The sequence below is a fragment of the Pseudanabaena sp. FACHB-1998 genome (assembly GCF_014696355.1).
Lineage (GTDB): Bacteria > Cyanobacteriota > Cyanobacteriia > Pseudanabaenales > Pseudanabaenaceae > Pseudanabaena.
In genome coordinates this window covers 1-57,671 of record NZ_JACJQA010000019.1, presented here as the reverse complement: position 1 = coordinate 57,671, position 57,671 = coordinate 1, and the positions used below count along the sequence as shown (strand labels likewise).

The following is a 57,671-nucleotide window of genomic DNA, read 5'->3' as shown; positions in this document are numbered from 1 at the left end:
AGAGAACCTGTTTCACAACTTGAGTGGGGTCGCATTTCAACATCTTGCAAACCGTCTCAATGGTTTTTGTTTTGGGGGTATGGACTTTCTCAAATTTATCAAAACTAGAAGGAACTAGATCAGGTGGGAGAGAGACTGCTTTCTCCACATTGGCGGCGTATTTGCCATCTTCCGTAAAGAGAATATCATCTTCACCCGCTTCCGCTAGCACCATAAATTCCTGTGAGCCAGAGCCACCGATCGCGCCCGAGTCAGCCTCAACCGCACGGAACTTTAAGCCGCAGCGATCGAACATTTTCCGATAAGCGCGATCCATTTCATAGTAAGTTTCCTTCAGACTAGCTTCATTCTCATGAAAAGAATAGCCATCTTTCATAATGAATTCGCGCCCACGCATTAAGCCAAATCGAGGACGAATTTCATCGCGAAACTTGGTTTGAATTTGATAGAGATGCTGCGGTAATTGACGATAGGAGCGGATCGTATCTCTAGCGATCGCCGTAATTACTTCCTCATGGGTGGGACCCAGACCAACTTCGCGATTAGCGCGATCGGTGAGGGCAAACATGATTCCTTCCGCCTTGGTGTAGGTATCCCAACGCCCTGATTCTTGCCATAGCTCCGCAGGTTGTAGTTGAGTTAAGAGACATTCCTGTGCGCCAGTTTCGTCCATCTCTTCACGCACGATCGCCGAAATCTTTTGCAAGACGCGCCACATAAGCGGCAAGTATACATACAAGCCTGAACCAACGCGCCTGATGTAGCCTGCACGGAGTAAGAGTTTATGACTTGTGAGTTCTGCTTCGGCGGGATCTTCTCTTAGAGTGACCCAGAGCATTTGAGATAGACGCATAGTTCTGAGATGTTCGCTTATATTCGCTTTGATGATCATACAGCAAGTTGATATGGCGATCGCCATATCAATGCTTACCCTCACAAATATAACTATTGCCAAAAGCAAGCCAACAGGAATTTTTTAAAAGTTTTGCTATGCAACACTTTTAAAAAATTCCTGTTGGTTATTAACTAGCATCGGGATTTAAATGGGACACTACCTGAAAAATTACGCGCATAATTTCTTGAAAATCAATGGGCTTCTTGATGTAATCATTCATTCCCGCATTAAAACAAGTTGTGCGATCGCTTAGCGAAGAACTTGCCGTAAGCGCTACAATATGGGGTTGATATTGCAGATTTTGACGAATCCATTTTGTCGCAGTTAAGCCATCCATCTCAGGCATCTGTACATCCATTAGCACAATGTCATAGATATGATCTTGGACAAATTGAATTGCTTCTAAACCATTATTAGCAATATCAACGCTATAGCCAAATTTCTTGACGATCAGAGAAGTTAATCGTTGATTCATGAGATTATCTTCCACTACTAAAATATTCAGTGGAAATTTTTCGGCAATTTGAAGATTTGCAGGAGATAGATTATCGAAATGATGGACTAATTGAAGCTTTGTCGGAATAGATACGGCGATCGTAAAATGAAAAGAAGTGCCTTTAGACTGATACGAAGAATGAGGAGAAGTAGAAAGATTCTCAGTAGCAGTATTTTGAAATAATGGATGGGGTTTCCCACCAATACAGCCTCCGCTTTCCACCCAAATAGTCCCTCCCATCAAATCCACTAGATTTTTACAAATCGCTAATCCTAAGCCAGTTCCGCCATATTTACGGCTAATTGAGGTATCTGCTTGCATAAAAGGATTAAATAACTTATCAAGGCGATCGCTACTAATGCCAATCCCTGAGTCAGTCACCGTAAAATGTAAAAATTTTGATGCTTCATCATATTCCACATTCACCAATACAAAACCTTGCTCGGTAAACTTAATGGCATTACCCACAAGATTAAGCAAAATTTGCCGCAACCGATATTCATCCCCCTCAATCTCCAAAGGTACATTGGGTTGGATTACTGATTTGAGAGTAATACTTTGCTCTAAAGCCGATTGATGCAACAAACTGCACACAAATTGTAAGGTATCATTTAGTCGAAAAACCCGTCTTTCTAATTCTAGTTTCCCCGAATCTGTCTTAGAAAAGTCCAAAATGTCATTAATAATGCTCAACAAAGAATTAGCACTCTCTTGAATGAGACTTGTATAATACTTCTGCTCCTTATTAAGTTTCGTCATCATTAATAATTGCGCCATCCCGATTACTCCATTCATGGGCGTGCGGATTTCATGGCTCATATTTGCTAAGAAATCACTCTTAGAACGATTGGCAGTTTCAGCCGCCGCTTTCGCTTTTGCTAAATCTAGTTCTATCTGGTGACGCTCTTGAATCTCCTGTTTTAATTGTTCATTTTGTTGGGCAAGGAGTTTTTGTTGTTCTTGGAGACTGATCCTTTGACGTAAAATCGTAAGCTGATTTTGGACGCGGATGATGATCTCTTCAACCTGAAAAGGCTTAGTCACATAGTCCACACCGCCAACTTCAAAGGCTTTTACTTTGTCAAAGCTTTTATCAAGAGCGCTTAAAAAGATAATGGGGATTTCCACGGTTCGCTCTTGAGATTTAAGATATTGACAAACTTCATAGCCATTCATATCAGGCATCATGATATCTAAGAGAATTATAGAAGGCGGATCGATCAGGGCTGCCTCGATCGCTTGCTTGCCACTGGTTACCTTACGGACTTTATAGTTATGGCTCGAAAGAATTTCAGACAATAATCTTAGATTTTCTGGGCGATCGTCCACAACCAGAATATTTTCTTTTACTTTCCTAATATTGTTTCCAATATTAATTTCAATATTAACTTCAGTATTAACTTTCATTGTTTTTATCAATCACTGGTTGGATAAGGTTGATGATTTGGTCGAGATGAAAATTATTAACTAAATCTTCAATCAAGGTTGCTAAGGCAGGGTGACTATCTTGAATTTGGCTTAGCAATAAGAAGATGGATTCTTCATCAGCCGCTCTCGTGGCAAGATGAAGTTCCAAAAGCCATGAAGTGTCTAAACTGTGTAAATCTTGCTGAATTGTTTGCTGGAGATCTAGCAATTCTGGACTAGAATCTACATCTTCAGTTTCGCTCTCTATATAGGAATAAACTATGCCTAGATGTTCCGCAATCTTATCAAAGATAACTTCTTCACGAATCGGTTTACTCACAAAATCATCACACCCCAAAGCCAACATTGCCGAACGCTGAGTATCGAATACACTAGCGGTTAAGGCAATAATTTTGCAGCTTGATTCGGGAGACTCGGAAGCACGGATAATTCGTGTAGCCTCATATCCATCCATTACGGGCATTTGCATATCCATCCAGATCAGATGCGGTTGCCACGATCGCCATATTTCTATAGCCTCTTGTCCATTTACCGCTTCTCGAATTTCAAAACCAATAGGAGCAAGGAGTTTTTTCATCAGAAATCGGCTTTCATACTTGTCATCCACCAAGAGAATGCGATAGGTTGATAGATCACCAGTTAAAGCAATTTTTTCGCGATTTAAGGGAATTGGCAGATCGCTGGGTCGAGCCATTTGTACTTCGATATCAAATTTAACGACTGTCCCCTCACCCACTATACTTTCCACTCGAATATCGCCACCCATTAGCTTGACAAAGCGCTTGCTAATCGCCATCCCTAAGCCCGTTCCCTCTTGCGATCGGCGACCAGTTGCTGTTTGGACAAATGGCTCAAATAAAATATCTAGCTCTTCGGCAGCTATCCCAGAGCCTGTATCGGCAACTTCAAAAAAGAGATGGCTATAGCCATTCATTTCTAGGTTGTCATTACCATCTTTGTAAGCAACTTTAAGACTGACAATTCCCTTTTCCGTAAATTTAATGGCATTACCAATGATATTAATTAAAATTTGTCGAAGTTTACTTTCATCGGCATGGATATATTTAGGAACATCGACCGCCTTCTCAAAAATAAGTTGTAAGTTTTTTGCTTGAGCTTTCAGCATAAACATATCCTTCAACCTTGCTAGCAGGATATGGAAATTACAAGTCTTAGCATTTAGTTCAATCATGCCCGCTTCAATTTTAGACATTTCCAACACATCGTTTAGCAATGTAAGTAAATGTTCGCCACTACGAGTAATGATGCTGACATGCTCTATTTGTTGCTGAGTGAGGGGCTCCCCCCTAGACAGCACTTGAGCAAAGCCAAGAATCGCATTGAGAGGAGTTCTCAATTCATGGCTCATGTGAGCTAGAAAGTCACTTTTAGCTTTATTAGCTGTATCTGCATTTTCTTTCGCTTTTTGGAGTTGCACTAATAACTCCGCTTGCTGTAAAGCTACGCCTAATTGGTTGCCAACTTGAGTGAGCAGTCTAATCTCACTAGCTTCCCAATCTCGGCTTCCCGAATTTTGGTAAGCAGCTAATAATCCCCATAATTTATCGGCAACAAATACAGGTGAAATCATAAAGGCGCGAACTTGGTAACTTTCCAGAATCCCCACATGGCATTCCGTCAAATTCGCATTATAAATATCGTCAACAGTAAAAGATTCGTGGTTTAAATAGCGTCCCCCTTGAGTTTCTTGAAGATGCGTATCTTCCCAAATTTTATTGCGTTCCCCTAGTTCTTCTAGGGATAACCATTCATCATTTTTGGATTCATAGATAAATTCACCACTCCAGTCATTAAAAAAGCGATAAACAACTACGCGATCGCAGTTGAGGTTTTGGCGAACTTCTTGAGTTGTAGCTTTAAAAATCGTATCAATATCTAAGGTCTGACGAATTCGTTCTATAACCCTTGCTAAGGCGCGTTCTTGTTCAGCATCTCGAGCAAGTCGATCGGCGCGTTTTTGCAGTTCTATTTCTAAGGTGGTTCGCAAATCATTAGAATATTGCTGAGCATATCCAAATAATTCCGCCTGTTGAATGGCTGTTCCTAATTGAGTAGAGATTTGGATTAAAAAATTGATTTCAGATTCTTGCCATTTTCGAGTTTCGGTTTGTTGGTACGCCGCCATTATTCCCCATAACTCCTTTCCCTTAAAGATGGCTACGATCGCATAGGCTCTTGCCTGATAACGCTCCAGAGCTTCGATATAACAGGATGAAAAGCCTGTCGCATAAATATCTTCACAGACTCGAAAGACTCGACTAGGGCTAAATTCTCTACCTTCCGTAGCTTGTAAATGAGTGTCTGTGGAGGTGAGATCTGCCAAGCACTTTAAACTACATTCGCTAATACTCGCTTTAAATTCAGGATATTGTTCTTGAGCCTCCATAAGCGATGGCATATCAGTCAACATTGATTCGGTGATAAATTCTCCGCTCCAATCGGGGTTAAAGCGATAGATCGTCACGCGATCGGCTTGCAGTAATTGTCTAACTTCATCGGTGGTGGTCGTAAAAATAGTGTTTAGGTCAAGCGATCGCCTAATTTTATTTATCACTACCGCAACAGCCTTTTCCCGTTCTACGGCTTGCTCTACAGCACGAGCTAGATAGTCTGACTGAGTTTGCAACTTAGCAACAAATTCCGCCTGTTGGAGGGCGACATCGAGATGGGTAGCAATTTGTTTTACAAAGTCAATCTCAGACTCTAGCCATTTGCGTGGGGCTGAGCATTGATGAATGCATAACAAACCCCAAAGGCGATCGCCACTTAGTAAAGGCACAACTAAGTTACCGCGAACCTGAAAGCGTTCTAGAATTTGGATATGACAAGTCGGTAGTCCCTGCTCATAAATATCCGCACAAGCCCAGATCCTACCCTGTTGATAGTATTTGGCATGATTTTCACCGAAGCAGTGATCACTGATTTTTGCCGTTAAGGCGGACTTAAACTGCGGTAGCACTGACTCAGATACAAATTCTCCACAGGCAAATTCCGAATTTTCATCAAAGCGATACATACCAACGCGATCGGCGTTTAATAGCTGGCGTACCTCGATCGCGGTTGACTTCAAGATACTATCTAAATCTAAAGATTCTCTAATTTTAGCAATCACACCAAATAAAGCCTTTTGCTGTGCGACTTGAAGGGTATCAGTTACAGCTAAAGCTAATTCCTGATCGATGGCGACAGGATTTGCTGGTATATCTTTTTTTAATGGGGCTTGAACTTTATTTTTAGATTTATCTTTAGATTTATTTTTGGCAGTAACCTTAGGCTTAGACTGCTTGGTCATATTATGGATTGGATGAAATAAATTTTAAATTTTTAAATTTTTTTATTATTGGATTAATTATAGCGGTCACTACTTTAGTTAAAAACACAAAAGTACAACTATAGTTAAATTGCAAATATAATTACGTGTTTTGTATTAGAGTCAAAGCCTCCATATTTTTTGTCCAGAGCTTTGTAACCCTATACGGGACTATAAATGCGCATTTTCTATAGCTTCCTAAAATTCAGTATAAATTAGGAATTTGGCATGTATCTTTAGAATGATATACAGATAAATTGTTCTGAATTAATAGATACCTTAGAAGGGTGGCATTTCTAAGGCGATCGCTCCTAATCTACCTTTACGAAAATCGTACAAAATCAATCTGGCAACTTTATCTAAATCCCCTTGAAATTTATTTAAAGCTGCAACTTCATGAATATACTCAATTCCCGAAGTAACAGTTTGCGGATCGACAATGTAGCGGCTCATAAGATTTACATTTAGTTCCATCAATAAATCTACGGCGGCAGCCGCCACCAACACATTGTCGTAAGCCGCCTGACCAATATCATCACAAATTGCTAATTTCAAAGCTGCTTCCTGATCGTGCAACAAAGGCGGAATTACCCCCGGAGTATCAAGTAGCTCAATTTGATCAGAAATTCTAATCCAGCGCAACTGGCGCGTTACCCCCGGTTTATTAGCACTAGCCACTACTTTTTTCTTGAGCAGGCGATTGATCAACGCTGATTTGCCCACATTGGGAAAGCCCACAACTACGGCTCTTACTGGTCTGGGCAACATCCCCCGACTGTGACGACGTTCATTTACCTTTTCCCCCGCTACTTGAGCCGCTTTCAAGAGTTCGACCATGCCTTTACCCGCCTGTGCATCAGTAAAGAAAGCCATACGCTCTTGTTCGATAAACCAGCGCAACCACTGCGTCTTTACCGTAGAAGATATGGCATCAATCCGATTGCAAACTAAAATATGTGACTTTCCCTCTACCCATTTTTCCATTTTAGGATGTTTACTAGACATCAAAATCCGAGAATCGCGCACTTCAATCACTACATCAACTAGCTTTAGTTGTTCGAGTAATTGTTTTTCTGCTTTAGCGATATGTCCGGGATACCACTGAATTGGGCTTGCCATAAGAAATAATACTGAGAGGAAGTATTCTAACTATATACTCCTGTTCCTAGCAATTCCTTTAAGTGTCGTCACAATTCAAGGAAAGATTAAAGAATTGAGATTTGGCTACAAGCGAAATGCAAAGTGCTGTAAGATATTAAGAAATATTAAGAATATATCTCGTCTCCTTCCTATAAAAAACTCTAATAAAAAGCCTTCTATAAAAAAACTCTATTAAATCCTCCCAATAAATACTCTCAAAAATCTTATCGAGCTTAGCTTCCCGCCTTGCCAAACCTCAAGTGATGACACTTTCAACTATGCCAAAAATTACCCAAAAGCTGATATCTCTGGCGATCGCCATTTTCTTACCCCTCGCGATCGCTTTTACACATATACCTGCTGCCCATGCCTATGATGCTCCCGAATTATTGCCTGAGACTTACACTAACGTGATCGATCTAGGCAGATTTTTAACCGATGTCGAAGAAAAAGCCCTTGATCAAAAGTTAACCAAATTTGAAGCACAAACAGGCTGGAAACTGCGAGTCCTAACTCAAGTTGATCGCACTCCCGGACGGGCTGTTAAAGATTTCTGGGGACTAAACGATCGCAGCATCATGCTAGTAGCTGATTCTCGCGGACGCAATTTACTTAACTTTAGCGTTGGCGATGAGGTTTACCCCTTGTTATCACGGGGCTTTTGGATCGAATTGCAATCTCGCTATGGCAACCAATTTTATGTTCGTGAGCAGGGTTACGATCAATCGATTTTGTCATCTATTGATGCGATCGCCACTTGTCTTGAGCAAGATGGCTGTGCAGTTGTCCCCGGTATTCCTCAAGAGCAATGGATTCTCACCTTGATTACTTCCATTGTTGGCGGTGTAGTTTTTGGCTTTGCAGGACATCCCCGCAAGGAAGGCGAAATCTTCGCTTGGAAATGGGCGCTCATCTTCACCCCATTATGGGGCATGTTGTTTATCTCCTTTGGTTTAGGACCCGTTTTAACCAGAACTAGTGAATGGGTTCCCATTGTCCGCAACGTGGCAGGCTTTGTCGGTGGAGCCGTGATCGCCTATTTGATTCCCTCCCCCAAACGAGCAACACCATCTCCCGAAGCACGGTAAAGGTTCATACGGCAAATTTTCTCGACTGTTAGCTCAGGTTGTCGCGCCTGATGTTTTTGTCGTTGCTTAATATTTACGCGATCGCACAGGTATTTAGCGACGATGACACACCTCTTCATTAAACACTGGTTAACATTAAAGATTGGTATAGCAAAGCAAGAGTTAGCCAGTACAAACCAAAACCTAAAAAGCGAGTTGCGGCGCGAAGCGCCGCAACTCGCTTTTTGGGTTTTATGTCCTAAGCAAACCTTACATTGCTATAAAAATACTTTTGAGGTAATAGATTTTGTTGAGAAACAAAAGCAAAGTATAGAAGCAATTTCATCTTTATTTCTGCACTTCAATCCGTATACAAATAAAAAAGCTATTAAGTTATAGAACTTACGCATGGTGCAAATGTGTCGCGGGCAAAGCCCGCGACACATTTGCACAAAACCCAATAAATTTCAGTCTAGGAAGATCTGATGGATTAGAAATTGAATAGAAGCCAAACTTGTTTCGGCGGACAAAGCCCGCCGAAACAAGTTTGGCTTCTATTTGCATTAAGTTATTTAATTTTCATTCCTTAATATTTCCGTTAGCTTGCGCTGAAGTTATCTGCCAAGAGTAAAGTTTTGTTAAGAAAAATATTGGGTTTGTTTGTCTAACCACTGAAGCATGTAGGACTAAATTTATTGCATAGTAAAGGATTGAGCGAATCAGACTTAATTCTAAACAATTGTTACAAACTCTCAAGGGAGTCACAAACCTAAATCTATAATTACGTCTATCGCGGCGCGGATGCTCTTGTAAAAGCTGTTCTTATCTCATTCATAGATTCTGCCCTATGAGAGATCTCGCCTAAATCGTTTAATCTACTTTGTCTTAACAGTCTGAGAGAGGAAAATTTACATGACAATGACTCCTCAAAAGCCAGACACAGAGGTAAAGGTACTGGTTGATCGTGACGTAGTACCAACTTCTTTCGAGAAGTGGGGACAACCTGGTCACTTCGATCGCACCCTAAAGAAGGGACCAAAAACCACCACATGGATTTGGGATCTTCATGCCAATGTGCATGACTTTGACAGTTTCACAACCGAAGAAGATACTGCTCGTAAGATCTTCTCTGCTCACTTTGGGCATTTGGGCATTATCTTTATTTGGCTGAGTGGTATGTATTACCACGGCGCAAAATTCTCTAACTACACTGGTTGGTTAGCCGATCCAGTCCATATCAAACCCAGCGCTCAAGTAGTCTGGAACGTAGTCGGTCAAGACATCTTGAACGGCGATGTGGGCGGCGGTTTTCAAGGTATTCAAATCACTTCTGGTTTGTTCCACCTTTGGAGAGCATCTGGTATCACCACCGAGTATCAACTCCTCTGCACCGCAATTGGCGGTTTGGTGATGGCAGGTTTGATGTTCTTCGCTGGTTGGTTCCACTACCACAAGGCAGCTCCTAAACTTGAGTGGTTTAAGAATGCTGAATCGATGATGAACCACCACTTGGCTGGTTTACTCGGTTTGGGTTCTCTCTCTTGGGCTGGACATCAGATCCACGTATCGATTCCTATCAACTACTACCTTGATAAGGGCGTACCTGCTGATCAGATCCCTCTTCCTCATGAGTTCATTACTAACCCTTCCTTGATGGCGGACATCTTCCCTAGCTTTGCTCAGGGTTTAACACCTTTCTTCACTTTGAACTGGGGTGCTTATGCAGATTTCCTAACCTTTAAGGGTGGTTTGAATCCTCAAACTGGATCTCTTTGGTTGACTGACCAAGCTCACCATCACCTTGCGATCGCAACTCTTTTCATCATCGCTGGACATATGTACCGCACCAACTGGGGTATCGGTCACAGCATGAAGGAAATTCTTGAAGCTCACAAGGGACCTCTAACTGGTGAAGGTCACAAGGGTCTATATGAAATTTTGACCTCTTCTTGGCATGCACAGCTAGCTGTTAACCTAGCTTTGATGGGTTCTTTGAGCATCATCGTCGCTCAACATATGTACGCGATGCCTGCTTATCCCTACATTGCTACTGACTACGCAACTCAAGTTTCTCTCTTCACACATCACATGTGGATTGGCGGCTTCTTGATCTGTGGTGCAGCAGCTCACGCGGGTATCTTCATGGTTCGCGATTACGATCCTGCTAAGAATGTAAATAACTTACTTGATCGCATGTTGCGCCACCGCGATGCAATTATCTCTCACCTTAACTGGGTATGTATTTTCCTTGGCTTCCACAGCTTCGGTCTTTACATCCACAACGACACCATGCGTGCATTGGGTCGTCCTCAAGATATGTTCTCCGACACCGCAATTCAGTTGAAGCCTGTCTTCGCTAACTGGATTCAAGGTATCCATGCGGCTGCTGCTGGTACAACCGCTCCTTACGCAACCTCTAGCGTTAGCCCCATCTTCGGTGGCGATACTATTGTTGTTGGTGGCAAGGTTGCTGTTGCTCACATGGCTCTTGGTACTGCTGACTTCTTGGTACACCACATCCATGCGTTCACCATTCACGTCACTGTCTTGATCTTGCTGAAGGGCGTGCTTTATGCTCGTAGCTCTCGCTTGATTCCAGACAAGGCTGAACTCGGTTTCCGCTTCCCTTGCGACGGTCCTGGTCGTGGCGGCACATGTCAAGTTTCGGCATGGGATCACGTATTCCTAGGTCTTTTCTGGATGTACAACTGTATTTCTGTTGTCATCTTCCACTTCTCTTGGAAAATGCAGTCCGATATTTTCGGTACTGTTGACGCAGGCGGCACAATCACCAATATGGCTGGCGGTAACTTTGCACAGAGTGCATTGACCATCAATGGCTGGTTACGTGACTTCTTGTGGGCCCAAGCTTCCAACGTTATTCAATCCTACGGTTCGGCATTGTCCGCTTACGGTTTGATCTTCTTAGGCGCTCACTTCATCTGGGCTTTTAGCCTCATGTTCCTATTCAGTGGTCGTGGCTACTGGCAAGAACTAATCGAGTCAATCGTTTGGGCTCACAATAAGCTCAACGTTGCTCCTGCTATTTCTCCTCGCGCTTTGAGCATTACTCAAGGTCGTGCTGTGGGTCTAGCTCACTACCTCTTAGGTGGAATTGCCACAACTTGGGCATTCTTCCTAGCCCGTTACGGTGCACTTGGCTAATATTAACGGAGAAATTGAAGTAATTATGGCAACGAAATTTCCTAAGTTTAGCCAGGCTCTCGCAGAAGATCCGACAACCCGTCGAATCTGGTATGCGATCGCCACAGCGAACGATTTTGAAAGTCACGATGGTGTTACCGAAGAAAGTCTTTACCAAAAGATTTTTGCTTCCCACTTCGGACATTTGGCAATCATCTTCCTGTGGACATCTGGCAACCTGTTTCACGTAGCGTGGCAGGGTAACTTCGAGCAATGGATTAAGAATCCTCTCACAACACGCCCGATCGCCCATGCGATTTGGGATCCTCACTTCGGTAAGGCAGCAGTTGAAGCGTTTACACAAACTGATGTTGCTGGTCCTGTAAATATTGCTCTTTCTGGTGTTTACCACTGGTGGTACACCATCGGTATGCGTACCAACGAAGAGTTGTTTAGCGGCGCTATCTGGATGTTGATCTTTGCTTCCCTCATGCTTTTTGCAGGTTGGTTGCACTTACAACCCAGCTTCCGTCCTAGCCTCTCTTGGTTCAAGAATGCTGAGTCTCGCCTCAATCACCACTTGGCTGGTTTGTTTGGCGCTAGCTCCTTGGCTTGGACTGGTCACATGGTTCACGTTGCGATTCCTGAATCCCGTGGTATCCATGTTGGTTGGGACAACTTCTTGAGCGTTCCTCCTCATCCAGCTGGTCTCGCACCTTTCTTCACTGGTAACTGGGGCGTGTATGCTCAGAATCCTGATACCGCAGGGCATGTATTTGGTACATCTCAAGGCGCTGGTACAGCAATTCTGACCTTCCTTGGTGGTTTCCATCCTCAAACCGAATCTCTTTGGATGACTGACATTGCCCATCACCACTTGGCGATCGCCGTGTTGTTCATCATTGCTGGTCACATGTACCGCACCAACTTTGGTATCGGTCACAGCATCAAAGAGATCTTGGCTGCCCACAATCCTCCTAAGGGTACTCCTTTCGGTGGTTTGCTAGGCGATGGTCACAAAGGTTTGTATGACACCGTCAACAACTCTTTGCACTTCCAACTCGGTTTGGCTCTGGCTTCTTTGGGTGTAATCACATCTTTGGTTGCTCAGCACATGTATTCGATGCCTTCCTATGCGTTCATCGCTAAGGACTTCACCACTCAAGCTGCTCTATATACTCATCACCAATATATTGCTGGTTTCTTGATGGTCGGTGCATTTGCTCACGGTGCGATCTTCTTCGTTCGTGACTACGATCCTGAAGCTAACAAGAACAACGTGCTTGCACGTATGCTTGAGCATAAAGAAGCAATCATCTCTCACCTAAGCTGGGTATCTCTCTTCTTGGGCTTCCATACCCTTGGTATCTACGTTCACAACGACGTAATGCAAGCTTTTGGAACTCCTGAAAAGCAAATCTTGATCGAGCCTGTATTCGCACAATGGATTCAAGCTGCTCACGGTAAAGCTCTCTACGGCTTTGATGTATTGCTTTCCAACGCTTCCAGCATTCCTTCTAACACTGGTGCTGCTTGGTTGCCTGGTTGGTTGGCTGGTATTAACTCTGGTGATAACTCTTTGTTCCTCACAATTGGACCTGGCGACTTCCTAGTTCACCATGCGATCGCTCTAGGTCTACACACCACCACCTTGATCTTGGTTAAGGGTGCGTTGGATGCTCGTGGTTCTAAGCTCATGCCAGACAAAAAAGACTTTGGCTACAGCTTCCCTTGCGACGGTCCTGGTCGTGGCGGTACTTGCGATATCTCGGCATGGGATTCCTTCTACCTAGCCATGTTCTGGATGTTGAACACCATTGGTTGGACAACCTTCTACTGGCACTGGAAACACCTCGGTGTATGGCAAGGTAACGTTGCTCAGTTCAACGAATCCTCTGTCACCATCATGGGCTGGCTCCGTGACTACCTATGGCTCAACTCCGCTCAGTTGATCAATGGCTACAACCCCTACGGCATGAACAATATCTCTGTTTGGGCTTGGATGTTCCTATTCGGACACCTCGTTTGGGCAACTGGATTCATGTTCTTGATCTCTTGGCGTGGTTACTGGCAAGAATTGATCGAAACCCTTGTATGGGCGCACCAACGCACTCCTCTTGCAAGTTTGGTTCAGTGGAAAGACAAGCCTGTAGCTCTTTCTATCGTTCAAGCTCGTTTGGTTGGCTTGGCTCACTTCACGATTGGCTACATCGTCACCTATGCAGCATTCCTGATCGCCTCAACGACAACGGCTTTCGGTTAATCTAGCTTGCTAGTTAATTAAAAAAATCCCTCACAGCAATGTGGGGGATTTTTTTGTAAAAGCTATAATATCTAATATTTATAAGAGTGGCGAATATGAGAGCTATTCAAGACAAGTCAGATATTGTCCGAACAGAAAGAGGACTTACTATTAATGGTACTCGGATTACCCTATATGACTTGATGGATTATATTCATGCTGGTTATCCTGTAAAGTTAATTCGCAATTATTTTTTTTATATTACTGATCACCAATTCAGTTCAGCGATCGCCTATATTGAAAATCATCGAGAACAGTTGGACTCAGAGTATCAACAGGTTTTGCAAGAATCTGATATAAATCGCCATTATTGGGAAGAAATCAATAAAGAAAGATTTTCTCAAGCAACTAATCGTACTCCTAGACCTGAAAATAAAAAAGCATGGGAAAAATTGCAAAGTTGGAAAGCTAGACTAGCTACTGAAGCATGAAGTTTTTAATTGATTACAATCTCAAAGGTAAATCTTTAATCATTTGGGGTGTTGTGGCGGCTGAAGGTTGGCTGGAGCTAATAGAAATTAAATTTCTACAATTTGAGGATGTGGGTTTACCTCGTGATAGTAGTGATCTGTTAGTCTGGAATTTTGCTCAACAAAGTCAAATGATTTTGATTACTGCTAATAGAAATATGAAGGGGAAAACTTCTTTAGAGCAGACAATTCGTGAAAAAAATACAGATCTCAGTCTTCCAGTTGTAACTATTAGTAATGTGGAGCGACTTGATGAGAAAGTGTATCGAGAAAAATGTGTGGCTAGTTTGATAGAAATTGGTCTTGATATAGATAACTATTTAGGGGCGGGTCGTATTTTTATTCCTTAGTTATTGTTTGTGAGTCTTAAAACTGAATACAGCCATACCTCAATCGATTTTTACTAAGCTTAAATCTGATATCAAACCTGAAACACAAGTAATTAATTTAATAGACAACAAGAATATGACTAATCTTCCTGAGTCCGTTGACAATTCTCAATTAAACGAAGAAGTTACTACAACGGACTCTGCAATTACGGTAACTAGTGAGAAATCACAAAAAGGTAATTGGTGGGATGGGGCATTTGGTGCGGTTGCAGGAGCCGCAGGAGCAGTTGGTAATGCAGCTAGTGCAGTTGGCGGTAATGTTGCGGGTGCGGCTGGATCGCTTGGAAATGCTGTAGGTGGAGCGGCGAGTGTGATTGGTGATAATGTCGCGGGTGCGGCGGGAAATGTTGGCGGTGCGATCGTTAGTGCGGGAAGTGCTGTTGGTGGTGTAGCTGGCTCTGTTGGAAGTGCCGTCGGTGGAGCTGCTGTGGCAACCGCAGGAGCAATTGGCGGTGCGGCTGGTGCATTTACTCAAACAGTTGGTGGTGCTGTTGTTGGTGGAATTTCATCGGCAACTAGTAGCGCAGGATCTGCGATCGAGGTTGTTGGGAATAATTCTTTAATTCGGAAAGCTGCGGGGATCTTTAATGCTGATTGGTTTTTGAAAATATTAGATCAGGTAGATGCGGCAGCATCAGAAGCCGAGGTACAGAACTTAAAACAAAAATATCCCAACGAGTCAGCCTATCAAATCGCACAGAGAATCATTGGACAAAAAGCCGTGTTTGCGGGTGCGTCTGGATTTGCTACTACGATTGTTCCTGGTTCTGCCGCAGCATTATTTGCAGTTGATCTGGCTGCGACCACTTCGCTCCAAGCTGAGATGGTTTATCAAATTGCCTGTGCCTATGGAATGGATCTTAAAGACCCCGCTAGAAAAGGAGAAGTTGTCGCCGTATTCGGGTTAGCTTTTGGCGGCAAAATGGCAATCAAAGCAGGATTAGGACTGCTACGAAATATTCCCCTTGCAGGAGCTGTGATTGCTGCAAGTTCAGATGCAGTAATGCTTTACACACTTGGTCAAGCGAGTTGTTCTTTTTACGAAGCAAAACTAAACCCTGTCAACTTTGAAGAAAAATTAGTAGACATTCAAGTAGATAGTGAAGAGCGTTTAAAAAGTGCGATTCCACAAGAACAGATTATCGATCAAATTCTCGTTCATGTGATCTTGGCGGGCAATCAAGGTAGAAGTAAAGAAAGTGTTTTAGCTGATTTAAAATCAGCAAGTCTTAGACCAGAATCAATTGATGCGATCGCTGAGTATATAGATTCACCACTTCCGTTGGAGATGTTATTAGAGGATCTTAAGCCAGCGTATGCGTTATCTTTGTTTGCCCAATGTCAGAAATTTGCGATGTTAGATGGCATCATGACCCCTGAAGAGGCACAAGTAATTGAGATGATTCATCAGAAGTTTGCTTAAAGCTTCAATTTAATGGAGTGGGCTTTTTAATGCAATATGTTAGACTGCATAGCTACTCTGGATCATTAAGTCAACCTTAAACGCAATAGCAATTGAAAATTATGAGAAGGCGATCGCCAAATCAGCAATATCTTTTCACTTCTTGTTTGCGCGTTGCTATCGCTGCCAATATATTGGGCGGCACTTTTTTAATTAGCGATCGCTCAGATCAAAGCAGTTGGGCAAATATCCCTGTAACTGCAACGAAGTCTGCTCCCAAAGCTAACTCCAATCAATATTTGTTTTTAGACCTGCAAAAGCATTGGTCACGTTTATTTGTCGAAGGTTTGCTGACGCAATCAAGCTTAAGTAATGTTTTGATTTCTCCCGATGGGATTAGTTTATTTCAGCCCGATCGCCAAGTTACCCGTGCAGAACTTGCCAATTTATTAGACCTTGCCTTTGCTAATTCCAAATCTCCTAAAATTACCACTCGGCTGAATGAGCCAGCGACCAAGGCGGAAGTGTTAGTAGCGATCGCCCGCGAACTTAATCTCAACCCGAAAACCCCTAAAAATCCGCAAACCTATTTGCTCTCAATGTATCGAGATGCCAATCAGGTTCCAGACTATGCTATTCCCGCGATCGCCGCCCTTACTCAGGAAAGTTTAGTTACCAATTATCCTGATCCGCGCATTCTTGAACCCAAAGATGCAATCTCTAAAAGCGAATTAGCAGTATTGCTTTATCAAGCTTTGGCTTATCAGAAAAAATTACCCCTACTAAAATCGCCCTACACCATCAACCCCAATCGCCAACTCTGGGATCGCGATCTTTTGCAAATTACAAGGCTAGAGGTAAGTATCAGCCGCCGCACTGTTACTGCTTTTCATGGGGAAATTCCTTTAAAAACTTATCCTGTAGCTGTCGGTCGTCAGGGTTGGAGTACGCCAGTTGGTAACCATCGAGTTTTACAAACCATTGAATATCCATCTTGGCAAAATCCCTTTACAGGCGATGTCATTGCTAGCAAAGATCCTGAAAATCCCTTAGGCGATCGCTGGATTGGCTTTTGGACAGATGGCACAAACTGGTCTGGATTTCATGGAACTCCGAATCGTGCATCTGTGGGTACGGCTGCTTCTCATGGCTGTATTCGGATGTATAACGAAGATATCCGCGAGTTATTTAGTCAAGTGCAGACAGGCACAGTCGTAAGAGTGTCGCCATAAAAAAAGCTGTGTTTTGCACAGCTTTTTTATCCAAAAAGTTTAAAAGCGTTGCTTTGCAACGCTTTTAAACTTTTTGGGTTGGGTGCTAAGCCTTTAATACTCTGACAACGGTTGTTTGAGGTAGATTTTTGGGGCTTAATTCTAAAACTGAGCCATCTAATTTCTGGATACTATCCTTGGGCATCAGCGCTAGAAACTCATCAACGGAGGCGAGCTGGCAGGATTGACTGGACTTGTCACTACGATAGTAAACAGGAATCACAATGCGCGGATTCAGTTCTTGCACGATCGCTTTAGCTTCCTCTGGGGAATATGCCTTAGCCTGAGTTGGCTCACTACTTTGAGCATTGCCCCCGATTGGTAAAATCAACACATCAGGACGACCCATTAAAATTCTTTGAGATTGGGTGATCGGTGCAGCAGCTCCGCCTAAATGCAAGACAAAAATTCCCGATTGCTTCCAACGCCAAGCCACATTACGCCCAAAACGACGACCACCAATGCGATCGTGATCCATTGCAATACCTTGGATATTCAGCCCCTTAATATTGTAAGAACCTGGCTCCGACAATACCCTTGTGTCTTTAGCAAGATTTTCTAGATAGCCCTCATCAAGTAAGCGCGAACTAATCAAAATGTAATCAGATGCAGCTTTTGGCGCAGGTAACTTCGCGGTACAACCCGCAGGACGGAAGGGATGAGTTAAGAAACGGACACCATCGCCTGAAACTAAAAATGACATATGCCCTAGCCACTCTAACTTTAAGGTGGCATTGGTTTGAGAGTTAGCAGCATCGGCAATTATTCCCCCAGTAAATGCTGAGATGATTCCACCTTGGGCTAGTCGAAGAATTTGTCTGCGGCGCATGTTGTTGTTAATTAATGATTTTGTAAATTGATTTTGCGAACTAAAAACCAAACCCAGTAATACCAAAACAGAAAATTGCATCGCCATTTTCTGTTTTGGTATTACTGGCGGGTGACGCTCAACCCCTTTAGGAAGTTTCTCAAGAGATCTCTACCAGCTTCGGTCAGGATGCTTTCAGGGTGAAACTGCACACCTTGTACATGGGGATATTGCTTATGTCGGACTCCCATAATTATGTCATCTTCCGTCCATGCTGTTATTTCTAGTACATCTGGGCAATTTTGGCGCTCGATGACGAGGCTATGATAGCGAGTCGCCGTAAACGGATTCGCTAGTCCCTCTAAAATTCCTACTCCCGTATGATAGATTTGCGAAGTTTTGCCATGCATAAGGTATGGGGCTGAAACAACTTTACCGCCGTAGATTAAACCCATACTCTGATGCCCCAGACATACGCCTAAAATTGGGGTGGTTGCTCCCATCTCGGTGATGATATCGAGGGACACACCTGCTTCCTCTGGTCTCCCCGGCCCTGGTGAAATTACGACCCCTGCGGGATGAAGTTCTTTTACTTGCTCAATATTTATTTCATCATTGCGCTTAACTACAATTTCCCCTAATTCAGGAAACTCTGGCAACAGTTCCCCAAGGTACTGGACGAGGTTATAAGTAAAGCTGTCGTAGTTGTCGATAACGAGAATCATGGTAACGGTGATTGTAGTTATGAAGCTCAGATTTAGTGACGATCGCGCCGATATTCAGAGCTTTTCAGCTTTATCAATCTAACATTCTTTGGCGACTCTCTCTTTATCATTTGCCTTGCTGGGGCTTCGCTTTAGCAAGGTAAACCCCAAATAGTTTGTGAGACTGCGTCTCTTAGGGCGCAGTCTCACAAACTATTTGGGGGTAATATATAATATTTGGGCATTCGGCTGGCAATAACTCGAAATTTGATTTTTATGAAAGCAGTTTTGGCAGTTCTCGCGTCGGGCTTGGTTGTTAGTGCTTATGCTGATCTGGCGATCGCCCAGATGATCGCTCAGTTGCGCCAAAAGCCACCGCAAAAAGTACAGATTCAGCAAGAAATTGTTGTGCCACCCAATGAAACTGCCGATCAACTTTTGGAACGGGGTAATGCCTATGTACGGCTGGGAAATCTGGAAGGAGCAGTAGTAATTTTTCGGGCGGCGATTAAAAAAAATCCTGAATTGACGGCTGCACATTACAACCTTGGTTTAGCTCATGCTCAGGCGGGTAAATTAAAGGAAGCGATTCATTCTTTTCAAAGGGCTACGAGACTAGATCCCAAGTTTGCGATCGCCTATAGCAATTTAGGGGCTGCACAATTGCAGTCTGGAGATCCTAATCAAGCAATTCCCAATTTACAAAGAGCTGTTCGCCTTGATCCGAATCTATCTGTGGCTTACTACAATTTGGGGTTAGCACTAAAGGAAAAGAAAGATACGAATGGGGCGATCGCTAATCTTAATCAAGCTCTGAAACTCAATCCTCAATCCCCTGAAACCATTTATCACTTGGGGTTACTGTTTCAGACCCAAAGAGATGTTCCGAAGGCGATCGCTTATTACACTAGAGCCATCCAACTTAATCCTGAATATGCTGAGGCTTATTATAATTTGGGTGCGGCTTATCTAATTCAAGGACAAACAGAGCCAGCGATATCGCAATTACTTAAGGCGCAACAATTGCGAAAGGATTATGCAGAAGCTTTTTATACGATGGGTGTAGCACAGGCAAAGCTGGGTAAAAAGCAGGAAGCGATTCAGTCCTTTATCCAAGCGCAAGCCTATTTCAATCAGCAAAAAAATACGCAATGGGCGCAACAAAGCGATCGCCAGATTCAAAAATTACGTGGATAAAATAAAAAATATCCTAATTTTACAAGCTTTTATGGCGAGATAACTATTGAATAACCAGAGTAAAGGTTCGGAAATAACTTTCTGCTAACTTTGCCTAGATGACAAACTGATTGAAAAAGCTGACTATAAGAAGCATGAAAGGGATAGTTGAATAATTTCACTCAATTACCCAGTTCTATTTTTTATAGTATTTAGTCAGGTTTTAGGGAAGAGAGATGAAAAAGTCAGTTTTACAAAAAGTGCTTTCAGCAGTAGTAATTTCTTTAGGGGCGATCGCTTCTAGTCTCCCTGCACAGGCTGGGACAATCATCAGTGGTTGGAACTATGCTCGTGATGACTATTCCTATGATGGCTCTGGTCCCTCTGGATTTAATGCAGATAGTCGTTGGGATATTTATGGCGTTGGCTTTAAGACTGTAGGTAATGAAATTTGGGTTGGGATTAACTCAAGTAACTCCATAAATGGAGTCACCTACAACAATAATAACGTAGGTTTCGGAGATCTATTTTTAGACTTTAACAACCCTGTCTCTGGTAGCAGTTTTCAGGCTGCTCAAGGTTCTTTGGTTGGTGTTCGTTTTGCACCTAATGCTGATGGGATTGGTACAACCCCTCTAGGTGTTTACACTAATGTGACAGGTAAAAGTGTTGCGGGAAATAACAGTGGTTATCCCAATTTGAAAGACTATAACGATAGAGCAAAGAGTGCTACAGGTAGTGATTCCAGATTTGGCGATCTTTTATGGAGCAATCCTTACTATGCGCCCTACACAAGTGGCTCTCCCTCATTGCCTAATGTGATTGATTCTGGTACTAGGTTCAATAATGGCAATGTTCGTAACTTGAGTTCTTTAGAATTAGCTGATAGCTTGTTCCCTACTCAAATCAACTTGACTAGCAGCAACCCTAATACATTTGGTTTTGCCTTCACTTTGCCTGATAGCTATAAAGGTAAGCAGTTTTTGGCAACTTTAGGATTTGATTGCAGTAATGACACTGTCTCAGTCCGTCCTGTGCCTGTGCCTCCAGCGATCGCAGGTATTCTTGCCGCAGGAGCTTTAGGTGGATTGCGTGCTGTTAGACGCAAAAAGCAAAATAAAGCTGTTGAAGCTTAGTTTCATTTCTTACTGGCTAATCCGTAGTGAGCGTCATCCCCCCACTACTAACTCTTCTCTTTAAATAACACCTGAAAAAACTAAAAAAGTCGTGCGAAGCACGACTTTTTTTATGGCACACGCCAGATATGAATATTACTATCTTCGCCACCACTAACTAGTAATTGTCCATCTGGGCTAAGAGCGATCGCATTAATGAGATTGATATGTCCATTGAGAACTTGTAACAGTTCTCCTGTTTCTAAATTCCAAACCCGCATTTCTTTGTAACTAGAGCTGATCAGCGTCTTCCCATCACGACTAATAATGAGAGACTTCACCCAGCCCCAATGCCCTTCTAGGGTGCGGATCGCTTGACCAGTTTGGAGACTCCAAACCTTAATGCGCGTGTCCAAACTGCCGCTAACCAGAATCTTACCGTCGGGACTAATGGCAAAGGAGAGAACTCGCGCCGAATGTCCGATAAATTCCCATCGTAATTTTCCTGATAGTAAATCCCACACTTTAATAGACGTATCCCAACTACAGCTAGCGATCGCTTTGCCATCAGGACTTAGGGCAACGGAATCCACCAGACTCGTATGCCCCCGAAGGGTGTGGATTTCTTTGCCAGTTTTCAGGTTCCATAGCTTAATAGTTGTGTCTTGACTGCCAGTAACTAATATTTGTCCGTTAGGAGTTAAAGCCACCGAATTGACATAGCCGATATGTCCTGTCAGGGTAATTAACTCTTTGCCCGATCGCGCATCCCAAAGCTTAATTGTCTTATCGCGGCTACCACTGACCAGCAGTTTCCCGTTATTACTAAGTGCGATGGAATTCACCATATTATGATGTCCGTGTATCGTTCCTAGTTGCTTGCCCCTCTGACCATCGGTTCCTAAATCCCATACCTTAATGCTGAAATCGGCTCCTGCACTATAAAGAATTCTGCCATTAGGTGAAAGAGCAAGGGAGGCGATCGCATTGTGATGACCTTGCAGAGTATGCACAATATCAAATAACTGAAATTGGCTATATTGCTCAATCACTTGCTGAATATATGCTTCAGGTCTTCGCCATAGCAAAAGTAACGCGGACTTTTGGACTTTGACAGATTCATCCTGTAGGGCTTGCAAGATCAGATGGAGACCGTGTTCGCCATAGTGGAGAGCTTCTCTAAGGGCGGCGATTTTCTGGGCGATCGCAGGACTCTGGAGCCGCCGTTGCACTCCTTCAATTCCGCCCAAAACGAAACCACCTCTTGGGGGCGCGACCTGTCCACCGAGAACGGCATCCTGTGCTTTGGGTTGAATTTCATTTAAGGTCATTAAGATATCTTTGACAAGCTCGAGAGTCCTTCTACATACTAAAATGGCTATTAGAGAAAATTTCAACATTTCTTAATCTCTAATTGTTTCATAGTTAAATCTCTATTCTGGACAACTCAAAGGTCAACAAATCTATGGTCGCAACCCCTGACACCACAAACGTAGCCACTCCCGTCTTCAAAGATGACTTTCGCGAAGGCATTCAGTACTTTGGCGAACCGTTGGAGGGGTTCGACGAGCTAGGACGCAAACCTGTGCTTAGCCCAGAAAAGTCTGGTGTTACCGATCCCAGCGATCGCGCTGCCGTATTTCAAACCCTACTTGCTGCTGATGCGCTGCGTTATCTCACCTTACAAGTTACTGCCAGCAAAGCATCGGGACACCCCGGGGGATTTGCGAGCAGTGCTGAAGCCGTGGCTGCATTCTATATGCTTGGTCATAAAAATATGCCTACGGAAGTAGGACACCACGCCCCCGGTTACTATAGCGCCATGTTCCTCGATCGCTCCCTAGAGGATATGGGCATCAATACCGTTGCTCAAATGCGGGAAAGATTTCGCGAAAAGCATGGCTTACTAGGTCACCTATCTGGATATATTCCCGGAATTCTCGCTCCTGCGGGGCCCCTCGGACAAGGACAACATTTTGCGATGGCGGCGGCGCTCCTCCATCGGGACAAGCTTTTCCCTGTAACTTTTGGCGATGGTGGTCTTGGCGAACCCTATCCCATTAGCTCGATCGCCCATTTCCATACTGCCTATCCTGAAGTTACCAATTTTGTGCCGATCTTGGTATGGAATGGCTATAGCCAAGAGCATCACAGCATGGTTTCCACCAAAACTAATGCGGAAATGATTGCTTTCTGGAAAGGCAATGGATTTGATGAAGTAATTTTGGTAGATGCCAAAGACTTTGATGATCAAAATCAAACGGGAGCCTATGTAGATAGCACTGCCTTTTCCTTCAAGCAACGTCTAGCCTTTACCGAAGCCGTCTTAGTTGGTGTAGATAAAGCCACAAAACTTGCCTTTGGCGGTAAGCTCACCGTATTTATCATCAAACAACTCAAGGGGGCAGGCGTTCATGCCCGTGGCGCAAAATCCCATAACCTTTATGCCCATCACACCCTCGACAATCCTGACGTTGTAGCAGGTTTAAAATCGCGCGCGCTCAATCCTGAAGCATGGGAAACCGTTCGCACCAATTTGCAATGGGCTGGCGGCGGTTCCTCTTCTAAGACCGCAGTTACTGAGTCAGTATTGCCCCTAACTGATTTAGGTACTTTGCCCCTAGAAGAATATGCGATCGGTGAATCAAAAATTGCCACTACCTCCATGGGGCGATTGGTCGGATATGTCGGACAAACCGATAAGCGCTACCTCGTCACGAATGCCGATGGTAATGAAGCATCGGGAATTGCCAATATTAACCAAGTCCTCAAAATCAATCATCCTACGGTTGATGATCTCTACAACCAAGCTCCCGGAGGGCAGGTCTATGAACCCCTCAGCGAAGATGCCTGTGCAGGGCTTGCCGTGGGCTTAGCACTGATGGGTAGTCGTACTCTTTGGTGTTCCTATGAGTCCTTTGCGATTAATGGGCTTCCCATTTGGCAGACTGTGACTCAAGCGATGGCTGAGTTGCGCCGCCCTACCCCTGCCACTGTGTGTTTATTCACCGCAGGAGCCTTGGAGCAAGGTCGTAATGGCTGGACACACCAACGCCCAGAAATTGAGGGCTACTTTGCGTCAATGATGCGTAATGGCAATATATTTCCCCTATTTCCCCTTGACTCCAATAGCATTCAAATTTGCTATGACTGGGCTTTGCAAGCCGTTAATAAGGGCGTAGTGATTACGGCTAGTAAATCACCTCTACCGATTCGCACGACCTTCGAGCAGAATCGTCAAGCTCTGGAAACTGGCGCGATCGCTTTGCAAGAAATTGCAGGTAGCAAGAAAGTTGTGTTTGCGGTCATTGGCGACATGATGCTACTACCAGTGTACGAAGCCGCCCAAAAGCTTTCCGAGCAAGGTATTGGTTCTAAGATCGTCTCGATTGTTAGCCCTCGCCGCCTCTATCGGTCAACTGATGTCGCTTGGGACACCTGCTCTGAGCCAGATGGCAATTTCCTCAGTGATGCTGATTTTGAGGCAATGTTTGGTGGTGATGCGCTCATCGGTGTTGTTGGTGGTGCTTCGGCAATGCTTGAGCCTGTGATGCTCCGCAGCAACAGCAAGCGCGATGTTTTCTCATGGAAGCGTGGTGAAACTACCGCTTCGGCTAGTCAGTTGTTTGATTTCAATGGCATGAATGCTCAAGCCATTAGCGATCGGGCTAAGCAACTGCTAAGCTAAAAAAACAAAAAGGCGGCGCGTTGCGCCGCCTTTTTGTTTACATAAAAAAAGAGCTTGCCTTGCAAGCTCTTTTTTATTTTTAACGGGTCTGACGGGGCTCGAACCCGCAACTTCCGCCGTGACAGGGCGGTGCTCTAACCAATTGAACTACAGACCCAGATTTTGCTGGTTTTTGTTGTCTTTCCTTTCGGAATCGCTTTGGGATTGCGTTTTACTTTCCTTTATTTAAGCGATCCTTATTATCTATATCAACCAAGAATTTGTCAACACTTTAGTCAAATATTTTCTCGACAAGAACTTTATCAATGCCTTAAAAGTCAAAAAAGCCTTGACAAATATAGACTTTAAGAAAACAGCTTAATCATTTAAGCGAGCTTTTTAAAAAAGCGATCACCTGTACGAAAATATCGCTTGGGGCATCGTCATAAGTAAAAAAATAGGATGGTTAATAACCATCCTATTTTTTATCTACTCCCTTCCCACCCAAGAATCAGCTATGCGGCGCTTCGCGCCGCATAGCTGATTCTTGGGTGGGAAGGGAGTAACAATTTTATTTAGCGAAAAGTTGCTAACTGAGCCATTTGTTTGTCATTAGTAATGCTCATGACTTGGCGCTTAGGATCGATCGCAATCCAACCCTTTTCCTTTAATTTTTCCAAAACCTTGCTAGTGTCTTCAGGATTTACCTCTGATAGATCGGCAATATCTTGAATTGGCAGACAGTAAATATCAATACCTGCCTCCGTTTTCACCCCATAAGTATCTGCTAAACCCATCAAAATATTCGCAATTCTTACCGCAGGCACTTGTTGCCTAAGTTGAATCCGTTGATTAGTTTTGCGTAAGCGACGCACCATTAACTGGAGCATTCGATGATGCAATTGAGGATCTTTGAATAAAAATTGAATAAACTTTTGGGCGGGAATGCTTAGCACCCGCACTGACGTAAAAGCTACCACATCTGTAGAACGGGGTGACTCATCAAGAATTGCCATTTCACCGAAAAAGTCACCATTGCCAAGTACTGCCAGAGTGGTAGCATCCTGACTTCGCAGAAATCTTACTTTCAGCCAACCCGAGAGGATGAAATATACGGCATTGCCCCAAGCATCCTCCATGAGTACGGCTCGTCCCGCAGGATAGTCTCGTTCTACAGCTTCGGCGAGCAGCCATTCCAAAGTTTCGACACTCGCAGCATCAAACAGAGGAAAAAGCTCTTTGAAAATATCCGTTTGCATGGGAATTTTTAAAAGACTGATCTTGTAAGTAAGAGGTTAGCGATCGCTATTGTTAACTACTAAAGTTATGGTGATTTAAACACCCATAACTTCATAGCCAGAATCTACATAGATAATTTGCCCAGTTATAGCGCTAGACAAATCGCTACCCAAGAAGGTTGCTACATTTCCCACATCTTCCGTCGTAACGAGGCGACGTAGAGGAGAACTCTCTTCGTAATGATGTAACATTTTGTGAATATCACCGATCGCCGAAGAAGCAAGCGTACGAATTGTGCCAGAGGAGATCCCATTGACGCGAATATTATTCGGACCCATATCTGAAGCTAAATAACGCACATTCATTTCCAGAGCTGCTTTGGCAATTCCCATCACATTATAATTAGGAATAACCTTGACCCCCCCAATGTAAGTCAGGGTGATCACACTGCCACCATCTTTCATCAAGGGCTTTGCGGCACGACATAAATGAATTAATGAGTAAGCACTCACATCAAGCGCTAACTGAAAACCTGCGCGGGAAATATCTGTAAAGTTGCCAGACAAGTCTTCTTTGTTAGCAAAGGCAAGACAATGCACCAAAATATCAATCTTTTCCCATTTTTCTGCTACAGAAGCGAAAAGGGAATCAACCTGTGCATCATCTTGAACATTACAAGGCAACAAAAAATCTGGAGTCAGAGGCTCAGTTAACTCAGCAACCTTACCTTTATTGCGATCGCGATCGTCTGGCAAATAAGTTACACCTAGCTTTGCACCAGCTTGGTGTAACTTTTGGGCGATACCCCAAGCGATCGAGCGATTATTGGCAATTCCTGTCACAAGAGCAGTTTTCCCGCTCAAATCTAACAAACCCGTCATGTATATTTCCTAACGTGAACCTAGTCTAAATAAGCTTTAAGTCAAGCTTACCTTAAAAGCCCATTTAAAAGCCCATACTTGCGCTTGCTGCCAATGGAGCAAGGGCGCGTTGTAAAAAACTTAGAGCCAGAAAAGCTAACATTGGCGAGAAATCCATGCCGCCCAGTGGGGGGATAATTGAGCGAAATAGATTGAGATAGGGATCGGTAATTTGACTAAGGGCTGCAAAAGGCTGATTGTACCAATCAATATTGGGGAACCAAGTTAAAAGGACTCGGATGAATAGTAATCCCAAATAAATTGAGATAAATGAACTTACCGTACCAAGAATAACTGCCATAGGGTTTTGTTAGGTTATAGAACAATTTGAGGAATTAGATACCATAATTCTACTGAATGCCGTAGAAATCGGTCTAATCAAATAGACGGAAAGATCTTCGAGTTATGCATCTAGCAGATTTGACAAAGACGACACCCGCGCCACATCTGCCAGAATCTAATTACTTATTATCGTCGGCATTTAAATCGCGCAATGCTTCTACAGATGTTTGCTTGCGACCATTTTTGCCTTCGGCAAGAGATAGTTCTTGGCTGACTGAGTCGATCGCTGCATTAAGTTGGGCGATTTTCTTTTCGAGATTCCGACGGGCAAAATCACTAGAGTTATGAGGCTTATCTAGAAGGGGATCGCCATCGGATTGGCGATCAATCGTCTCATCTTCAGGTTCACTGAGTTTAATCGCTACTAAAGCGCCAACTACGCCGCCAATTGCAGCCCCAAAGAGAAAGCCTCCCCAAAAATTACTTGAATTATCTGCCATAGCTTTGCCTTAACGATCTCAACAACCTTAAAAATAGCGAGACTTTTGGGTCATCATATCATTTTGCTCTGTTGTATAAGTATCTGAGCGCAATTAAAAACAAAACTAAAAGCTGTGGCGCACGCGCAGCGTGCGCCACAGCTTTTAGTTTTGTTTTTTTAAGTAGGTAGGCAGAATTAAAAAACAAAAAACGCAAAGAAGCTGATTTACTTGCTAAGTTGGCAAGTAAATCAGCTTCTTTGCGGGAGTTTCTATTAATCTAATTGAGTGGTGACTCAATTTCTATAGCAAAGTAAGAGTTAGCTAGTACAAACCAAAACCCAAAAAGCGAGTTGCGGCGCGAAGCCCCGCAACTCGCTTTTTGGGTTTTATGTCCTAAGCAAAACTTACATTGCTATAAAAAACAAGTCTAAAAAACAGGGAAGAGAGTTTAGTATCTCCCTGTTTTTTAGGGGCGAATTTTAGGCTGTAGGGCAATAGAGGTAGCACTTTTACTTTGATCAAGCTTAGACAATAGTTTGACAATATTACCTTGCTGCTCTTTGCTAAAGGCGGAGTGATTTTTAAATCCTTCTGTTAGTAAATCGCTTCGCTCCTTGCGAGCAATTTCGTCTTTTGGATTAAGAGATAACCAACTTGTATAAGCATCGATTGCATCATACCAGTATGCATTTTTTGCATAAATCCGTGCTTTTTCTAACTCATTCTTTGTCCCAGCGATCGCCTTTAATATCACTGGGTCATTATCACGACGGACAATGGCATTAAGATCGATCTGCAAGCCATTACTAAGTATGTTCCAGCGAATTTGCATACGTTGGGCTTTGCCTGTAACTAACTCAGGGGCTGTCTCAGGCAGTGTAAACTTATACAGACCACCAATTTGTTCTGCCTCACCTTCAACTACATAAATCGGTTTTGCTGCTTGAATATTGCTGTCCCGTAAAAAGAACTTGATTTTAAAGGTGCTTTTGCTTTCTTCGACTTTGGACGAAGTGTTACTTGTAGAGGGAGAAGGTGTGGGAGCAATGTACCAATATAAGGTTGGTCTAGCGGACAAAGTTTTTGCCCCATCTTCAGGAACTAGCATTGTAATTTGTGGCAAATTATCGGTAGTCCTTGTTGCGCCTCCCGTTCCTGCGGATTTGGGTAACCCCAACCCATATTGAGCCGAAGCTGACGATACAAAGCTAAACATGCTTGCTATAGGCGCTAAACAAACTGTACTTAGACAAATTGCACCTACGGCGATCGCTTTTTGAGCGGAAATCCTAGTTGAAGTCATTGTTGTAATGATCCAAGTTATATTTACTAGTCTCAGCAGAGAATACTATCAGCTCTACTCTAGACCTATTATGATTTTAGGTCGCAGACTTGGGTAAATAAGTTCCTTGTCTATAAGAATCTTTATATTTAACGGCTCATGCCTCCTCCCTTCCCACCCAAGGATTAGCGTGCAACGCTAATCCTTGGGTTTTAATGTCTGTTTTTATACTGGGAAAGGAGCCTCAATGTTGGCTGAAGTTTGCGAGATTAAAATTACTTGAATGTTATCAATATAGATTTATAAATATAGCAATGTAAGTTTTGCTTAGGACATAAAACCCAAAAAGCGAGTTGCGGCGCTTCGCGCCGCAACTCGCTTTTTGGGTTTTGGTTGGTACTAGCTAACTCTTGGTTTGCTATAGCTAAATTTCAAGGAGATGTGATTTATCTATTTCTCTCTTTGACTTCACCCAAATGAGTGAATACATTTTTTTGTTTTTCTGAGAACTTAGGATTGTCAGAATATACAAATCATACAAAAGCAACATTTGTGACAGTTCTTTCTCAAACTAACAAATAGAATTTGCTACTAAATTTTGAAGAAGGCTTTATAAGATTCTTAAGCAAAACTAAAGATAAATACTAGTAATTGCAGGGAATAATTATGGTGGAAATTTGTTTAATAGATTATCTGTCTAGGTAAAAACTTTCAGGCGTTTCTGAAAATATAAGTAGTGGGAACCTCGAAATTTATAATGTCGTCTTACCTAGTCTTGCAGTCATTACTAGAATCTGAACATTATGTTTTGAGGAGTTACTGGGACTTTTTAAGACTAGTGCTTATTTCACTCAATACTGCTTGACTATTCTAGTAAATCAACATTTTGAGATTTCAGGATTTTCTTTCTTTAAGTTTGTATCTGCTTTTATTTGCATTCTGAGACATTTATTTTCTTCAAGTTTTGCTACTGTCTGGATTTTAACTAAGGCAGATTAAGACAGGTTTTTTATAGCTGCTTTGAAAAGATAAATTGTGGTTTATGGCTGATATTGAGATTTAAGGCTTTTTAATTACATTATCACTAACCTGATGAAGGTTTCGCCCATCAAATCCATGTCATTATCCATTGTCTCAATGAGTGTAAATACTTAGTCAAACAAAGTCTAAATCCTTAGAGGGATAGTGATAGCCGCCCTTTGACTTTTTTAGTTGATTTGTAATAATATGTAATTCCAGACGCAAGAGTTTAAAAGGTTAACCTTGTATTATACAAAATAGCCTTACGCCTAACGACGGATTGACAGGCTATTTTTACAAAACTTAGAGATAGTGAATTTTAGCTGTTAAGCTTGTGAATTTACGTTTCTAATAGCAATTAACTTAGCTCTTCATCAAGTCTTTTTGGTCTTAGCTTTCTGGTCTTGGAGAAGCACTCTTGAAAAACGCTTAGTTTAAAACATTAGGAGCGATATGTCTGAAGAACCATTGACCCATACCACATCACATCCAGTGGATAGGCAAGCTAACAAGCAGGTCGGTCTGTCTGCTGACATGGTTCGCACGTATTTGCATGAAATTGGTAAGATTCCTTTGCTCAGTAATGAAGAGGAAATTATTTATGGCAAGCAAGTGCAGCAGATGATGGTGCTGTTTGAAGCGCAAGAAAAAATTGCCCAAACTAGCGATCGCTTACCGACTGAACAAGAGTGGGCTGAAGATTTAGGGATTAGTCCTGAGAATTTGCATAGCATTATTCGTATTGGTACGAGAGCTAAACGCAAAATGATTGAGGCTAATCTCCGCTTAGTGGTCTCCGTTGCGAAAAAATATCAAAAGCGCAATTTAGAACTTCTTGATTTAGTACAGGAGGGTACTCTTGGATTAGAAAGAGCAGTAGATAAGTTTGATCCGACCAAGGGATTTAAATTTTCAACCTATGCTTATTGGTGGATTCGTCAAGCGATTACCAGAGCGATCGCTCAGCAAGCGAGAACAATTCGCTTGCCAGTACATATTACGGAAAAGCTTAATAAGATTAAAAAAGCTCAACGTCAGCTTTCCCAAGATCTGGGAAGGGTGGCGACGGTTGCCGAGATTGCCTATGAGCTAAATATTAAGACTGAGCAAGTGCGCGAATGTTTGTCATTATCGCGCCAGCCAATTTCTCTCGATCTGAGAATTGGTGATAACCAAGACACGGAGCTTGCGGAGCTTTTAGAAGATACTGGACGTTCACCTGATATCTATGTTGAGCGTGAGTCTTTACGCACGGATATTCAGAGTTTGCTCAAGGAATTACCTGAAAAGCAACGCCAAGTTATGGTCTTGCGCTATGGTCTAGACGATGGACAGGAAATGTCCTTGGCTAGCATCAGCAAACGTATGGATCTTAGTCGTGAGCAGGTCAGACAGTTGGAGCGTCAAGCGATGGATTATCTGCGGAAGCGCAAAGCGAGGATGCAGGAATATTTAGCTAGCTAAAATCAAAGAAGGGACGCGGCGCGTCCCTTCTTTGGTTATGTATAGATAAATTGTTTGGTTGGTAAGCCTTAAAAGTTTGCAATAATCTTAAAATTAGTTCTTAGATAGTTAATTTACTAACCCCACAAAATCTCTATGCCGCTCAAATCTACAACCCGTCACATTCAGATTTATGCTGCCATTGTGGATGAGCAGAACGATGAACTCATCGATAGTGAAAATATATTGACCTTAGATGTTGATCCAGACAATGAACTGAACTGGACTGATGGCGCTTTACAAAAGGTATATCACAAGTTTGATGAGCTTGTAGCTGAGTACAAAGGTGCTGATCTAACTGATTACAACTTGCGTCGGATTGGTTCTGATTTGGAGCATTTTGTGCGATCGCTATTGCAGCAAGGCGAAGTTACTTACAATCTCAATCATCGATCGCTTAACTACAGTATGGGCTTACCCCAGATCGTCAATACTGAAGCTCAATAGGTCGATATCCTGAATTCATTTAGTACTAACAAAATTTATGTCTGAAACTACTGCTTCAAATTCTGAGCAGGTAAAGGAGAAGCCTGCTGCTAAACCTAAAGCTGAAAAGCCCCCTGCGATCGAAGAACTACCTTTTGATGAATTTATTTCTACCCATTATTTGCCTGCACTGAATAAGGCTTTTGGTAAGCAAGGCGTGAGTGATTTGCAGCTAGGGTTTAATAACTCTCAGGTGCGTGGTGTGTGGGCGCAAGGGCTACGTCAATTTACTGTGTATTTTTCTAAGTCGGATATCAATGCTCAGAAGGCTTTTTCCTGTGCCGATGCAGGGCGATCGCCTAGTACAATGGAGCCATTTTTGATCGATGAGCGCAAAGCTCCTCTCGATTTGCTGGTATTTGGAGTAATTCAACGGTTGACAGCCCAAAAGTGGCTAACAGCTAATTAGGCTAAGTCGCTAAAATTCTAAAAGCTGTGGCTTATGCTCTGCGTGCGTCACAGCTTTTTTCTTTGCCTAAAAAGCCATAAAAAAGGGCGCGAAGCGCCCTTTTTTATGGCTTTTTAGGTACGATAACTGGCATACCATTTTGGATTTCAATTTTCATGCCAAGCTTATCCACCTCCTTAGCTACGATATTGATCGTTTTCTTGTCAGTCGCATTTTGCAAAACCACAGCCCAAGCACCGATCTGAGCTTTAGAAAGATCGCGATCTTCTTCGAGCCACTTTGCAGACTGGCGAGATAAATCTGCAATTAGTGGGGTATCTTGTGGGGCTTTGCCTGTATATGTTGCTTGATCTGCCCAATCTGCTGCTTTGAGGTAGGACTCTCTGGCTCCTTTCGCATCACCCAAAAAGAGTAATTGATCGGTGGCTTTGTATCGCCAAACTATATAGGATTTTGGCTGTAAGGTAGGATTGAGGGACTGTAAACCCTTCGAGTAAATGCTGATCGCTTCGCTAGGAAGTGCTGCAAACATGGATACGCTTGCAGACATATATATATAACTACTCAGAAATCTGGGGTCGCGTTCAATGATATTGGCAAAATATAGGGGGCTAAGGCTATAGCCAGTTTGAAAATTATTTCTGGAAATGTCATCACCAAAATATTGCAAAAATTGCAAGAATGCAAAATTAGCAATCATATTATTCAAACCTAGACCGCGTGCAGGTAATTGGCGAATTAGCTTTAATCGAGCTTCTTCTTCTCTAACTCCTTTGCGCGTATCTTCTAGGGTTTGTCCATGTAAACGTTGATTTAGTCTGGGAAATTGCAAACTGAGAGCAATGGCAGCAAAGACTGCGATCGCTCCCAAGTTAATCGCAAGATTACGGAACCGCATCGGACTTAGTTGCCTTCAGAAATGAATGTATCTTTACTAAGACTATCAATCAATTTATTGCTTGGGGAGCCATCGGCTGGATTAATTGTGTAAAAATTTTGCGCTCTAATGATCGCGTTACGGGTTTCGCCTGTTAGCGCACCATCGGTTTTACCATTGTAAAAACCACGTTTTGCGAGTAGACGCTGCAACTCTAGGACTTGAGCATCGCTAGCACTAGCCTGTGGTTGGGCGGGAGTCGCGGCTGGTGCGGGAGTCGCGGGTGTTACGGTAGCTTGTGGGGTAGCAGTGGCTTGAGGTGTAGGTTTGGGCTGTGCTGTTGCCTGTGGCTGGGCAGGCGGAGTGGTCGCCTGTGGTTGGGGAGTAGGAGCAGCTTGGGGTTGAACCCGAATCTGGGGTTGAAGTTCAGGTTGGGGGGGGGCTGCTGGTGTTTGAGGTTTGGGTTCTACGCGAACGGTCGGGGTGCTATTTTTTGTAGCAATTGACTGTCGGGGTGCGCCTGATTCCAGAGCGGCAATAGTTTGAGCGCCTGCAATGCCATCCGCCTTTAAGCCATAGGCTTTTTGGGCAACCATGATGGCTTCTTTAGTTCTTGGCCCCAAGAAACCAGTGACCGGTCCATTGTAAAAACCGCGATCGGCTAATAGATTTTGCAAATTTGCCACACCATCATCATTAACTGCCTTATCTGGAGTCTTAGCGGATGTGCTTGGTTTGGGAGTTGATGACGATACTTTTGTGTCTGACTGCAAAGCCGCTAAAGTCTGTGCGCCTGCAATGCCGTCACTGGTTAATCCATAGAATTTCTGAGCTGCAATAATTGCGTTATTGGTTTGCGCTCCCTTAACGCCATCGATCGCCCCATTATAAAAACCACGCTTAGCGAGGAGTTGCTGTAATGTGACTAGGTCTTTATCACTTGTCTTTGCCTCCGTCCTATTTGCCTCAGCTTTATCAGTGGTCTTCCGAGTAGTCTCGCTGTTTCTGGTGGCAATATTAACTTTGCTGCCATCGGACTCTAAAGCCGCAAGGGTTTGAGCGCCTGCAATGCCATCGGTAGCTAAGCCATATTGTTTCTGAGCAGCGAGAATCGCATTTTTAGTTTGGTCTCCCTTAATGCCATCGATCGCCCCATTGTAAAAGCCACGCTTGCTGAGCAATTCCTGTAGGTTGGCAACCTCTGGGCTTCTTGTAGTTGGAGAAGTTGAGGAAGTCGTACTTGTATCGCTGATGGGCTTGATCGTTGCTTTGCCATCGGACTCTAGAGCCGCTAGGGTTTGAGAACCAGCAATGCCATCAGGGACTAGATTATAGGCTTTTTGGGCAGCAATAATGGCGGCACGGGTTTGATTGCCCATAATGCCATCCACAGCACCGTTATAAAACCCGCGATCTGCCAACAACTTTTGGAGGTTCATCACGGTGGATGAGGCGGGAGCCGTTTCTTTGAGGGCGGTTTTATCTTTGATTTCTAGACTGGAAGTACCGCCATTCTCTAAGGCGGCGATCGTCTGACCACCTGCAATCCCATCAGTGTTGAGTCCATAGGTTTTTTGGGCGCGAAGAATTGCATTTTTAGTAGAAGCACCTGCTACACCATCGATCGCTCCCGGATCGAAGCCATTTTTGGCAAGCAAAGACTGGACATATTTCACATTCTGAGAAGGCGTAACTGCGGCTATGGCTGTAAGTGTGGAACCTAAGCCCACAAGTATGGTTGTCCCCGCCAAAATAAAGTTAAAACTTAGTTTGACTGATTTTGTCATTAAGCCTTGAAGCCAAGCTTGAAAAGACGAATTAATCGTAGTGCTGCTAACTTCACTATCGGGGGCGATCGCTTCACCAGCATGGACTAGTTCTTCTTGAATGTAAGCTAAGAGTTCCATAATTGATACCTTGGGAGAATTGAAGAAAAAATTGAAAGTTGAATAAGAGAAATTGATTAGTTAAGTCGGTAATGACTGAGAATATCGGGCTTACCTAGGGGCATAGGCTTGAGAATTAGGGAGAACATTTCGCGGACTAGGACGGATATCTTGGCTACTGGGGCTGTTTTGAATGTTCTGAACATTGTTTCTATTGCGGTCTTGGGATTTCATTCTCAAGATTAAGTCTGGATTAGGTTCTCCTGTAACGGCTTGCCCATAGGCAATTTGGGCTTTTACGATGCTGGCTCTTGTGTAAATGTCGTAAATACCATTAAGTTCTCCTTCATAAAAGCCTCTTTCCTGAAGAAGGGTTTGGATATCCTTAACTTCCTTGGCAGATGGTTCGAGATCTAGGGATGGTTGGGTTAATACTTGGTCGTTACCTCCTGCTAATAAAGCTCTAATTGTCCAAGGGCCCGCAAATCCATCGACATTTAATCCATAAGCTTGTTGCGCTTTTTGAATCGCTTGAGTTGTTTCGGTGTCTACTCGACCATCAACTTCACCCTGATAAAATCCCCGTTGTTTTAAGAGGATTTGTAAATTACCGATTTCTTCGCTATTGCCTGTTTGGTTGATAAGTAAACGGGCATTTTTTCGGGGATAAATTTGATAGGTGGTGTTATTTTGGGGTTCGCTAGAGGATCGGGTGAAGATTCTTGACGCTTGGGTATTTTCGGTTTGCCTTGGAGTCTGGCGTAATAGGCTTAAAGTTCTCTCCCCGGGAATACCGTCAACTACGAGATTATTTTGCAATTTTTGAAATTCTATGACTGCTTGCTTTGTATGTGTGCCGTAGACTCCATCAATTTGCCCAACGGAAAAGCCCTGTTGAGTAAGTAACGATTGAACCTCTAAAACATAATTGGTATCACAGAGATAGAGATTGTTACACCAAGGCGCAACGTTTACTGATGGCTCTAGAGCGATCGCTGCCTGTGCGGATTTATCGAAGTTAAAGCTTAATCCTGTGAAACTGGTCGCAGCGATCGCTGACAGCAAGCAAGCTTGCCATTTTCTTGGAGATAGCTCAATGGGGAGATTGAAACCAATTAGATCGGTATCTAATTGATCGTTTTGAGCTTGCTCATAAGCCAAAGCATCATATATATAGGCTGCAAGTTCCATAGCTGCTACCAGTGATATTGCTATCTAAACTTTTGCTATCCAACTTATTTTAAACGATTTTTTCTGGCTTCTCACGGCAAAAAGTAGATAACGCTCGAAAACGCAAAAGAGAGTTGTCTTTAAACTATACAAATCTACACATTGGCGATAGCGAATAAGCCTAAGAATGGCTATGCCATTCTTAGGCTTATTCGCTATCTTTGGGTGATTCGGCGGCTCTTAGTGGTTGTTTGGTGATCTCTTCGGAATACTTAACGCCGATTTTGATGACTTTAGAGTTAGCCTCTGGAGATGCTAATTCCTCAGAAGGCGATCGCCTATTGCCGCGACGACGTGCCGAAGTCCTCTCTTCGCTCGTATCTTCGGTCACAACTTCGTAGAGAATTGCTTGTTTATTTAAGTCACTGCCCCGCCGTAGTACGCGCCCCAAGCGTTGAATATATTCACGGGCGGAACCTGTACCTGATAGGAGGATGGCAATACGAGCATCGGGGACATCGACTCCTTCATTAAGGACATGGGAGGCGGCTAAGGCTTTGTACTTTCCTTCGCGAAAATAGGTCAGGATTTCGTGGCGTTCTTTGACTGGAGTTTGGTGGGTCAGGGCAGGAATTAATAGATCTTGAGAGATGCGATAAACCTTAGCATTGTCGTTGGTGAAAATGAGAATCCGTTCGGGAAAATGCTGAGCGAGGAGGTTGGTTAAAACTCGCAATTTTGCCTCTGTCCCTAGGGATAATTCCTTTGATTCGCGATGAGCAAGCATGGCTCGCCGACCTGCTTGCGATCGCGCACTGGCTTGAACAAATCTTTGCCAACCTTCGAGACTGCCGAGGGAGATTTTTGCTTCTTTGAGAAATTGATTGCGAACTTGGAGCAGAGCATCATAGCGATCGCGTTCATGGTCAGAGAGGGAAACTTTGATTTGGACGATGGTGTGTTCGGCGATCGCTTGACCAGCCAAATCTTCGACGGATTTGCGATAGACCTCTTCACCAATTAATAATTCGAGGTCACTATGTTTGCCATCGCTGCGTTCGGGTGTGGCGGTCAGTCCTAAACGATAGGGCGCGATCGCATATTCGGCGATAACCCGATTGAAGTCCGTCGGTAAATGATGACATTCATCAAAAATAATTAGTCCATAGAGATTGCCTAGCGCCTCAGCTTGGATGGCGGCACTATCGTAGGTAGCAACTAAAATGGCTGTGCGATCGCGAGATCCGCCACCTAATAAACCCACTTCGACATCAGGAAAAGCCGCCAGCAATTGGGCATACCATTGATGCATCAAATCAAGGGTCGGCACAACTATTAAAGTACTGCGATTGGTGACTTGCATCGCTAGCTGTGCCAAATAGCTTTTGCCTGCGGCGGTAGGCAAAACTACTACTCCCTGTTTACCAACTTTTTGCCATGCTGTTAGTGCTTCACTTTGGTGGGGATATGGCTCCATGTGGGTATGAGCCTTTAAAGGAATTTCACTATATTTTCTCGCCTTGTCCTCTATGCTTATTCCCTCCGATCGCAAGGTCAAAATTAATTCGCGATAGTGATGGGCAGGTATCCGAAATTTCTCAATGCGATCGTCCCATGTGGCAAACTCGATCCATGCTTTGCCTTTGGGGGGTGGATGGAGAATTAATGTACCGCGATCATAGGTGAGTTGAGGAATACGAGCCATGTAATCAGGTTTATGAGCTAATTTGGCAACTAATTTGCAAACTAATTTGTAAATTAATATTTTTTTGGGAACAGTTTTTTAATTACTCAGTCTTCACTCTTTTAAAGCTTTTCATGTTTTTAGCATTAAGTTTTTATAAATTTAATGTTTTTGTAACTTATATCTGTGATCACTTGTATTAGGACAAATCAAAACCAAGGAGCGAGTGTCGGCGCGAAGCGGCGCAACTGGTCTTCTGGTTTTGTGTACTAACAAGAATGGCAACAGATATAGCTTAAGAGTCTACTGAAAGCTATCTAGAAAATTGGTTAAGTGAGGATAGTCAATAATTATGTCATTAAAGCCTAAGCCCAATTCTGAGGCAAAAAAATTTGCCGCACTAGCATTTACAGCGATTTCATCTACAATCATCGCTAACTTTGTCAGTACTGGGACTGCTCAAGCGGAGCCTCAAGTTAACGCTCAAAGTAAGGCAGATCAAATCTCTAACGACTCCAATTTGCTTAAGGCGATCGCTAGAGATCCGATGATCATCTCTAGTCCCTCCTCGTCGGCAACCGTTCCTACCAATCTCACCGCCGATTCGCAGATGATTCGGGCGATTAATACTGAGGCAGCACCTCTATATACCAATAAAGCAAGTGAGCGATCGGCTAAAAAGGGGAATTCGCAGCTTAATGCTCAGAATGTCACTTCAGTTTCGCAACTGAGTGATGTCAAACCCACCGACTGGGCTTTTACGGCTTTGCAATCCCTTGTGGAACGCTATGGCTGTATTGCGGGCTATCCCGATCGCACCTATCGCGGTAATCAAGCAACTAGCCGCTATGAATTTGCGGCTGGCTTAAATGCTTGTCTTGACAAGATCAATGAAATTATTTCCGCAGGACTATCGGATAAGGTCAGTAAGGAAGATTTGGCGACCTTAAGCAAATTGCAGGAGGAATATGCGGTTGAGCTTGCCACGCTGCGTGGGCGTGTTGATGCTCTTGATGCCAAAACTGCCAAATTGGAAGCACAGCAATTTTCGACTACGACTAAGTTATTTGGACAAGCAATTTTTGGTTTGCAGAGCCGCTTTGCGAATACTGGTAGCTTGACCCCACGGAATGGCACGAAAAATACGCCCGATGATGCCACTAATTTGACCTTTGGCTATAACCTGCAATTGAGTCTAGTTACTCAATTTGACAATCGCAGTGTTTTGCTAACAGGTTTGCAAGCGGGTAATGCGACCACGGCATCCACCTCTTTTATTAACAACAACTTCCTCACTAATACTTACACCCGTTTAGGCTATGAGCTAGATACTGCCAACGCCTTCCAACTTAGTGATTTGTCCTATCGCTTTTTGGTGGGCGATCGCTTAGCCGTAATTGTCGGTGCGGCAGGTGTTAGCCCTTCTAGCGTATTTCGTGGACCCAATCGCTATGAAAGTGCGGGTCAAGGACCTCTTTCCGCCTTTGCTCAACGTAATCCCATCCTCAACTTCCCCGGGCAAGCTGGAGCAGGTTTTGACTGGCAAATCACGGACAATGTCAGCTTGCAGGGTGTATATGCCGCATCGCTTGCCTCCAACCCTCAAATTGGTCTAACGGGTGGTCCTTTTACCGCAGGCGCTCAACTGTCCTTAACACCAACCGATACCGTTGACCTCGCGCTGTATTACCTAAATTCCTACACTACTAATGCCAGTTTGAATACTGGGGTTGGCGATAATTTGATTGGTCCGATCGCGGGACGTTTTTCTACTAATGCCTTTGGCGGTACGGTAGCTTGGAGACTATCGCCCAGAATCACCATCGGTGGTTGGGCTGGTTACACCGCATCCGATGCCAAGGATACGGGAGTGGGTGGATCGGTTAGCACCTTTAACTGGATGACCTTCTTAAACTTCCCAGACCTATTTGCAGAAGGCAACTTGGGCGGTATCTATGTTGGTCAACCACCTAAAATTACTAGCAGCACCCTCACCCAAAACGGTGTTCCTGCTTTTAATATCCCCAGTGCGATCGGTTTGACTGGTGTAAATGCTGGTGATTTTGGCGGACAACCTGCTAGCACTACCCATTTAGAGTTGTTCTATCGGATGCGCCTGAGTGACAATATCAGCATTACCCCCGGATTATTGTTTATTTTCAATCCTGTGCAAACTTCAGGTAGTGACACAATTACCGTTGGCGCTATTCGTACCACCTTCACTTTCTAAGGAAGGAGTAAATCCTTGAGCAAGCCTCATTATTTTAGGGAGATTTGCTCAAGGATTTTGCAAACTGAAATTCACAGAAAATTTTTTGAAGATTTTGGGAACCATACAAATAGCTTAGCCGTCTGGTATGACTTAAGAGCCTATTTGGAACTACGTCCGAGCTATTTACGTCGCTGATTGCTTTTTGTAGATAGGCAATTACTTGATTCTCAGGATTATTCAAGCAAGCACAACAAATATTTTTTAAGAGGGACAGAAAAATGCTAACTCGGATTAAAAATTACACATTCAACTTGGGGGCGATCGCAATTACCTTGGGGGCTTCGGCGATTGTGTCGGCTCCATCCTTTGCCCAAACCACATCCATTCCAATTACGGGTGGAAGCTTTACGGTTAATGTCACTAATGCTGCTACTAACAATGTCACCAGCACAGCTGTAACGGTACTTACGCCAGTGGGTACTGCCACCGTTTCGGCGCTCTCGGGTACTACTGTTGGCACTACTAACTTAACAACAGGCAATAACTTTGATATTGCTGGTAAATCTACAGGCTCAGTCAATTTTGATACAGGCAAGACTGCTACCTTTACAGATGCCAACACTACTATCAAGGGCAAAATCGTTGATAGTGCTTCTACAGCTAATATCTCAGCCTTAACTGCTTCCGAAACAATTAAAGGCTCGATTCAGACTGGTTCTTCGATTGATGTCCTAACTTCCAGTATTTCCACTCTGCCGACAAATAACATTGTTGTGCCAATTACTGGTGGTTCCTTTGATGTAATTCGATTTACCGATGGTACTGTTTCTAATACCAAAACTACCGTTTTGACTCCTTTTGGTACGGCTAATTTAACTAGTCTTACCTATGCGACTCTCGACAATTTGAATGGCGCTTCCATTTTCAAGGTCGGTGATGATATTCGGGGAGCAGGTAAAGCTTCGGGAACCGTAGCTGTTGACACCACGAAGATTAGTAAATTTACCGATGCGAATATTGCGACCCTAGGTACAGTGAAGACTGCGACCGATCTGGGCGGGGCTTCGTTTAACCTCAAAGGTGATGTGACGGGTGGGAACTTGGTAGTGCCTTCTTCTAGCGTTACCACTCTTCCTCCTACAAGCAATCTTGGCTCAATTATCTTGATTGTTGCTAATCCTAAATTGTTAAAATTAGTTTCTTCAGAATCTAAGTTTACTTCTTTGGAGAAGTTCAAGTTCCTTGTGGTACTGTCGAAGAATTCCGAGTTACTCTCCTACACTGAGTCCAAGTCCACAGAGGTTTCCAATGCTGAGACTGTCTCTATCGGCGATAGCAATGTAACTGATTCCGTAATCTTTCTATCCTTCAAAAAGATTGTTCTATTCCCTGTATCCCATGAGGTTTCTTTTAAGCGCCCCGTGCTAGTAGTTGGCAAGGTTTCTCCTGGTCAATTGAAGAAGCAACGGGTGGTGTTTGTGGGTATGTCTAGCCGTTTGATTTCTGGCTTTGGTACGGTTGCCAAGGTTGAGCAAGACGACTAAATATAGCCGTATAAACTCCAAAAGAAAAATGGCGGCGCTTTGCGCCACCATTTTTCTTTTGGAGTTTATAGCAAAGCAAGAGTTAGCTAATGCAAGTGGCTACAGATATACAAAGCAAAATGGGTTTAGCCAAAACAGACGATCCATACTGGCAGCATGAAAATTAAGCCGATAAAAGAGAAAGCGATTGTGCTGATTAACAAATCGCGATCGAGGTTATAGACCTCCGCCAAGATCAATACCGATAAACCCGTAGGCGTACCCGACATCAAAGTGAGAATTAGGCGCGGATCATCCCGTAGCCCAAAAGCCGTAGCCCCCAAACCGATCGCCAAAGGCACGATCGCCACCCGCAAAAAAGCCGCGATCGCCGCAGGTTTGAGACTTTCCCACTTCTCGATTTTGCCCAATCGCAAACCGACTAAAGACAACGCAAAGGCGATCGTCACCCATACCCCCAAATCCAAACTCGACTCGATCGCTTCTGGTAAACCAAAGGGGCGCGTATACCAACCGATCGCAAAAGCCCAGAGACTCGGCACAGTCGCCACATCTAGCAACAATTTCCACCAAGGTGGCTTCACATCACTCTTGCCGAAATAACTCGCAATAAATACGGCAATACCATAATTTCCCGCCACATTACTCGCAAGGCTATACAAAACCGCCCAATCTGCATAGCTGGAACTCGCAAGGGAATTAGTCAGCGTCAAGCCCACAAAGCCAGTATTACCCAGCATCGTCGCCAAGATGAAACTACCCAAACTAGAGCGATCGCTATGCTCTTGTTTGGCAAACTGCCAACCGATTAGCGCCAACAGCCAACTGAGAATTAAAGCCGCGATCGCCACATAGGGAATGTAAGGCGTTTCGGAAAACTGGGTATGACGGGCAAGTACAAATAGCTGTAATGGCACACCCACCCAATAGAGAGCTACACCCAAAAATTTTGAAGCATTACTAGGGACAAATTTAGAAGCTAATAAACCAACCCCTGTCCAGAGCAGTAGAGGAATATAAGCATTGATGAGATCGCCAAAATGGAAGATCGACCAAAAATTAAGAGAATCAGTTAGCAGCATTCAAAATCCATTCGGTAATACCATCGGCAAGGGTAGAAGCAAGTAATTTTTGCTGCTGGGCATCAATTATCCATTCAAATTCCACAGGATTAATCATAAATCCTAGTTCCAAAAGTACTGATGGAGTACTAGTCGGGCGCGTAAGGGCTAAATTATTCCAATACACCCCATAATCACGACGATTCAATTTCTTTGTAAGATAGGCATTGATAAACTTCGCAAAATCCTGAGCTTGAGGATTGTACCAAAAAGCGCTTACCCCCGAAGTATTAATTGCATCACCATCATCAGGCAGCGCGTTGTAATGAATGCTAATTGCCAAAGTGGGTTCCTCCTGCTCAATTAGATTCACCCTCGTTGCCAACTCCACATCATCATCAGCCTTGCGGGTCATTACCACCGTTGCACCCCGCTTCTGAAGTTCCGACTGCAAAAGTTGCGAAGTAATCAGAGTGACATCCTTTTCGGGATAGCCCGTTGCCCCCCTAGAGCCTAAATCCTCCTTGCCGCCATGCCCCGCATCTAAGAGGATTTTGACATTCTGGAGAGATTGAGGTGTTTCAGGAGTGGAATTAGATGTAAGCAGTGGTGGATGTTTGAGGGATAGAATTAAATTTGTGCCTTCATAGCGAACCTTGTAGCCCCATTGTTGTTTGGGTTTGAGGTTGATGGTATAGGTTATTTTATCTGGTTCCGTTTGAGCCCAATCTAACTTATTCACAATGGAATCGGGCGCGATCGCAATGGTATCGGTTTGCGAAGTCACGTTGTAGAGAGTTAAGGCGATCGCGCGATCGCTTTGAATGAGCGACAATGGTACAGGCACTTCTAGGGGAATCACTACCTCCGTCCAAACGCTATTTTGATCGGCTTTGCTAATCACTCGCTTAGTACTGATACTGCGAACGATAGAATGGGGCGCAACTTCCGCATCTTCCACTTTGGTAAAGTTCTCTCTCACCCATCCACCATAATCCAAGCGCAACCAATTTCCCTGCCTACCCGTCACCAGAGCCTTAGTCCCTTTGGGCAAAGGAGTTAAACGCGAAAAATCTGTACTTGCGCCAGTTCTGGCATCGGCAGCGATCGCTGTAATTTCCACGACTTGCAAATTTTGCGGCGCGAGAATTTCTACATTTCCTGTCGCTTTTTCTTGAATTAGGCGATCGCCTAAGCGCATTTCATAGATTGGTTGCCCTAATTTACTGGGCTTCTCAAAGCTGGCACAACCTCGAAAATAGCCCAAAGGCGATTCTTCAGTTGCTTTATTATTGTCCGTTAGTACCGAAGAGTTGGGCGGTAGCTGAACATTACGGCGACGGGGCAGCATCGGAATTTCGCGATCGCCAATTTTGGCAACTACTTTGGCGCTAGGCGTAGCGATCGCCTCAAAGCAAATGCGCTCATTCGGTTGTCTGGCAATATTGACTTTAGGAAAAAGGGAATCTGGAATAAAGCCAATATCCTTGGGAGGCAAGGTGATCCGCGACTCACGCATGACCTTAACGGTTATTAGCTGTTGGCGATTACTGCTCCCATTTTCGCCATCTTCAGGACTCGAATACTGAATCTGAAAAATATTTTCTCCCAACTTCAAGGGCAAGCTTGGCGCAAAATGTCCCGCTTCACTACGGGAGATCAATTTGCCGTTAATACTGACATTGCCCACTTTTGGCGCAGTGCCAATAAAAAACAGGCGATCGCTAGTGGTCGTATGTTGCAAAGGGGGATAGGTCAGATGTAGTTGTGTGGGCGGCGTAAAAGTTTGAGTTGGTGGTTGAGTTTGGGGTTGAGCTTCCATTGCCAAAACACAAATAAAACTCAAAAAAGCGATCGCTACAATGCCAATCAGTCGCCGCATAATTTCCAGTACTTGTCTAAACGTGCGATGCATCGCATCACCATCTAACTATAGCTGTCGCCATCTAAGTTAAAACAATTAAAACCAAAAAATAGAGTTGTCAGTACCTTTTGCCCTGACAACTCTATTTTTTGGTTTTTGAAATTATGAAAGTGTTGCAAATCAACACTTTCATAATTTCCCTTGGTTTGGGTTTGAGCGCAAATTGCTGTAAATTGTGAAAGTTAGTCAATTCTGAAAGAAAATTAATCATCAAATGAAAATTTTAGTCATGGGTGGCACAAGGTTCATCGGTGTGTCCCTAGTTAAATTATTGGTAGAACAAGGACATGAAGTAACCTTGTTTAATCGCGGCAAAAAGCCTGCACCCGTGGCAGGATTGCGGACAATTCTTGGCGATCGCACCGATCCTCAGCAACTCCAAGACAAACTTAGTGGTGAATCCTTCGAGGCAATTTTTGATAACAATGGGCGCGAACTGAGCGATACCCAGCCCCTAGTCGAAATTTTCCGCGATCGCCTTCAGCATTTTATTTACATGAGTTCCGCAGGTGTATATCTCGATAGCGATGTCCTCCCCTACCATGAGTCCGATGCCGTCGATCCTAAGAGTCGCCATAAAGGAAAACTAGACACCGAGGCATATTTGCAACAGGTTCGCTCCGAAAATGGTTTTCCCTATACTTCCATTCGTCCTACCTATATCTATGGACCTCGTAACTATAACGATGTGGAAGCTTGGTTTTTTGATCGCATCGTGCGCGATCGCCCCATCCCCATTCCCGCCAACGGTAAATTTATTACCCAGCTAGGACATGTCGAAGATTTAGCTGCCGCCATGGTTGCCGTATTAGGCAATCAAAAAGCGATCGGCGAAATCTACAATATTTCCGACACGCGCTATGTCACTTTTACAGGACTCGCCAAACAATGCGCGATCGCCGCAGGCAAAGATCCCAGCCAACTAAATATTGTCTATTACAATCCCAAAGACTTTGACTTCGGCAAAAAGAAAGCCTTTCCTTTCCGTTTACAACATTTCTTTGCCTCAGTCAGCAAAGCTTCCCAAGATCTCCAGTGGACTCCCAAATACGATCTCATCTCTGGATTAAGAACTTCCTTTGAGCAAGATTATGTCCCATCAAATCGTTCTCAAGTAGATATTGACTTCTCCACCGATGATCTCATTTTGAAATAAGGAACTAACTTTTGATGGCGTGGCGAAGCTTTGTCATCACTAGAATTAAAAAGCTTGCATTGCAAGCTTTTTAAGCAAATCATAAAATTATGAAGCATTATGAAAAATAAAAGAATTCACTATAATGCAATTATTTATCTCATAATTTTATTCTTAGGATATGTCATTGGCGGCTATCTTCTAGCAGTCTATAACGTTAACTACCTCCTATTGTTAGGAACCTTTTTGGTAACATTGCGCCTCGCCCAGACAGGATCTTCATCCATTGCCCTCGCGATCGCATGGATATCTTTATGGTTTTGGGGCAGTGCTTTTGTCTGGGCAAAACCGATTGTTTTAGGCGATATTTCAGCACAGAATGTCGCTTTTTTGCTATTGCTATGTTGGGCGCTATCAGTAGGTATAATATTTCTATTAGCGTTTGCCAACAAACGTATGTATAAACTAGGTTTAGATCATCAAAAATCAACCTATGGATTATTGATTATTGTCTGGGGGGCAATAGTAATTGGTTGGAATATCTATCAACGAATTATATCTAGGTAAAAGGTTTCTATGCATCAATCCAATAATCCATCCTCCAATCCAAATGTTAATAGTCCTGACAGCAAATCCCAAAGTGGCTATACAGCCTATAACAGCAGAGATGCTAATTATTATATGTATCAAATACCATCTCCTACTCTAGATAAGCTAAATGAAGAAGATTGGGAACGGATAAAATCAGTTGTTAATGCAGCTATTCCTAAACCTTCTCCTAAAATTATTGATTTGCGATTTGTTGTAGATTTAATTTTTACTCGCTACTTTGTCGTTTTATTAATTGGGAAAGATAATCGCAAACAGCAAAGGCAATATAAAGTAAATGGAGTGACTAAGGTAGCAAATATAATTGCCGCAATTTTACTAATTATTGCAATGAGCCTATTGATCAGTGCTATTACCATTTTCATTCTTTACCTAATTAAATCAGCACTAGGTATAGACTTATTCCAAGGTCACATTAATGAGGTTTTGTTTCAAAAATCAAAATAATATCTCAATTTGTCAGAAGAACTTGTCAGAAATAGAGGATTTAGAGGATTGTTTTTTGCCAAAAATAAGAACTAAATCCTATAATCCTACAAGCAAATGTTCATGACTAATCACTGTACACACCATAAAACATTTCTTGGGTAATCCATAATGTATGCCTTACTAGTTATAGAAGATGATGATGATATTCGAGAAAACATTTGTGAAATCCTCGAATTAGCTAACTATCGCGTTGTGTCGGCAGCCAATGGACGGGTGGGATTAGAAGTTGCCAAACAGGAAAACCCTGATTTAATTTTGTCAGATATCCAAATGCCAGAAATGGATGGTTACGGATTTTTGGAGGAACTTCGAGAAGATCCTAAGCTCGCAGTAATTCCCTTTATCTTTTTAACGTCTCTGGGCGATCGCCAAGATCTACGCCAAGGAATGTTATCAGGAGCTAATGACTACCTCACAAAACCGATTAATCGTGAAGAGTTGCTAGCGGCCATTAAAGCGCAATTAAGTAAAAAAGAAAAACTTGACCAGCATTACCAAGAAGTTGCCCAAAATCTAGCCCAAGAGCAGTTAGAGCAAATGCTCTATTTTGATGCGCTCACCAAGCTTCCTAATCGCTTAGCGCTTAGAGATCGTCTGGATAAAGTCTTTTGTGATAACTTATCCTCTAATCCCATTCCCATTCTCTTAATTGACATTGATCGCTTCGGTCTGATTAATGATTCCAGAGGAGAAGAATTTGGCGATAGACTTCTACAAGCGATCGCTGAACGGTTACTGGATAGGGTGCAAGATGAGGACACGATATGTCGGCTCAGTGGCGATGAGTTCGCCATCATTTTAGCCACCTGCGATCCCAAAGCCGAAGCCGATAATGTCGCTAACTCTTTATTAGAAGCCTTTTCTACCCCATTTATTGTTGGTCTTACTGAGGTCTATGTAACGGCAAGTATTGGGATTACTATTTACCCTAAAGATGCCAACAGCACCAATGGCATCATGCAAAGAGCAAATCTTGCCCTCCAAGCGGCGAAGCGTCAAGGTGGTAATTGCTATCAATTTTTTGATCAAGCTCAAATTGAACTTCCCCTAAGTTTGGAATTACAAACTGATCTCCATCATGCCCTTGACAATCAAGAATTTGAATTGCATTACCAGCCACAGGTAAATATTGCAACGGGAATAATGTTTGGAGCAGAGTCTTTAATTCGATGGAATCACTCCGATCAAGGAATGATTTCACCACTTAAGTTTATTCCGATCGCGGAAGGTAATGGCTCCATCATTGAGATTGGGGAATGGGTTCTTAAAACAGCCTGTATCCAAACTAAGGAATTACAAACCTTAATTAATCAAAATGCTTTGAAAGAGAAGATTACCGAAGTTCCTCAACTCAAAGTCTCTGTAAATATCTCAGGTCGTCAATTTCAGCAGCAAGATCTCAACAAAAGAATTCTCCATATTCTCGAAGAGACAGATTTTGATCCGCAATACCTAGAATTGGAGTTAACAGAAAGCACCATTGTCCATAGCATTGACTCCAGCTTGGCGAAGTTAAAGGAGTTAAAAGCTCTAGGGGTAAAACTATCAATTGATGACTTTGGTACAGGTTTTTCATCCCTCGGCTATATTAAAAAATTTCCCTTGGATACCTTGAAAATTGATCGCTGTTTTGTGCAGCACATTGATACCGATAGCCAAAATCGAGCCATCTCTAAGGCGATTATCACGATGGCAAAGAGTCTCAATTTTAAAACCGTTGCTGAAGGTGTAGAGACCGAAGGTGAACTTAAAGTTTTACAGGACTTAGGTTGTGACAGTATTCAAGGCTATTACTACAGTCGCCCCCTCCCCTTTGCGAGGTTAAGCGCCTTCGTAAAAGAAGATAAACGTTTATAGAAATTTCTATAAACATTCCAAATAAAAAAATAGAGATTTGCATTTTGCCTGCGGCAAAATGCAAATCTCTATTTTTTATAAATAATCAATAATTGAATCAGCTACACGATTAATAGCCCCTGTCTCGCCAAGGCTCTTACTTACCCTTGCATAGCCATCTAGCATCGTTTGGCGGGATTGAGGATTGATTAACAAATCTAAAGCACTCGCCGCGATCGCCTCAGGAATTGCCTCGTTCTGGACAAACTCAGGCACGACTGATTCCATATTTACCAAATTGACAGGCGAAATAAAGGGCAATTGTAATTTGACGATATGACGGGCAATCCATGCGGTAATTGGGCTGACACGATACAAAATCACCTGCGGTACATTCAGCAAAGCAGTTTCTAAATTTACAGTTCCCGACTTGCTCACTACCAAATCCGCCGCACTAATGGCAATTTGGGACTCTCCTGAAGTAATCGTGGCGTTAATTTCATATTCTGCAAGGAGCTTCTCCACGGCTGGGCGATAGCGCTCTAAGGAGAGGGGCAACCAAAATTTTACATGGGGTAATTGAGATTGAATAATCTTGGCGGCTTTGAGAATGATCGGCATGACATCTTTTAGCTCTTGAGTGCGAGAGGCCGGTAATAAAGTTATCACTAGCTCATCGGCGGCGATGCCCAACATTTTTCTCGCAGTAGGGCGATCGGGAATCTTCGTCATCAAATCCACAAAGGGATGCCCCACCCACTGCACATTAGTCCCCTGTTTTTCGTAATAGACAGCTTCCTGCGGAAAAATTGCCAATAACTTATCCGTAAAAGCGGCGATCGCCCTAGTATTTTTGTCATTAAATGACCAAACCCATTCCTGTGGGGCAATATAATAGACCACAGGTATATTTAAAACTCGCTTAGCAAAATAACCCATGCCTTGATTTGGCATCATGTAATCAATCAGTACCGCCACATCGGGCGGCGACTTTTTGAGCATTTTCTTAGCATTTTCCTGAAGGCGGATTGTGGGCAAAATATAGGGAATCGCCTCCACTGCCCCAATGGAGCCAATGCCGACAGTATTGCCTAATAAGCTGGCTCCTGCCGCCGCCATGCGATCGCCACCCAAGCCAATAATCTCTAGCTCCATCCCTCTCAGGGCAGCGCGATCGCGCAAAGCCTCAATTAAAATCGCCCCATGCCAGTCCCCTGATACCTCTCCTGTACTAATGAATATGCGGCGTTTCATCTTGATTTCTAAGTTAATTTCTGAGCTAGATTCCATACAAATAGAGTAGTTTGTGGCAAAGATCGCCCTATGACTTATACATTCAAGATATCGCTAATTTTGACTTCTAGTTCAGGAAATATGCCAGACCGAAAAGTATCATCTAACCCATAGATAACTTCTTCGTAAAAACCCTCCACTAACGTAAGTACTGTAAATTTACGCTGACTAGGATCAACGATCCAATATTCCGCAATACCTCGGACTGCATATTCCGAGCGCTTGTAACGATAATCTCTCGACTCATTAACTCTGCCTGTGGAAACTACTTCGATCGCAATTAAAGGGGAGGGCATATCTTGGGTGATTATGCCTCTAGATTGATCTTTAATAGCGGCATAACATTCTTCACCTAAAATCATCATGTCAGGAATGCGGACTTTGGCTCTACGACCGCTTACTTCTAGCATGATCTCTTTGTAGCTGAGCCATTCGATGGGAATGAGTTTGAGTAGCTGAGCAAATAATCTTCTAGCAACCGTACAATTTGCTGGTGATTCTGTAGGCATGGCAATTAATTCCCCGTCCACCAGTTCATAGCGAATGTCAGAACCATCATCATAGTTATAAAATTCCTCAAGCGTGAGTAGTTGATTAGCGAGAGCAGTTGCCATGACAGTTTGTGTCATATTATTTCACTCCAAGTTTCAACATATCGCATTTCATTATGGTACACTCGTAAAGGTCAAAAATTTGGACTAGAAAGAAGTGCCTAAGCTCAAAACTCGTAAATCTGCCGCCAAGCGATTCAAGGTGACGGGTAGCGGCAAGTTTGCTCGCCGCCACGCTGGTCGCAATCACCTACTAGAGCATAAATCTACTGCCCGCAAGAGCAGATTAGGTCAAATGGCTATAGTTGACGAAACTGATAATGACAGAGTAAGCGCAATGATGCCTTACGCCTAATTGAAGCTTTTTTAGGGCGTTTATCGCCCTAAAAATATTAAATAAAAACAACTCACGATAATAACGAAGCCATGACGAGAGTAAAACGCGGTAACGTAGCTAGAAAGCGCCGCAACAAAGTACTGAAATTAGCCAAGGGCTTTCGCGGATCGCACTCCAAGCTGTTCCGCACTGCTAACCAGCAGGTAATGAAAGCTCTGCGTAATGCCTACCGCGATCGCCGCAAGAAGAAGCGCGATTTCCGTAGTCTTTGGATTACCCGCATTAATGCTGCGGCTCGCCAACAAGGTTTGAGCTACAGCAAGTTTGCTGGTCTCCTCAAGAAGGCTAATATTGAGATTAATCGCAAGATGCTTTCTCAGATTGCTATTCTTGATCCACAAGCTTTCACAGCGATCGTGGATAAAGTCAAATCTATTGCTTAACTAAAAAATCAAACAAAAAAGCCCAACCATCGGTTGGGCTTTTTTGTTTGATTTTTTAGTTATTCGCTTCCAACCCAAAAACAAGAAGATGCGGCGCTGCACCACATCTCCTTGTTTTTGTTGGTAAATATTTGAGACTGCTGGAATATAAATTTCTTAAGTTTAGTCTTGAGCTTTTGAGATTGTGGTCTCTTTTTAATATCTGTAGAGATTTAAGAAATACCCGTTTATATCAAGAATATTTTAATAACAGCTTCTAGTAATCTCTTAGATTGAATTGGATAATTTTCCAGACTTACTTTAACTTTCAATATTTTGAGCAATTTTGAGCCTATTCGGAGCCTAATGGATTCGGTTTAGCTATAAATAATTTAACCTTACTCTCTCTCTCTGTCTCTAAACCATTAAGATGAAATTTGCCAATCCTAGTGGGCATTAGCAGGTTCACGTACGGGAATTACCGTAACCGACTTAACATCTTTGCTCTTGTTACGAGTATCGTTAATGCTCACAACTGTATAGGTCTTGGTGTTATCTGCACGAAACACGTCCCCAACCGCCAGAGGCTTGTTGTAATTTAAAGCACCAATAAAGCGTTGGTGAAGATCTGTCATTAAGTACTGCATAAACTCCTCATTAAATATCTAATTACTTAGCAAACTCTATGGAAAAACATAGACTGCTGCCATCTGTATACCACTGTTTACGCGATTGGTATATAAAATTTCTTATATTTTTTTGTGAATCTGTCACTTTTTGCCAAACACTTATAAGAAGTACTGCAAATTTTTAAGTAGTGCCTATGTCCCCAAATGCAATCTTTCTATGACTTCATTGCCCGTTAGCGAACTTGAGCCTGACTATGCATTGTCTGCCTATGACTATGAATTACCTAGCGATCGCATAGCCCAAGATCCAGTAACACCGAGGGATACATCGAGACTATTGGTAATTGATGCTGAGCGTAATTTGCTTCATCATCACTTCTATGATTTACCAAATTTTTTGCGGTCTGGGGATTTGCTGGTTTTTAACAACACTAAGGTGATTCCTGCAAGGATGTATGGCAAAAAACTCTCAGGTGTACCTGTAGAAATTTTGCTGATGGAGCCGTTGGGAAATAATCGCTGGTTAGCTTTGGTAAAACCGGGAAAGAGGCTTCCGATTGGCAGCACGATTGTATTTGCGGAGAATGTAAAAGCGACGGTGGAGGGCATTGAGCCATCCACGCGGGCGCGTGAGTTGCAGTTTCATATCCCTGCGGATGCCGATCTCGACAAGATTATCGACCAGTTAGGTCAAATTCCTTTGCCTCCCTATGTGACTGACTCCCATGCGGAGCCAGAGCGCTATCAGACAATCTATGCAGAAATTTCGGGCGCGATCGCTGCGCCGACGGCAGGCTTACATTTCACCGATCAGCTATTTGAAAAGTTGCAGGCGCAGGGGGTTGATCGCGCTTTTGTGACTCTGCACGTCGGTATCGGTACATTTCGTCCTGTGGAGACTGAGGATATTACGCAGCACATTATGCATAATGAGTGGTGTGAAGTGCCTGAAGAGACGATCGCCAAGATTAAAGAAACCAAGGCAAGGGGCGGTCGAGTGATTGGTGTGGGTAGTACAGTGGCGCGATCGCTAGAAAGCTCAAACTATGAAGCGTTTAAGGGTAAAACCAATTTAATGATTTATCCCAGCTATGAGTGGAAAGTGCTAGATGCCATGATTACCAATTTTCATTTGCCTAAGTCCACTTTGCTGATGATGGTGTCATCTTTTTTGGGTAAGGATGGGCGCGAATTTTTAATGTCGGTCTATCAAGAGGCGATCGCTAAGGAATATCGCTTTTATTCCTTTGGTGATGCCATGTTGTTATGGAAATGATTGAAAAAGTGCCGCAAAGCTGCACTTTTTCAATCTTAGAGGTAATGCAAATACTGAACATTACTGGGCGCGAGCGCAAGGAGCATCTTTTGTGTGGATCTAATTAGCAATAGCCTACTTATTGCGATGTTGTGACTAACGCCGAAAATGCGACATTGATCATAAAATTGCAAAAATAGCTCCGCTAGCGATCGCGCTAATTTGTCTCGCTTTTCCTGAACTTTTTTGTTATTGCTAACTATCCCCTTTTCCTGAGCTAGCTGTAAATAATCAGCGATCGCTAAATTCTGCATTAATAAACTAATTTCGACGGGTTCCACACCAATATAAATATTTTGGGGCATTATTTCCGCAGTTAAAGGTAACAAACCCTCGCGATAAGCCAATCTAATTAAGGCACAGCAACGAGCATATGGATAATTAGCTTCAATTATCTTGGGATTAGCATTGAGAGATTGCTTTTGCCAAATTCCATTAATATCCTCAATTCTGATTATTTGTAATTCCTCTAATAGTAATAAGATCTCGCCTAAATACAGCTCTGTAAATTGAATATTCAGCCAGCCTTTACCTATAGCTTGAATTTGCCATCGTGAGACTATTTCGGGATTTTCAGAAGAGATTTTAGTACAAGTTTTGGTGCAAATTTCGGCGATCGCCTTAGCAATAATTAAAGCATCTTGTCCAAGCCGATGGGCTAAGGCGATCGCTATTGGTGAGGTGTAATGAGCAGCATATTTGGGATAGCTAATATTGAGATCAACCTCATGGCAATCTAGGCGAACTCCGAAGCCTGTAGAGATTGCCTCCGTGATCGCCGCTTGAATTATCTGTGATGGCAAAATAAACTGCACAAACTTATTTGCTCAGGAACTTGTAATTCACATAATTTAGCAGCCTCGATCGCAAAGTCAATGCAATTAATTCCCCACCAGATTGAGAACCAACGATCATTGTATTTATCTTCTAGGATGGCGATTGCTTCTTGTAAGGTGCGATCGGGTACTTCAAAGCGGATTGATTTCTTAATATATATTGCACGATCAGAGCGATCAACATAGCCCCAAAATGCTGGAAACTTTGGGATTTTCGGCTTAAATCCGCACCAAGTTTTGACTTCTGCATACTCAAATAAGCAAGCAGCATGGGGAAAGCCTGTTTCGCTAATAATTGTGAGATTACCCATATCTATTTTTTCTATAGGGCGATCGCTATGCCATTAAGTGTATTTAAGCGATCGCATCAAGATTCACGGTATAAAAATTCGTCGTGTCCCTAGATAATTATCCAAATATAGAACTATTTCTAGAAGGCGGTTTAGACAAAGATCTCGATAACTACTATCGGTTAAAATTCGCTTGGCATCTCCAACTGTGACAACAGGCAGAGACGTAGAAGTGTTTTCTTCTTGCAATACTTCTTCTAGTGAATCTTTTCCTTTCATTCTCCTATTGGCGGTTAGCAAGATCATTTGGTTCGTTTGGGCAAATCGCCAAACTACGCGATCGCTGCTATTTACTGGTAATCCCACCTCTTCTAATAATGCAAAACGAATAGGTAATAAATCTAACCAGCCTTGATTGGTGAGTCTTCCTGCCAAAAGCAATGCATGACCTTCAAGATTATGATCGACCAAGAAGATCATGCTGAAATTTCTGACTTGGGTTGAAGTTTTGCTTTCTGTGCTTGAAGTTTTTCCCAAACCACTTCTCGACCTTTTGGTGGCGGTATTTTGACGATCTTGGCAATTAAGTTGCGGTTTTGCTCACCATAATATTTTTTTAGATCTTCTGCTTCTTTGAGAACTATTTGATACTCTTTTTCAACTTCTTCTTGGTGAGAGTGAATATATGCAAATGCAGCGTTGATTTGTGTTTCTGTGAGGTTGAAAAGCCCGCAAACGAATTTAGGTGGATATTTTACATAATCCATCACATCATAAAGCGTGATTCTTGTGCCTGTAATTGTTAGCCCTCTTTCTGTGCGGGTAATTAATTCCTGATTGCTAGGGGGTATATTAATATCCATAATTTTGTCCCTATTTTGCTATTTATTTAATTATTCTATCATTTCTGTCTAGCTTCATTACTAAACGTATCGCTGTAATATCGCCTTGTAACTCAGTGTATTCAGGCGATCGCTAAATATGTTTTTGATGGAATAGGCGATCTTACAAAGAAAACATTCTTGTTTTAACTATATTATTTTAGAAATTACGCAAAAACATTCTTAAATCCGCAACGCACAGTAAGGGCAATTCATGAATTGCTCTTACTGTGACTTCTACGAAACCAATAACTAAATCAACTAGTTTTAAGAAGTTCTTACCTAACCTCTAACTGTAATGACCAACTAGTTAACGCACTGTAACTTTACATCAATTGTTTCTTTTCTCGCAGATCCAGAACCACCACCAAATGCCTTCTCTGCGAAAGCAGAAACTTCTAATGTAATGCCACTCACTCTAGAAGACTCCATTACGGAATAATTCTCAGAATTAGCATTAGATTGATTAGTCCGACCATCATACTTGCCATATTTTCCTGCGTTCAGATTAAATCCTGACTGTGAGTTGCTATTAGAAGAAGCAGCTGATAATGATTCATAAATCTGACCTCCACTGATAAAGCTATGGGATGCAGTAGTCCAATCCATCCGTTTAGAACTTAAAGTTCTACTTCTATAATCAACAATCGACCATCCATTTGGAGCGTTAAAAGGCTTTTTTTTGATGTCGTGGTAAGCTTTACACTCACCATCTCCCCAACCGCAACCTCCTCTGGCACGAGCTTCAACAGTAATAGCTTGTCGAATTATTCTTTGTTCTCCTCTTCTACAATATTGAGCAGATACTGGAGATGAGAAAAGAGTCAAACCACTCGCAAAACAAATAGTAATACTTGTTAGCCCAACTAAATTTTTGTTGTTCATGACTTCTGTACTTGATTTGTGTTTTTAGTGAGAAAGCTTACATTTGGTTAGAATAAATATTCTTCACTTTCAACAAATCAATTTAGTCAATTTGCCTCTTAAAGTTGGCTCAATTCAGCTCGTTTTTTAGCTCAATTTAATTTTTTGAGCTAAAATTATTGTTTGGTTTAACTATTGTTAATTGATCTCAAAGAAATAATTAAGAGAAGTCATAAGTTCAAATACTTATATAATCAAAAAATTACATAATTGCTCATATTGAAACTACTAGACACACTAAAAATCAAATTATTCTGTTCCTTTAGTAATGAAATTAAAGTAGTTACTGATAACATGACTATGAGATGGCTTGTCCATCCCTCTCCCAAAATCTAGCCGCAATAGATGTACGACAACACCTGCAAATTCTTAGTCGAAAACTTTTCGCAAGACTTCGCGACATGGCTTCTTGGGAAACCCATAGAGTTAACCAAAATAGAACCATCAGAACTTGCCAGCGATCCGATTCGTGCGGACTCCGTGATCCTTTTAGAATCAGCAGAAATTATTGTTCATCTAGAATTTCAAACCAAAACTGATGACACGATGCCCTATCGGATGGCAAACTACTGGCTGAGGCTCTATGGCAAATATCGCGATCGCGAAATTCATCAAACCGTAATTTACTTAAGACCAACCAACTCCTCCCTTGCCTACCAAACTAGCTTTAACTCAATAAAACTAAACCATGAATTCAATGTCATTCGTCTCTGGGAGCAGCCCACAGAAACATTTCAGCAATATCAAGGACTCTTGCCTCTGGCAGTTTTAACCAATACCAACAATCCAGAGGCAACATTACGAGATATTGCCAAGCTCATTGACCAGATTGCAGATCAAAAAGTAAAAAGTGATGTCGCTGCGGCTACGTCAATTATTTCTGGGTTAGCATTAAATAAAGAGATCATTCAAAGATTACTTAGGAGTGAAATCATGAAAGAGTCAGTGATTTATCAGGAGATATTGCTAGAAGGCTTAGCCGAAGGCAAGGCTCAAGGCTTGGCTCAAGGTGAAGCTCAAGGCTTAGCTAAGGGCAAAACTCAAGGCAAGACTGAAGCAACTAACCAGATTGCGATCAATCTGCTGCGTTCAAATATTTCTATTGAGGTGATCGCCCAAGTTACAGGGCTTACCCTAAAACAAGTTCAAAAATTACAAAAACTTTCCGAAAAACAGACTCAAATAGTTAAATTACCGCGCCGATCGCCAAAAAACTAATTACTAACTGATGTTACGTGGAAGGAAAACAGAGTAGAGTAAAGATAGACTCCGACAGAGGTTGAAAGGTATGGACAGAAAGTTCTTAGACCTATACTCAGATTACCTAATCAGTAGTTT

At 42.9% G+C, this 57,671-nt stretch carries 49 protein-coding genes and 1 tRNA gene (1 of these 50 running past the window's edge); 23 read left to right on the top strand and 27 right to left on the bottom strand.

The window, feature by feature from the left end:
- The 4 genes from H6F42_RS07515 to ylqF form a co-directional block, all read right to left on the bottom strand.
- Positions 1-853, bottom strand: partial view of a proline--tRNA ligase gene (locus H6F42_RS07515; protein ID WP_190398763.1) — the 5' portion only. 938 nt of this gene lie to the left of the window's left edge; the window shows 853 of its 1,791 coding nt (coding positions 1-853); the start codon lies at positions 851-853; its stop codon lies off the left edge, out of view.
- Positions 854-1,022: 169 nt separating this feature from the next.
- Positions 1,023-2,798 (bottom strand): response regulator, encoded by a 1,776-nt coding sequence (locus H6F42_RS07510; protein WP_190398734.1) that lies wholly within the window; start codon positions 2,796-2,798, stop codon positions 1,023-1,025.
- Positions 2,788-6,132 carry a GAF domain-containing protein gene (locus tag H6F42_RS07505; protein ID WP_190398733.1) on the bottom strand — a complete coding sequence of 1,115 codons (3,345 nt, stop codon included), beginning with the start codon at positions 6,130-6,132 and terminating at the stop codon, positions 2,788-2,790. Before H6F42_RS07505 ends, H6F42_RS07510 begins: the two co-directional genes overlap by 11 nt.
- Before the next feature lie 297 nt (positions 6,133-6,429).
- Positions 6,430-7,269 carry a ribosome biogenesis GTPase YlqF gene (ylqF, locus tag H6F42_RS07500; RefSeq protein WP_190398732.1) on the bottom strand — a complete coding sequence of 280 codons (840 nt, stop codon included), beginning with the start codon at positions 7,267-7,269 and terminating at the stop codon, positions 6,430-6,432.
- Positions 7,270-7,568: 299 nt separating this feature from the next.
- Here ylqF and H6F42_RS07495 point away from each other — a divergent pair, with 299 nt between their 5' ends.
- The 7 genes from H6F42_RS07495 (at position 7,569) to H6F42_RS21610 (ending at position 17,296) form a co-directional block, all read left to right on the top strand.
- Complete coding sequence (locus tag H6F42_RS07495) at positions 7,569-8,378, top strand: TPM domain-containing protein (protein ID WP_190398731.1); 810 nt, start codon at positions 7,569-7,571, stop codon at positions 8,376-8,378.
- An 891-nt stretch (positions 8,379-9,269) separates the two neighbouring features.
- The gene (gene psaA / locus H6F42_RS07490) at positions 9,270-11,522 is read left to right on the top strand and encodes a photosystem I core protein PsaA (RefSeq protein WP_190398730.1); all 2,253 of its coding nucleotides are present in this window, start codon (positions 9,270-9,272) and stop codon (positions 11,520-11,522) included.
- 25 nt (positions 11,523-11,547) lie between these two features.
- Positions 11,548-13,764: a photosystem I core protein PsaB gene (gene psaB / locus H6F42_RS07485; protein WP_190398729.1), complete on the top strand. Its 2,217-nt coding sequence runs from the start codon at positions 11,548-11,550 to the stop codon at positions 13,762-13,764.
- A 95-nt stretch (positions 13,765-13,859) separates the two neighbouring features.
- Entirely contained in the window at positions 13,860-14,234 is a 375-nt protein-coding gene (locus H6F42_RS07480; protein ID WP_190398728.1) for a DUF433 domain-containing protein, read from the top strand.
- Complete coding sequence (locus H6F42_RS07475) at positions 14,231-14,623, top strand: DUF5615 family PIN-like protein (protein WP_190398727.1); 393 nt, start codon at positions 14,231-14,233, stop codon at positions 14,621-14,623. Before H6F42_RS07480 ends, H6F42_RS07475 begins: the two co-directional genes overlap by 4 nt.
- Positions 14,624-14,738: 115 nt before the next feature.
- Complete coding sequence (locus H6F42_RS07470) at positions 14,739-16,085, top strand: EcsC family protein (RefSeq protein WP_190398726.1); 1,347 nt, start codon at positions 14,739-14,741, stop codon at positions 16,083-16,085.
- A gap of 101 nt (positions 16,086-16,186) precedes the next feature.
- Entirely contained in the window at positions 16,187-17,296 is a 1,110-nt protein-coding gene (locus H6F42_RS21610) for a L,D-transpeptidase (RefSeq protein WP_199288947.1), read from the top strand.
- Positions 17,297-17,381: 85 nt separating this feature from the next.
- Here H6F42_RS21610 and H6F42_RS07460 read toward each other — a convergent pair whose 3' ends face one another.
- Together H6F42_RS07460 and H6F42_RS07455 are read right to left on the bottom strand one after the other, a co-directional pair.
- Entirely contained in the window at positions 17,382-18,245 is an 864-nt protein-coding gene (locus H6F42_RS07460; RefSeq protein WP_242018361.1) for an MBL fold metallo-hydrolase, read from the bottom strand.
- A 20-nt stretch (positions 18,246-18,265) separates the two neighbouring features.
- Positions 18,266-18,868: an aminodeoxychorismate/anthranilate synthase component II gene (locus H6F42_RS07455; protein ID WP_190398725.1), complete on the bottom strand. Its 603-nt coding sequence runs from the start codon at positions 18,866-18,868 to the stop codon at positions 18,266-18,268.
- 255 nt (positions 18,869-19,123) lie between these two features.
- On the opposite strand from H6F42_RS07455, the gene H6F42_RS07450 reads away from it, so the two are divergent.
- A complete protein-coding gene (locus H6F42_RS07450; protein ID WP_190398724.1) occupies positions 19,124-20,044 on the top strand; it encodes a tetratricopeptide repeat protein in 921 nt (306 codons plus the stop codon).
- Between the two features lie 215 nt (positions 20,045-20,259).
- Entirely contained in the window at positions 20,260-21,159 is a 900-nt protein-coding gene (locus tag H6F42_RS07445) for an XDD3 family exosortase-dependent surface protein (protein ID WP_190398723.1), read from the top strand.
- A 110-nt stretch (positions 21,160-21,269) separates the two neighbouring features.
- Here the strand turns inward: H6F42_RS07445 and H6F42_RS07440 are convergent, their stop codons facing one another.
- Positions 21,270-22,469 (bottom strand): WD40 repeat domain-containing protein, encoded by a 1,200-nt coding sequence (locus tag H6F42_RS07440; protein ID WP_190398722.1) that lies wholly within the window; start codon positions 22,467-22,469, stop codon positions 21,270-21,272.
- Between the two features lie 134 nt (positions 22,470-22,603).
- Between H6F42_RS07440 and H6F42_RS07435 the strand changes: the two genes are divergently transcribed.
- Positions 22,604-24,826, top strand: a complete 2,223-nt coding sequence (locus H6F42_RS07435) for a phosphoketolase (protein WP_190398721.1) — start codon at positions 22,604-22,606, stop codon at positions 24,824-24,826.
- A gap of 83 nt (positions 24,827-24,909) precedes the next feature.
- On the opposite strand, the gene H6F42_RS07430 is transcribed toward H6F42_RS07435, so the two are convergent.
- The 6 genes from H6F42_RS07430 to H6F42_RS07405 all read right to left on the bottom strand — a co-directional run bounded on the left by H6F42_RS07430 (position 24,910) and on the right by H6F42_RS07405 (position 29,031).
- Positions 24,910-24,983: transfer RNA gene (locus tag H6F42_RS07430), tRNA-Asp, on the bottom strand.
- Positions 24,984-25,380: 397 nt separating this feature from the next.
- Complete coding sequence (locus H6F42_RS07425) at positions 25,381-26,064, bottom strand: Crp/Fnr family transcriptional regulator (protein WP_190398720.1); 684 nt, start codon at positions 26,062-26,064, stop codon at positions 25,381-25,383.
- Between the two features lie 75 nt (positions 26,065-26,139).
- Entirely contained in the window at positions 26,140-26,916 is a 777-nt protein-coding gene (gene fabI, locus H6F42_RS07420) for an enoyl-ACP reductase FabI (protein ID WP_190398760.1), read from the bottom strand.
- 73 nt (positions 26,917-26,989) lie between these two features.
- Positions 26,990-27,265 carry a YggT family protein gene (locus tag H6F42_RS07415; protein WP_190398719.1) on the bottom strand — a complete coding sequence of 92 codons (276 nt, stop codon included), beginning with the start codon at positions 27,263-27,265 and terminating at the stop codon, positions 26,990-26,992.
- Between the two features lie 160 nt (positions 27,266-27,425).
- On the bottom strand, positions 27,426-27,746 hold the full coding sequence (locus tag H6F42_RS07410; protein WP_190398718.1) for a hypothetical protein: 321 nt from the start codon (positions 27,744-27,746) through the stop codon (positions 27,426-27,428).
- Positions 27,747-28,194: 448 nt separating this feature from the next.
- Positions 28,195-29,031 (bottom strand): DUF928 domain-containing protein, encoded by an 837-nt coding sequence (locus H6F42_RS07405; RefSeq protein WP_190398717.1) that lies wholly within the window; start codon positions 29,029-29,031, stop codon positions 28,195-28,197.
- A gap of 1,452 nt (positions 29,032-30,483) precedes the next feature.
- On the opposite strand from H6F42_RS07405, the gene H6F42_RS07400 reads away from it, so the two are divergent.
- From H6F42_RS07400 to H6F42_RS07390, 3 genes are all read left to right on the top strand, one after another.
- Positions 30,484-31,494, top strand: coding sequence for an RNA polymerase sigma factor, RpoD/SigA family (locus tag H6F42_RS07400; protein WP_277873829.1), 1,011 nt, complete (start codon positions 30,484-30,486; stop codon positions 31,492-31,494).
- 135 nt (positions 31,495-31,629) lie between these two features.
- Positions 31,630-31,980, top strand: coding sequence for an NAD(P)H-quinone oxidoreductase subunit M (locus H6F42_RS07395; RefSeq protein ID WP_190398716.1), 351 nt, complete (start codon positions 31,630-31,632; stop codon positions 31,978-31,980).
- 37 nt (positions 31,981-32,017) lie between these two features.
- Entirely contained in the window at positions 32,018-32,428 is a 411-nt protein-coding gene (locus H6F42_RS07390; RefSeq protein ID WP_190398715.1) for a DUF2996 domain-containing protein, read from the top strand.
- Between the two features lie 103 nt (positions 32,429-32,531).
- Here H6F42_RS07390 and H6F42_RS07385 read toward each other — a convergent pair whose 3' ends face one another.
- The 4 genes from H6F42_RS07385 to H6F42_RS07370 all read right to left on the bottom strand — a co-directional run bounded on the left by H6F42_RS07385 (position 32,532) and on the right by H6F42_RS07370 (position 38,066).
- The gene (locus H6F42_RS07385; protein ID WP_190398714.1) at positions 32,532-33,326 is read right to left on the bottom strand and encodes a hypothetical protein; all 795 of its coding nucleotides are present in this window, start codon (positions 33,324-33,326) and stop codon (positions 32,532-32,534) included.
- Between the two features lie 5 nt (positions 33,327-33,331).
- The gene (locus tag H6F42_RS21840) at positions 33,332-35,212 is read right to left on the bottom strand and encodes a peptidoglycan-binding protein (RefSeq protein ID WP_190398713.1); all 1,881 of its coding nucleotides are present in this window, start codon (positions 35,210-35,212) and stop codon (positions 33,332-33,334) included.
- Between the two features lie 90 nt (positions 35,213-35,302).
- On the bottom strand, positions 35,303-36,382 hold the full coding sequence (locus tag H6F42_RS07375; RefSeq protein WP_190398712.1) for a peptidoglycan-binding protein: 1,080 nt from the start codon (positions 36,380-36,382) through the stop codon (positions 35,303-35,305).
- 187 nt (positions 36,383-36,569) lie between these two features.
- Complete coding sequence (locus H6F42_RS07370; protein ID WP_190398711.1) at positions 36,570-38,066, bottom strand: DEAD/DEAH box helicase family protein; 1,497 nt, start codon at positions 38,064-38,066, stop codon at positions 36,570-36,572.
- A 331-nt stretch (positions 38,067-38,397) separates the two neighbouring features.
- On the opposite strand from H6F42_RS07370, the gene H6F42_RS07365 reads away from it, so the two are divergent.
- Together H6F42_RS07365 and H6F42_RS07360 are read left to right on the top strand one after the other, a co-directional pair.
- Positions 38,398-40,275: an iron uptake porin gene (locus H6F42_RS07365; RefSeq protein WP_199288946.1), complete on the top strand. Its 1,878-nt coding sequence runs from the start codon at positions 38,398-38,400 to the stop codon at positions 40,273-40,275.
- Positions 40,276-40,535: 260 nt separating this feature from the next.
- Positions 40,536-41,801, top strand: coding sequence for a hypothetical protein (locus H6F42_RS07360; RefSeq protein ID WP_190398710.1), 1,266 nt, complete (start codon positions 40,536-40,538; stop codon positions 41,799-41,801).
- A 125-nt stretch (positions 41,802-41,926) separates the two neighbouring features.
- On the opposite strand, the gene H6F42_RS07355 is transcribed toward H6F42_RS07360, so the two are convergent.
- Together H6F42_RS07355 and H6F42_RS07350 are read right to left on the bottom strand one after the other, a co-directional pair.
- Positions 41,927-42,883 carry an AEC family transporter gene (locus tag H6F42_RS07355; RefSeq protein ID WP_190398709.1) on the bottom strand — a complete coding sequence of 319 codons (957 nt, stop codon included), beginning with the start codon at positions 42,881-42,883 and terminating at the stop codon, positions 41,927-41,929.
- Positions 42,870-44,744 (bottom strand): N-acetylmuramoyl-L-alanine amidase, encoded by a 1,875-nt coding sequence (locus tag H6F42_RS07350; protein ID WP_190398708.1) that lies wholly within the window; start codon positions 44,742-44,744, stop codon positions 42,870-42,872. Before H6F42_RS07350 ends, H6F42_RS07355 begins: the two co-directional genes overlap by 14 nt.
- Positions 44,745-45,000: 256 nt before the next feature.
- Here H6F42_RS07350 and H6F42_RS07345 point away from each other — a divergent pair, with 256 nt between their 5' ends.
- The 4 genes from H6F42_RS07345 (at position 45,001) to H6F42_RS07330 (ending at position 48,876) form a co-directional block, all read left to right on the top strand.
- Entirely contained in the window at positions 45,001-45,942 is a 942-nt protein-coding gene (locus tag H6F42_RS07345; RefSeq protein ID WP_190398707.1) for an NAD-dependent epimerase/dehydratase family protein, read from the top strand.
- A 99-nt stretch (positions 45,943-46,041) separates the two neighbouring features.
- Entirely contained in the window at positions 46,042-46,488 is a 447-nt protein-coding gene (locus H6F42_RS07340) for a hypothetical protein (RefSeq protein ID WP_190398706.1), read from the top strand.
- Positions 46,489-46,497: 9 nt separating this feature from the next.
- Positions 46,498-46,977 carry a hypothetical protein gene (locus H6F42_RS07335; RefSeq protein ID WP_242018360.1) on the top strand — a complete coding sequence of 160 codons (480 nt, stop codon included), beginning with the start codon at positions 46,498-46,500 and terminating at the stop codon, positions 46,975-46,977.
- A 150-nt stretch (positions 46,978-47,127) separates the two neighbouring features.
- Complete coding sequence (locus H6F42_RS07330; RefSeq protein WP_190398705.1) at positions 47,128-48,876, top strand: EAL domain-containing response regulator; 1,749 nt, start codon at positions 47,128-47,130, stop codon at positions 48,874-48,876.
- Between the two features lie 75 nt (positions 48,877-48,951).
- Here H6F42_RS07330 and lpxB read toward each other — a convergent pair whose 3' ends face one another.
- A complete protein-coding gene (gene lpxB / locus H6F42_RS07325) occupies positions 48,952-50,145 on the bottom strand; it encodes a lipid-A-disaccharide synthase (RefSeq protein ID WP_242018359.1) in 1,194 nt (397 codons plus the stop codon).
- A gap of 38 nt (positions 50,146-50,183) precedes the next feature.
- Entirely contained in the window at positions 50,184-50,777 is a 594-nt protein-coding gene (locus tag H6F42_RS07320) for a Uma2 family endonuclease (RefSeq protein ID WP_242018358.1), read from the bottom strand.
- Positions 50,778-50,856: 79 nt separating this feature from the next.
- Here H6F42_RS07320 and rpmI point away from each other — a divergent pair, with 79 nt between their 5' ends.
- Entirely contained in the window at positions 50,857-51,054 is a 198-nt protein-coding gene (gene rpmI / locus H6F42_RS07315; protein WP_126386243.1) for a 50S ribosomal protein L35, read from the top strand.
- Positions 51,055-51,125: 71 nt separating this feature from the next.
- Positions 51,126-51,479 (top strand): 50S ribosomal protein L20, encoded by a 354-nt coding sequence (gene rplT / locus H6F42_RS07310; RefSeq protein ID WP_190398704.1) that lies wholly within the window; start codon positions 51,126-51,128, stop codon positions 51,477-51,479.
- Between the two features lie 425 nt (positions 51,480-51,904).
- On the opposite strand, the gene H6F42_RS07305 is transcribed toward rplT, so the two are convergent.
- A complete protein-coding gene (locus H6F42_RS07305) occupies positions 51,905-52,105 on the bottom strand; it encodes a hypothetical protein (protein WP_190398703.1) in 201 nt (66 codons plus the stop codon).
- Positions 52,106-52,304: 199 nt separating this feature from the next.
- On the opposite strand from H6F42_RS07305, the gene queA reads away from it, so the two are divergent.
- Positions 52,305-53,363, top strand: coding sequence for a tRNA preQ1(34) S-adenosylmethionine ribosyltransferase-isomerase QueA (queA, locus tag H6F42_RS07300; RefSeq protein ID WP_190398702.1), 1,059 nt, complete (start codon positions 52,305-52,307; stop codon positions 53,361-53,363).
- 35 nt (positions 53,364-53,398) lie between these two features.
- On the opposite strand, the gene H6F42_RS22075 is transcribed toward queA, so the two are convergent.
- From H6F42_RS22075 to H6F42_RS07275, 5 genes are all read right to left on the bottom strand, one after another.
- Positions 53,399-54,217 carry a DALR anticodon-binding domain-containing protein gene (locus H6F42_RS22075; protein WP_190398701.1) on the bottom strand — a complete coding sequence of 273 codons (819 nt, stop codon included), beginning with the start codon at positions 54,215-54,217 and terminating at the stop codon, positions 53,399-53,401.
- Positions 54,190-54,549 (bottom strand): hypothetical protein, encoded by a 360-nt coding sequence (locus H6F42_RS07290; RefSeq protein ID WP_190398700.1) that lies wholly within the window; start codon positions 54,547-54,549, stop codon positions 54,190-54,192. Before H6F42_RS07290 ends, H6F42_RS22075 begins: the two co-directional genes overlap by 28 nt.
- Positions 54,550-54,612: 63 nt before the next feature.
- A complete protein-coding gene (locus H6F42_RS07285; protein WP_190398699.1) occupies positions 54,613-55,008 on the bottom strand; it encodes an ACP S-malonyltransferase in 396 nt (131 codons plus the stop codon).
- Positions 55,005-55,391, bottom strand: a complete 387-nt coding sequence (locus H6F42_RS07280; RefSeq protein WP_190398698.1) for a DUF433 domain-containing protein — start codon at positions 55,389-55,391, stop codon at positions 55,005-55,007. Before H6F42_RS07280 ends, H6F42_RS07285 begins: the two co-directional genes overlap by 4 nt.
- A 324-nt stretch (positions 55,392-55,715) precedes the next feature.
- On the bottom strand, positions 55,716-56,294 hold the full coding sequence (locus H6F42_RS07275; protein ID WP_190398697.1) for a hypothetical protein: 579 nt from the start codon (positions 56,292-56,294) through the stop codon (positions 55,716-55,718).
- Between the two features lie 384 nt (positions 56,295-56,678).
- Between H6F42_RS07275 and H6F42_RS07270 the strand changes: the two genes are divergently transcribed.
- Positions 56,679-57,551: an Rpn family recombination-promoting nuclease/putative transposase gene (locus H6F42_RS07270; protein WP_190398696.1), complete on the top strand. Its 873-nt coding sequence runs from the start codon at positions 56,679-56,681 to the stop codon at positions 57,549-57,551.
- The last annotated feature ends 120 nt before the right edge of the window (positions 57,552-57,671 follow it).

Coding starts and splice junctions, on each gene's coding strand:
- H6F42_RS07480 (WP_190398728.1), top strand. CDS start 13,860: ATGAGAGCTATTCAAGACAAGTCAGATATTGTCCGAACAGAAAGAGGA.
- ylqF (WP_190398732.1), bottom strand. CDS start 7,269: ATGGCAAGCCCAATTCAGTGGTATCCCGGACATATCGCTAAAGCAGAA.
- H6F42_RS07280 (WP_190398698.1), bottom strand. CDS start 55,391: ATGGATATTAATATACCCCCTAGCAATCAGGAATTAATTACCCGCACA.
- H6F42_RS07365 (WP_199288946.1), top strand. CDS start 38,398: ATGTCATTAAAGCCTAAGCCCAATTCTGAGGCAAAAAAATTTGCCGCA.
- H6F42_RS07360 (WP_190398710.1), top strand. CDS start 40,536: ATGCTAACTCGGATTAAAAATTACACATTCAACTTGGGGGCGATCGCA.
- H6F42_RS07350 (WP_190398708.1), bottom strand. CDS start 44,744: ATGCGGCGACTGATTGGCATTGTAGCGATCGCTTTTTTGAGTTTTATT.
- H6F42_RS07275 (WP_190398697.1), bottom strand. CDS start 56,294: ATGAACAACAAAAATTTAGTTGGGCTAACAAGTATTACTATTTGTTTT.
- H6F42_RS07400 (WP_277873829.1), top strand. CDS start 30,484: ATGTCTGAAGAACCATTGACCCATACCACATCACATCCAGTGGATAGG.
- H6F42_RS07375 (WP_190398712.1), bottom strand. CDS start 36,382: ATGGAACTTGCAGCCTATATATATGATGCTTTGGCTTATGAGCAAGCT.
- H6F42_RS07290 (WP_190398700.1), bottom strand. CDS start 54,549: ATGGGTAATCTCACAATTATTAGCGAAACAGGCTTTCCCCATGCTGCT.
- H6F42_RS07470 (WP_190398726.1), top strand. CDS start 14,739: ATGACTAATCTTCCTGAGTCCGTTGACAATTCTCAATTAAACGAAGAA.
- H6F42_RS07395 (WP_190398716.1), top strand. CDS start 31,630: ATGCCGCTCAAATCTACAACCCGTCACATTCAGATTTATGCTGCCATT.
- H6F42_RS07445 (WP_190398723.1), top strand. CDS start 20,260: ATGAAAAAGTCAGTTTTACAAAAAGTGCTTTCAGCAGTAGTAATTTCT.
- H6F42_RS07455 (WP_190398725.1), bottom strand. CDS start 18,868: ATGATTCTCGTTATCGACAACTACGACAGCTTTACTTATAACCTCGTC.
- H6F42_RS21840 (WP_190398713.1), bottom strand. CDS start 35,212: ATGGAACTCTTAGCTTACATTCAAGAAGAACTAGTCCATGCTGGTGAA.
- H6F42_RS07355 (WP_190398709.1), bottom strand. CDS start 42,883: ATGCTGCTAACTGATTCTCTTAATTTTTGGTCGATCTTCCATTTTGGC.
- H6F42_RS07340 (WP_190398706.1), top strand. CDS start 46,042: ATGAAAAATAAAAGAATTCACTATAATGCAATTATTTATCTCATAATT.
- H6F42_RS07405 (WP_190398717.1), bottom strand. CDS start 29,031: ATGACTTCAACTAGGATTTCCGCTCAAAAAGCGATCGCCGTAGGTGCA.
- H6F42_RS07320 (WP_242018358.1), bottom strand. CDS start 50,777: ATGACACAAACTGTCATGGCAACTGCTCTCGCTAATCAACTACTCACG.
- lpxB (WP_242018359.1), bottom strand. CDS start 50,145: ATGGAATCTAGCTCAGAAATTAACTTAGAAATCAAGATGAAACGCCGC.
- H6F42_RS07285 (WP_190398699.1), bottom strand. CDS start 55,008: ATGATCTTCTTGGTCGATCATAATCTTGAAGGTCATGCATTGCTTTTG.
- H6F42_RS07330 (WP_190398705.1), top strand. CDS start 47,128: ATGTATGCCTTACTAGTTATAGAAGATGATGATGATATTCGAGAAAAC.
- H6F42_RS07505 (WP_190398733.1), bottom strand. CDS start 6,132: ATGACCAAGCAGTCTAAGCCTAAGGTTACTGCCAAAAATAAATCTAAA.
- H6F42_RS07305 (WP_190398703.1), bottom strand. CDS start 52,105: ATGCAGTACTTAATGACAGATCTTCACCAACGCTTTATTGGTGCTTTA.
- H6F42_RS07410 (WP_190398718.1), bottom strand. CDS start 27,746: ATGGCAGATAATTCAAGTAATTTTTGGGGAGGCTTTCTCTTTGGGGCT.
- H6F42_RS07440 (WP_190398722.1), bottom strand. CDS start 22,469: ATGACCTTAAATGAAATTCAACCCAAAGCACAGGATGCCGTTCTCGGT.
- H6F42_RS07460 (WP_242018361.1), bottom strand. CDS start 18,245: ATGCAATTTTCTGTTTTGGTATTACTGGGTTTGGTTTTTAGTTCGCAA.
- psaA (WP_190398730.1), top strand. CDS start 9,270: ATGACAATGACTCCTCAAAAGCCAGACACAGAGGTAAAGGTACTGGTT.
- H6F42_RS07345 (WP_190398707.1), top strand. CDS start 45,001: ATGAAAATTTTAGTCATGGGTGGCACAAGGTTCATCGGTGTGTCCCTA.
- psaB (WP_190398729.1), top strand. CDS start 11,548: ATGGCAACGAAATTTCCTAAGTTTAGCCAGGCTCTCGCAGAAGATCCG.
- H6F42_RS07415 (WP_190398719.1), bottom strand. CDS start 27,265: ATGGCAGTTATTCTTGGTACGGTAAGTTCATTTATCTCAATTTATTTG.
- queA (WP_190398702.1), top strand. CDS start 52,305: ATGACTTCATTGCCCGTTAGCGAACTTGAGCCTGACTATGCATTGTCT.
- H6F42_RS21610 (WP_199288947.1), top strand. CDS start 16,187: ATGAGAAGGCGATCGCCAAATCAGCAATATCTTTTCACTTCTTGTTTG.
- rplT (WP_190398704.1), top strand. CDS start 51,126: ATGACGAGAGTAAAACGCGGTAACGTAGCTAGAAAGCGCCGCAACAAA.
- H6F42_RS07425 (WP_190398720.1), bottom strand. CDS start 26,064: ATGCAAACGGATATTTTCAAAGAGCTTTTTCCTCTGTTTGATGCTGCG.
- H6F42_RS07475 (WP_190398727.1), top strand. CDS start 14,231: ATGAAGTTTTTAATTGATTACAATCTCAAAGGTAAATCTTTAATCATT.
- H6F42_RS07495 (WP_190398731.1), top strand. CDS start 7,569: ATGCCAAAAATTACCCAAAAGCTGATATCTCTGGCGATCGCCATTTTC.
- H6F42_RS07510 (WP_190398734.1), bottom strand. CDS start 2,798: ATGAAAGTTAATACTGAAGTTAATATTGAAATTAATATTGGAAACAAT.
- H6F42_RS07385 (WP_190398714.1), bottom strand. CDS start 33,326: ATGCGGTTCCGTAATCTTGCGATTAACTTGGGAGCGATCGCAGTCTTT.
- H6F42_RS07270 (WP_190398696.1), top strand. CDS start 56,679: ATGTACGACAACACCTGCAAATTCTTAGTCGAAAACTTTTCGCAAGAC.
- H6F42_RS07450 (WP_190398724.1), top strand. CDS start 19,124: ATGAAAGCAGTTTTGGCAGTTCTCGCGTCGGGCTTGGTTGTTAGTGCT.
- H6F42_RS07370 (WP_190398711.1), bottom strand. CDS start 38,066: ATGGCTCGTATTCCTCAACTCACCTATGATCGCGGTACATTAATTCTC.
- H6F42_RS07435 (WP_190398721.1), top strand. CDS start 22,604: ATGGTCGCAACCCCTGACACCACAAACGTAGCCACTCCCGTCTTCAAA.
- H6F42_RS07390 (WP_190398715.1), top strand. CDS start 32,018: ATGTCTGAAACTACTGCTTCAAATTCTGAGCAGGTAAAGGAGAAGCCT.
- H6F42_RS07335 (WP_242018360.1), top strand. CDS start 46,498: ATGCATCAATCCAATAATCCATCCTCCAATCCAAATGTTAATAGTCCT.